A 57,671-nucleotide genomic window follows, 5' to 3' on the forward strand; every position below is an offset into this window, starting at 1 on the left:
CTCACGGCTGAGGAAGTCCAGGAAGCCCTCCTCGAAGCGGCGCACGTCCTCCACCGGAACGTCGTCGAGCTTGCCGGTGGTGCCGGCCCAGATCGAGACGACCTCCTTCTCCATCGGGAAGGGGGAGTACTGGCCCTGCTTGAGCAGCTCGTAGAGCCGCGCACCGCGGTCCAGCTGCGCCTTGGAGACGGCGTCCAGGTCGGAACCGAACGCGGCGAACGCCTCCAGCTCGCGGTACTGGGCCAGGCCCAGACGCAGCGAACCGGTGACCTTCTTCATCGCCTTGGTCTGCGCGGCGCCACCGACACGCGACACCGACACACCGACGTTGATCGCCGGACGCTGACCCTGGTTGAACAGGTCGGCCTCGAGGAAGACCTGGCCGTCGGTGATGGAGATGACGTTGGTCGGGATGTAGGCCGAGACGTCACCCGCCTTGGTCTCGATGATCGGCAGACCCGTCATCGAACCGGCGCCCATCTCGTCGGAGAGCTTGGCGCAGCGCTCCAGGAGGCGGGAGTGCAGGTAGAAGACGTCACCGGGGTAGGCCTCGCGGCCCGGCGGGCGGCGCAGCAGCAGCGACACCGCGCGGTAGGCCTCGGCCTGCTTGGTCAGGTCGTCGAAGACGATCAGGACGTGCTTGCCCTCGTACATCCAGTGCTGGCCGATGGCCGAACCGGCGTAGGGGGCGATGTACTTGTAACCCGCGGGGTCGGACGCCGGGGCGGCGACGATGGTGGTGTACTCCATCGCGCCGGCCTCCTCAAGGGCGCCGCGCACGCTGGCGATCGTGGAGCCCTTCTGGCCGACCGCGACGTAGATGCAGCGCACCTGCTTGGTCGGGTCGCCGGACTCCCAGTTGGCCTTCTGGTTGATGATCGTGTCGATGCAGACCGCGGTCTTGCCGGTCTGCCGGTCACCGATGATCAGCTGGCGCTGGCCACGGCCGATCGGCGTCATCGAGTCGATCGCCTTGATACCGGTCTGCAGCGGCTCGCCGACCGGCTGACGCTGCATGACGTTGGGGGCCTGCAGCTCCAGCTCGCGACGGCCGGACGCGATGATCTCGCCCTGACCGTCGATCGGGCGGCCGAGGGGGTCGACCACACGGCCGAGGTAGGCGTCGCCCACGGGAACGGAGAGCACCTGGCCGGTGCGGCGCACCGTCTGGCCCTCTTCGATGCTGGTGAAGTCACCCAGGACGACGACACCGATCTCGCCGATCTCCAGGTTGAGGGCCAGGCCCAGCGTGCCGTCCTCGAATTCCAGCAGCTCGTTCGCCATCGCCGAGGGAAGGCCACCGACGCGGGCGATCCCGTCACCGGAGTAGGTGACGGTTCCGATCTCCTCGCGTGCGGCGGCGTCAGGCTCGTACGACTGGACGAAACGCTGCAGCGCGTCCCGGATTTCCTCCGGTCGGATCGTCAGCTCCGCCATCTCACGTATGTCCTTGCTCTCGTTGGCGCCGCGTCCCCGGCGCCGTGCGTCTTGCGGTTGCGGATCGTCTCGTTCAGCCGGCCAGGCGCCGTCGCACCTCGGCGAGTCGCCCGGCGACCGTGCCGTCGATGACCTCGTCGCCCACGCGGATGGAGAGCCCACCCACGATCTGCGGGTCGATGTCGATGTTCAGGTGGATCGCCCGCCCGTACAGACGGGTGAGCACGTCCTGAAGCCGGTCCTGCTGAGCCTGGCTCAGCGGGACGGCCGTGCGCACCACGGCCACATAGCGCTTGGCACGCTCGGCCACCAACTGCCCGAAGTGGTCGATCGCCTGCTCCAGGGTACGTCCCCGGGGACGGATCACGGCCTGGGTGACCAGGGTGATCGTCGCCGGGGCCGCCTTGCCCGACAGCAGGTCGGCGACCAGCGTCCGCTTGTGCTCGTCGGCGACACCCTCGCGGGTGAGCGCGGAGCGCAGCTCCGGCTGCGCCTCCACGATCCGGCCGAACCGGAAGAGCTCGTCTTCCAGTTCACCGAGGCGCTGTGTCCCCTCGGCCCCGGCCGCCGTGGCGAACACGGCGGCCCGCTCCGTCGCCTCGACCATGTCGCGGGCCTTCGACCACCTGGCCTGGACGATGTCACTGACCACGATGACCGTGGTCGGCGACACCTTGTTCTCCAGCAGCCGGCCGATCAGCCCGGACTTGCTCTCAGAAGCGTTGGCCGGGTCGGCCAGCCACCGCCGCAGGGAGTGCTCCCGCTCAAGGAGCGACACGACCTCGAAGAGCTCGCGTCCCAGCGCGGCGGGGTCGGACGACGACAGCACGGCCTCGAGGCGCCGCGTCACCTCTTCCAGCGAGACTCGGCTGGCCCCCCGCATCAGCGCACCTCAGCCTGCTGCTGAGCGGTGGCGCCCTGCTCCAGCTCGTCCAGGAACCGGTCGATGACCCGGCTCTGGGCGGCGCTGTCGCTGAGGGTCTCGCCCACGATACGGGTGGCGAGGTCCGTGGACAGCGCGCCGATCTCGGTGCGGAGCTGCTGGAGCGCCTGCTGGCGGTCGGCCTCGATCTGAGCGTGCGCCGCCTCGATGATGCGACGCGCCTCGACCTGGGCCTCCTCCTTCGCCTCCGCGATGATGGCGGCACGCTGCTCACCGGCCTTCTGCAGCTCGGCTGCGTAGGACCGATGTGCCTCTTCCAGCTTTTCCTTGTACTGCTGCCGCAGTTCCTCGGCTTCAGCCTCGGCGTTCTTCGCCCGCTCGATACCGCCTTCGATAGAGTCGGCGCGCTCGTCGAGCATCTTCGTGATCCGCGGAACGGCGTACTTGTACACCAGACCGAAGATCAGAGCGAAGGCGATGAGGCCGAAGACGAGTTCGTCGATGTGGATCCGCAGAACGTTCTCTTCGGCGGCCAGGCCCAACATGGTCAGCGCCCCTTCACGTTCGGTTGCCTACTTCCTTCGCCGGTACGCCTACTGGATGGCGAACGCGAGAACGAAGCCGAGCAGGGCAAGGGCCTCGATCAGGGCGAAACCGATGTAGATGTTGGTCTGGAGGGGGCCACGGGCCTCGGGCTGGCGGGCGATGGCCTGCATGCCCATACCGAACACGATGCCCACACCGATGCCGGCACCGATGACGCTGATGCCGTAACCGATGACGTTCAGGCTGCCTTCCATTGTTTCTCCTTGAGAATCGTGGCCCGGGGGCCATCTGGGTCGTGCGCGACCCGGTCGGGCGCGCTGGGCGGTGGAAGTCGAAGAATCTCCGCAGAGACCTACCGGATCAGTGGGCCTCTTGCGCCTGGCCGATGTACAGCGCCGCGAGGAGCGTGAACACGAAGGCCTGAAGGAACATGATCACCAGCTCGAAGGCGGTGAACACGATGAAGGCCAGCAGCGAGGCACCGGAGAACAGCACCGAGATGGTGCCGAACAGCGGGCCCGCGGCAGGGTTGAACATGTACCAGCCGGCGGCCGCGAAGGTCGCCAGCAGCAGGTGGCCGGCGAACATGGTCGCGAACACACGGATGGCGTGGGTGGCCGGCCGGATCAGGAAGTTGGAGATGATCTCGATCGGCACGAGGATGGGCAGAATCCACCACGGTGCGCCCGAGGGGACCACGGCGCCCTTGAAGTACTTGGCGACCCCGCCCTGCGCCCGGATGCCCACCACGATGAAGGTGATGTAGACGATCGCGGCCAGACCCGCCGGGTAGGACAGGTTGCTCGTGACCGGAAGCTGCAGGAAGGGGATGAGCCCCATGACGTTCATCGCGAACACGAACAGGAAGAGCGACAGCAGCAGGGGCATGTACTTGTCGCCCTTGACCCCCATCATCGGCCGCGAGATCTGGTCGCGGACGAAGAGGAAGGTCAGTTCACCGATGCCCTGGGAGCGGCCGGGAACCACCGACTGCCTGCGGGCCGTCCACCACAGGAACAGCGCCACCAAGGCCGTGGCCACCAGGAGGAGGACCACGTACTTGTTGAAGCCGCCGGTGTAGGGGAGGTTGTAGTCGGCCCACGGGGACGGGAAAAAGATCCCGACGGAGGGGGCCTCGAACCCGGGGCCTCCCGGTGTGAACAGACCACCACCGCCCTCGGCAGCGAGGTTGAGCGTGTCAGCACTCACGGCGAACCCTTCCGTCGTGAATCAAGAGGATCTGGTCAGTTCTGAGCGGACCGGAAGCGACGGTCTGCGGAGATGTCTGCGGCGCGGCCGCGGAGTCGGTCGCCCCCTCGCCCGCACCGGTGAACCCCGGCCAGGCGCCGAGGCGGCTGAAGAGGGCCGGTCCTAGGACCGCGGGTGCAGTCGAAGGAAGACCATGTACAGGCCCAGGCCCATTCCGAGAAGGAGTCCGATGGGCAGGAAGAGCGCCTGGTGGTCCGTTAATCGGTCCAGCAGCCAGCCCGCACCGCCCCACACGATCATGCCCGACATGAGCAGGGAGACCACGTGCATGCCGTCGACCTTGGGCTCGTCGACGTTCTCGGGGGTCTGGTCGTGGCGCTTCCCCGGAGTCTCGCGCGGCCCGCTCATCTCGCTCCGATCGGCACGAGGGGGGCGCGGACCATCGCACATCGCGCGTCACGCGCATCACGTGGTCTCATGCCCGGACTCCGCACCAGGGGAAACCGCGCTCGGGACGGGATCGACGTGCAGGCTCTTGGAGGTGGCGATGACACGCACGTGCCCGGCCAGCCAGGCGATCACGCCGAGCAGCGCGCCGGCCGCGAAGGCCGTGGTGTCCATCCAGGTCACCGAGTCGCTGCCGCGCAGCAGCACCAGCGCGACGGCCAGGACGACCGCCTTGACGAGGAAGCCGCCCAACGTGGCCGGCATGAAAAGGTCAGGGTTGCGCTTGGTGATCTTGGCCACCACGAAACCACTGACCCCGAAGAAGGCGAGGACCAAGAGGAGTGCCACCACGGCGCCGATGGCGCCGGGCACGCCCGAGATCGCCGAGAACACGGCGGTACAGCCGGCTCCGACGATCAGAGTGGGAATCGCGGCGCCGCGGAGAACCTTGGCGTCGTGTTCCTGCATGCGTGAACTCCGGTGGGGTCAAAAATGGGGTTGCCTGCTCGTGAAAGCTATCACAAGGTTTTCCGATGCCAGCACGGGGTATCCCGTAACGTCGTTTCACGGGAGGCCCCGGGGCGCGGCGCCCGACACGATGACCCCTGGCCAGCGCGTCCAAGGACTCCATGCCCTTGACATCTCACCCTCTCTTTTTACCCGTGCGTAGCACCTGTTCTGTACGAGTTTCCGGGCATGCTCATGAATTGTGATGTTCCGTGACCTCTGCATCCCCCTGCAAACGGGATTTTCGGCGCTGGAGCCGGGGCAACGTGATCAGTCCCACGGCGCAGATGGCCACCAGGGTGGTCACCGCAAGGACCATGGACGGCTGGTCGAAGACCGACAGGGACACCGACGCGAAGGCGATGATGGCCGCCCACAGGTACATCAGCAGGACCGCCCGGGCGTGGGAGTGTCCCAGCTCAAGAAGCCGGTGATGCAGGTGCTTCTTGTCCGGGGCGAACGGCGACTTGCCGGCCAGGGTGCGGCGGACCACCGCCAGCACCAGGTCGGCCAGCGGCAGCGCCAGCACCAGCAACGGGAGCAGGATCGGCAGGAAGACCACCAGGCCGCCGGCGTTGAACTCGCGGGAGGCGTTGACGTCGAACTGGCCGGTCACCGTGATGGTGATGGAGGCCAGGAGCAGGCCGATGAGCATCGACCCGGTGTCGCCCATGAAGACCCGCGCCGGATTGAAGTTGTGCATCAGGAAACCGATGCACACCCCCGCCAGGATGATCGCGATCATCGCGGGATAGGACTGGCGGTCGAACCCCTTGTCGACCGCGACGACGTAGTAGTAGGCGAAGAAGGCGAACGCCGAGATGGCCACGATCCCGGCCGCCAGCCCGTCCAGGCCGTCGGCGAAGTTCACCGCGTTGATGGTGACCACGATCAGCAGCACCGACATGACCGCGCCCAGTTCCGGGCCGAGGATGAGGGTCGTGCCCGGCAACGGCAGCCACAGCAGCTGCACCCCCTGCCAGACCAGGATCCCCGCCGCCGCGATCTGACCGGCCAGCTTGCTGATGGGGTCCATCCCCCAGCGGTCGTCGATCACCCCGATGACGGTGATCAGCCCCCCCGCCATGAGCAGCCCACGCCAGGTGGGCCCGAGGAAGACCTCCTGGAGGTGCGGGAGCTGCGCCGAGATCAGCAGCGCCGCGGCGAACCCGCCGTACATCGCGATACCGCCCAGCCGTGGGATCGGTTCGGTGTGCACGTCGCGGTCGCGCACCGGGGGGACCGCCCCGAAGGTGATCGCGGCACGCCGGACGAAGGGGGTCAGCAGATAGGTGACCGCCACGGCGATGATGAACGTCAGCGCGTACTCACGCACGGCTTTTCCGAGAGCCTTCCATGCGCCCGGCACGCCGAATCGACGGCGTGACACGGGGTGGGTCTGAGGATGCCCCCGACGCTAGCACTACTCGGGGGCGCTTGCCCCGGCTTCTCCCGCATCGGGCGGGCGGCCGGATCTGTTCACTCCGCCTTGGGTTCGTGTCCTCCGGCTCCTCGGCCTTCGGTTCCCCGCGGGTCGGATTCCGTCGCCTTCTCCGCGGAGGCGGCCTCAGCGGCGCCCGGGTCGTGAACCTCGGGGTCGGGCTTGGCCGCGGGCGCGGTGGTGCCGATGACCGTACCGCAGACCGCGCGCAGGCGCTCGATCGGGATCGCGCCGTCGCGCAGGACCCGGGGCACCGCGTAGGTGAGGTCCACGATCGTGGAGGGGACGTCGTCCGCGCAGGGGCCGCCGTCGAGGTAGACCGCGACGCTGTCGCCGAGCTGGGCCCGGGCGTCGGCCGCGGTCGTCGCGGCCGGCCGGCCGGAGATGTTCGCGCTGCTGACCGCCATCGGGCCGACCTCCTTCAGCAGCTCCAGCGCCACCGGGTGCATCGGCATGCGCACCGCGACCGTCCCCTTGGTGTCACCGAGGTCCCACGACAGGCTCGGTGTCGCGGCGCAGACGATCGTCAGCGGTCCCGGCCAGAACTCCTCGATGAGGTCCTGGCCGTGGCTGCCCAGATCGTCGATGAGGGCGTGGGCGGCCCGCACCGATCCGACCAGCACGGGCGGGGGCATGTCCCTGCCCCGTCCCTTCGCCTGGAGCAGGCGCGCGACGGCGGTGGGGCTGAACGCGTCGGCGCCGATGCCGTAGACCGTGTCCGTCGGTAGCACCACCAGCTCGCCCCTGCGCACGCTGGAGGCCGCGTCGGAGATCCCGCTCGCGCGTTCCTCGTCGCCGGAGCAGTCGTAACTGCGGCTCATGACCCGCCTTTCCGATTGTTCGCTCTTGACGTCGCTGCGACGCGCCGGCGGGGGCTCGGTCCCGGGGACCGCGGGTCTCCGCGGGCGCGTCAGTCGTCGGCCCGGCGCATCACGACGAAACGGTCGCGGTGCGCGAGGTCCTTGCAGTTGCGCACGTCGCGCCAGCCGAGTTCCTCGGGGAACAGTCGGGGAATGTCGATCCCCTGGCCGTCGCCGTGCTCGATGGCCATGGCCCCGCCGGGGCGCAGCAACCGTCGGCCGACCCGCTCCAGCTCGCGGATCATGTCCAGGCCGTCGGCCCCCGACCACAGTGCCGGGGCCGGGTCGTAGTTGCGCACCTCGGGCGGGATCTGTCCGGCCTCCCGCGTGGGCACGTAGGGGGGGTTGCTGATGAGCAGGTCGACCCGCCCGTCGAACTCGGGCAGCGCCGTTCGCATGTCCCCCTGGTGCGCGGTGACGCGATCGGCGTGCCCGCTGGAGTCGATGTTGCGCCGGGCCCAGGCGAGCGCCGCGGAGTCGATCTCGACGGCGTGGACGCGGGAGCGGGGCACCTCCTGCGCGATGGAGATCGCGATGGCGCCGGAACCGGTGCCCAGGTCGACGACCAGCGGGTCGGCGACGTCCATCGCGCGCAGCGTGTCGATGGCCCAGCCGACCATGATCTCGGTCTCGGGGCGCGGGACGAACACGCCGGGACCGACCTGGAGCTCCAGGTAGCGGAAGAACGCCCGTCCGGTGATGTGCTGCAACGGCTCCCGGGCGGCCCGCCGCGCGACACACTCCCAGTACAGGGCGTCGAAGTCGCCGTCGGGGACGTTGTGCAACTCTCCTCGACGAACACCGTGCACGAACGCCGCCAGCTCCTCGGCGTCGGTACGAGGCGAGGCGACACCGGCTTCGGCCAGCCGCAGCGTGGCCCGCGCGACTTCGTCGAGCAGGAAGTTCATTACGACGCCTGTTCCAGCCTCTCCTTGGTGTCCGCGTCCATCAGGGCCTGGAGCACACCGCTCAGGTCGCCGTCGAGCACCTGGTCGAGGTTGTAGGCCTTGTAGCCGACCCGGTGGTCGGAGATGCGGTTCTCGGGGAAGTTGTAGGTGCGCACCCGCTCGGAGCGGTCGACCGTGCGGACCTGGCTCTTGCGCTCGGCCTGCGCCTCGGCGTCGGCGCTGGCCTGGGCTTCGGCGAGGAGCCGCGCCCGGAGCACGCGCATGGCCTGCTCCTTGTTCTGCAACTGGCTCTTCTCGTTCTGGCACGACACCACGATGCCGGTGGGCAGGTGGGTGATGCGCACCGCGGAGTCGGTGGTGTTGACGCTCTGCCCGCCGGGGCCGGAGGAACGGTAGACGTCGATGCGCAGGTCGTTGTCGTGGATCTCGACCTCGACCTCCTCGGCCTCGGGGACCACGAGCACGCCCGCCGCCGAGGTGTGGATGCGGCCCTGCGACTCGGTGACCGGGACCCGCTGCACGCGGTGGACCCCGCCCTCGAACTTCAGCTGGTTCCACACACCGCGGCCGGGCTCGGCACCGGCCTTGGCCTTGACCGCGATCGTGATGTCCTTGTAGCCACCCAGATCGGAGTGGGTGGCGTCGATGATCTCGGTCTTCCAGCCCTGCCGCTCGGAGTAGCGCAGGTACATCCGGACGAGGTCGCCGGCGAACAAGGCGGACTCCTCACCGCCCTCGCCGGCCTTGACCTCAAGGATGACGTCCTTGTCGTCGTTGGGGTCGCGCGGGATGAGCAGCCGGCGCAGACGCTCGGTCAGCTCCTCCTTCTGGACGGCGAGCTGCTTGGCCTCCTCCGCGAAGGAGGGGTCCTCGGTCGCGAGCTCCTCGGCGGCCTCGATGTCGCTCTCGACCTGGAGGAGTTCACGGTAGGCCGTGATGATGGGGGTGAGCTCGGAGTAGCGTTTGCCCAGCCTGCGCGCCTGGGACTGATCAGCGTGCACGGCGGGATCCGCGAGCTGCTGTTCCAGCTCGTAGTACTCACCGAGAAGGTCGTCCAGCTTCACTTCTTCGTCCCCATCGAAAGCGTGTGGTGTGGCCTGCGCCTGCCTGGGACGGCACGCTGCCGTCCGTCGAACCCATCGCCGCGGCGCCGGGCCACGCGCGACCGCGCGTGGCCCGGCGCCGCGAGGCTCGGCGCTACTTGCGCTTGCCGAAACGCTTCTCGAAGCGGGCGACCCGGCCACCGGTGTCCATGATCTTCTGCTTGCCCGTGTAGAACGGGTGGCAGGCGGAGCAGATGTCGGCACGGATGGTGCCGCTGGTGGCGGTGCTGCGGGTGGTGAACGTGTTACCGCAGGTGCAGGTCACCTGGGTGACGACGTACTCGGGGTGGATGTCGGCTTTCACGTGGATCTCCTCGCTAGGTGCGGTCGCCGGACGCATGTGCGCCGTGTGGCCGGGGGGCCGCTGCGGGCATGCGTGAACCGGTACCGCGGCGGTCGATATACCAGTTTGCCAGACCTTCAAACCTCAACTGTCCAGCTCGTATTCCCGGCGAGGCGGAGGAAGGTCGTAACCGCCCTCCGGCGAGGGCTCCGAGGGGCGCGGAACCGGGGTGGGCTCCGGGGACCGCCCACCGTCCGGGGGCGCGGTCGCGGACCGCTCCGACGGGCACAGCGCGGCCTCGATCAGCTTCCAGGCGGGCGGATCGGGGTCCTCGGCGAACCGGGCCTGGAACAGGGTGACGTGGCGGTCCGCGGTGTGGACGGTCCACGTGCGGTACCCCGAGATGTTGCCCGAGTGCATCCACACCCGCACCCCACAGGAGAGGGTCTGCCTGCGCGGGCCCAGCCCGTAGCCGACCCCCTGCTCGTCGGTCGCGCGGACCTTGAGCATCTCCGTCAGCATCCCCTCGTCGAGGACCTCCCCCTCGAACAGCGCCGTGTAGAAGCGGTTGACGTCGGTGACCGTGGAGACGATCTGCGCGGTTCCGTACCAGCGGCTGGGGTCGAACTCGGTGATGTCGACCGGCTCGGGGGGCGCTCCCGGCGCGGGGCGGATCGCGAGATAGGCCTGCAGGACGGGCTCGGGCATCTCCGGCCCCTCGGGGATCGAGGTCCCGGTGAGCCCCAGCGGTTCGATGATCCGCTCCCTCACCTCCTGCGCGTAGGGACGGCCGGTGATGCTCTCGATCACCAGCGCGGCCAGCACGTAGTTGATGTTGGAGTAGGCCACGTCGGTGCCCGGTTCGAACACCGGGCCCTGCTCCTCGGCGATCTCGACGAGCTCGGCGGGTTCCCAGCGGCGCAGCGGATCCTCGACGACGGGGGGCATGGCCCGGTTGTAGCTGAACAGGCCGCTGGTGTGGCTGAGCAGCATCTCCAGGGTGATCTGCGCGCCGCCGTCGACCAGGCCGGGCAGGTGCTGTTCGACGGTGTCGTCGAGTTCCGCCCGCCCCTCCCCGACGAGCTGGAGCAGGGTGGCGGCGACGAAGGGCTTGGACAGGCTGGCGATGCGAAAGTGCGCGTCGGGATCGACGGGCGCACCCGTCGACCTGTCGGCGACCCCCGCCACCCCGGTCCAGGAGTCGGATCCGCCCTTCCCCGTCTCGACGAGCTGGGCCACGGCACCGCTGGAGCCCTCGGTGACGACCTCGTCGAGCACGTGTTGCAGGTGGGCGCGCTCGTGCGAGGACAACCGGGGAGGCGCGGGGACCATCTGGGCCACGACACGGGTGGGGGCGCCGGCCGCGAACGGTGAACCGGGCCACACGACCGGCTGGAGCACCTGGACGAGAAGCAGTGCTCCCACACCCGCCGCGCCCACCGTGGCCGGCGCGAGCCATCGTTTGCTGGTCATCGACTGGAATCCCACCACGGACGACCGTTTTTGGCGAACGGAACACGGGAATGACTACTCGGATCAGCCCCCAGCGGCCTCTCCCGGCCACCTCCCCTCCCGCGGCCGGACGCCGGCGGCCCCGCGTGCCCCGCGCGTGGCCGATGAAGCGGCGGTCGGAGCCGTCCCTGTCCGGGCGCCGGCTCAGCGGGCCGCGGTGGCGCGCATCCGGACCACCACCGCCGCGAGCACCACGAGCAGCGCCGCCAGCACCCCCAGGCCCGGGTTGAGGCCGATCCCGTAGGTCATCAGGTAGGCCAGCGCACCGGCCATCACCAGGTAGTAGGCCAGGGGCAGGAGGGTCTGGCGGATCATGTCCCCCTCGCGCCCGGCCAGTCCCACCACCGCCGAGGCCGCGACGACGTTGTGCACGGTCACCATGTTGCCCGCCGCGCCACCGACCGCCTGCGCCGCCACCACCGTCTCCGGTGCCACGCCGATCCGCTCCCCGGTGGAGAACTGGAACAGCGAGAACATCAGGTTGGAGACGGTGTTGCTGCCCGCCACGAAGGCCCCCAGCGCGCCGATCCACGGCGCGAGCAACGGCCAGGAGGCGCCGGCCAGCCCGGCCGCGCCCTCCGCGAGCGTGAGCGGCATGCTCGCCGTCATCTCCGCGCCGAACTCCGGCCCGCTGTTGATGAACACCCGGACCAGCGGCACGGCGCACAGCAGCGCCACCGCCGCGCCGGCGAGCTGGCCGCCGGCCATCTGCCACGCGGCGGCGACGCGCGCCCGGCTCATCCGGTGGAGCAGGCAGGTGACGAGGCAGACGAGGATGAAGACGCCGCCCGGGGAGTACAGCGGCTGGACCGCCTCACCGATGGAGGTGCCGAACAGGTCGCCCACCCCCACCTGCACCGCGGACAGCGTCTCCTTCAGCCACGGCACGGTCCGGGTGGCCACCAGGATCGCGGCGACCATCAGGTAGGGGGCCCAGGCCCGCGCCACGCCCATGCGGCCGGTCTCCCCCACCTCGACGTCGCCGTCGCCGGGCCGCAGCCGGCCGCTCCACCGGGCGGGCCACTCCTCTCGGGGCGGGAAGTCCCACGTGGTCTTGGGCATCAGGAAACCGCGCCTGGCCGCGGCCACCACGATGAACAGGCCGGTCAGTCCGCCGAGCAGGGAGGTGAACTCCACCCCGAGGAAACGGTTGAACAGCACCGAGGGGACCGTCAGGGCCAGCCCGGCGAACAGCGCGAAGGGCAGCACCTCAAGGCCGTCGGCGAACCTGCGGCGCCCACCGTAGAAGCCGCACAGCATGCAGCAGAGGAAGACGGGGATCACCGTCCCGGTGAGCGCGTGCAGCACGACCGTCTCCCAGCCGATCCGGGCCACCAGCTCCGGAACGGCCACCCCCAGTTCCCCGGCCCGCGCGGCCACCTCGGCCGAGCCGGACAGCCCGCCGTTCACACCGACGAGGATGGGGGTCGCGACGGCGCCGAAGCTGACCGGGGTGCTCTGGATGATCAGGCCGACGAACACCGCCGCCATCGCGGGAAAACCCAGCGCGAGCAGCAGGGGCGCGACGACCGCGGCCGGGGTGCCGAACCCCGAGGCCCCCTCGATGAAACCACCGAACAGCCAGCCGATGATCACCGCCTGGACCCGGCGGTCCGGGCTGATGCCGGTGAAGGTCGCCCGGATGGTGTGGATGGCGCCGCTCTTGGTGAGGGTCGCCAACAGCAGCAGCGCTCCGAAGATGATGTAGAGCAGCCCCACCGCGAGGATCAGCCCCTGGATGGTGGAGGCCACGACGACCTGCCAGCGCACCCCCCAGAGCAGCGTCGCCACGGCCACCACCACCAGGTAGCCGATGGGCATCGCGTAGGCGGCCGGCCAGCGCAGGCCGACCAGGAGCACACCGACGACGAGGATGGGGGCGAGGGCGAACAGTCCGAGCAGGGCGAGGTTGTCCATCCGCTGTGCTCCCTGGGGGTGGGGCCATGACCGGGTTCACGGATGGTGGGACGATAGACCGCCCTCCTCACGCCAGTAAAGCGACAAATGTGTCACCGGTCACTGCGTGGGACGGACGGGACCACTCCTTCCCCAGCAGCGCGCCCTCGCGAACTGGGACGAAACAAAAGCGGCCCTCCCCATCGGGGAAGGGCCGCCTTCGGACACGGACCGATCAGTGGTCGTTCGGACCGACCGTGGTCTTTTGGATCTGGAGCAGGAACTCCGCGTTGCTCTTGGTCTCGCGCATCTTCTCCAACAGCAGCTCCAGGGCCTGCTGGGTGTCGAGCGCGTGCAGCACGCGGCGGAGCTTCCAGATGATGTTCAGCTCCCCGCTCGACAGCAGGATCTCCTCCTTGCGGGTGCTGGACGCCTCGACGTCCACCGACGGGAAGATCCGCTTGTCGGCCAGGCCCCGGTTGAGCTTCAGCTCCATGTTGCCGGTGCCCTTGAACTCCTCGAAGATGACCTCGTCCATGCGCGAGCCGGTCTCGACCAGCGCCGTGGCGAGGATCGTCAGGGAGCCGCCGTTCTCGATGTTGCGGGCGGCGCCGAAGAAGCGCTTCGGCGGGTACAGCGCCGTGGAGTCGACACCACCGGACAGGATGCGCCCGCTCGCCGGTGCGGAGAGGTTGTAGGCGCGACCCAGCCGGGTGATGGAGTCGAGCAGCACCACGACGTCCAGGCCCATCTCGACCAGCCGCTTGGCCCGCTCGATGGCGAGCTCGGCGACGGTGGTGTGGTCCTCGGCCGGCCGGTCGAAGGTGGAGGGGATGACCTCGCCCTTGACCGTGCGCTGCATGTCGGTGACCTCTTCGGGCCGCTCGTCGACGAGGACGACCATGAGGTGGCACTCGGGGTTGTTCTCGGTGATCGCGTTGGCGATCGCCTGGAGCACCATCGTCTTACCCGCCTTGGGCGGGGAGACGATGAGGCCGCGCTGTCCCTTACCGATAGGCGCGATCAAATCGATGATGCGCGTCGTCAGGATGTTCGGCTCGGTCTCCAGGCGCAGCCGCTCCTGCGGGTACAGGGGGACGAGCTTGGAGAACTCGGGACGGTTGCGCGCCTGCTCGGGCGCCATGCCGTTGATCGTGTCGAGGCGGACCAGCGCGTTGAACTTCTCGCGGCGCTCCCCCTCGCGCGGCTGACGGACGGCGCCGGTGATCGCGTCGCCCTTGCGCAGACCGTGCTTGCGGACCTGGGCCAGGGAGACGTAGACGTCGTTGGCGCCGGGCAGGTAGCCGGTGGTGCGCACGAAGGCGTAGTTGTCGAGGATGTCCAGGATGCCGGCGACGGGCAGCAGCACGTCGTCGTCGCTGATGACGGGCTCCGGCTCCTGGCGGTCGCGGCCCCGGCGGTCGCGCCGGTCGCGCCGCCGGCCCCGACGACGGCCACCGCCGAAGTCGTCGTCGTCGGAGGGTCCGCTGCCACCGCGGCCCCCGTCCTGCTGGGCGCCGCCCCGTGGCTGTTCGGCGGCGTTGTCGTCACGGTTGGCGCGGCGGTCGTCGCGGTTGCGCCGGTTGCGCTGACGCTCGCGGCCCCCACCCTGTCCGTTCTGGCCGGACTGGTTGGACTCGGAACCGCTGGTCTGCGTGGTGCTGGATGTCTTGGTCACGCTGCTCGCGGAGGTAGAGGATTCGGTGCCGTCGGGCGGCGCCTGCTGGACGCTGTTGTCGTCCCCGCGCTTACGGGACGACCGACGGCTACGGGCGGGCCGCTCGGAACGGTCGGTCTGCTCGGCAGGGCTGTCGCCCGACGTCTCGGTCACCGCCGGAGCCTCGCTCTTGACGGCGTCCTGGGCGGGCTCGCCCTCCTTCTCGGAGGTCTTCCTGCTGGAACGCCGGCTCTGAGCCGGACCGTCGGTGGAACCGACATTACCGCTTGTAGCCGCGGTATCGGCCTTCTTCGCGGATCTGACGGTCGGCGCGGCGACCGGACCGCCCTGCTTGGCCTCGATGGCCGAGATGATGTCGTTCTTGCGCATGCGCCCCGTACCCGTGATACCGAGACTCGACGCCAGACGCTGGAGCTCGGGAAGCTTCAGCGCGGACAGCCCGGTGCCACCGGAACGGCTCCGGGAGCGCGAGGACGTGCTCTTACCGGCCGGGGGTGCGGCGTCGCCGGCATCCGCACTGGGCGCGGTCGGATTGTGCGTACTGACCGCCGCGTCCGTGTGGAGTTCGGTGGTGTCGCTCACTAAGGGTCCTTCCCAAGGAGCGGGCTGAGGCCGTCTGCGTGCTCTAACGGCCAGCCCGGTGGTGCGAACCGGCAGGGGCCGGGTCGGGCGTGCCCCACCTGGATGTGCAAAACCGCTGAAGCGGTCCTTACCCAATCGCGGCGGGCTCTGGGTACAGCCAGACAGTGGGGCGATGGGCTCGATGGTGCTGCCCGGGGACCTTCCTGTCGTCCTCGTGCGAGGAGAACGAGGGCTCGATGAGCCGGGCAGAGCCACGGGTGCGCCGTGAACTCGACACAGTGGCGACCGTGCGCAGCGCTCGCGCGGAAGAGACCGGAGAGACCACTTGCGCGGAAGGCGCGGAAGACACTGTGGCGGATGAGCACACGCCCCGCATTGGGGCATCTGGTGCTTCACCTAGCCTAACATCACCGGAGCCCACAGCTATTCCTCGACACAAGTCTATGAACGGGGAGAACTGATACATACCCCTGCCGGATCGATTCTTAAGGGGCGTATGTGCCAACCCGTACCCGTTCGTTCTTGAATTGAATCCGCTAGATCATCACTGTTTTGCACCGGACGGCGCTCCCTGTCCGTCTCAACGTCAGCGTCGGGAACGTGGCCGAGGACCAGCACGGTCGGCCCGGCCCCCGACACGACCGCGGCCAAGCGGTCGCGCTCACGCAGCGTACGGATGAGTTCGGCACTGGCCGGCATGGCCGGTGCCCGGTAGGACTCGTGCAGCCGATCCTCGGTCGCCTCGAACAACAGCTCGGGGTGACCGGAAACGGCCGCCACCAGCAGCGCGGCACGCCCCGCCGAGAACGCCGCGTCACCGTGTGGAACCGAGGTCGGCAGGAGCCCACGAGCGCGCTCGGTGGACAGACGCTCCCCAGGGATACAGACCACGGGCCGCAACCGCGGCGAGGGCGGTACGGACAGCACTCGCCACGCCTTTTCCCCGCGCCAGGCGATCGCGAAACCTCCGTGGACACAAGGGGCCACGTTGTCAGGGTGTCCCTCGATGTCCGCGGCGAGCTGGAACACCCGATCCCGGTCGAGTTCACCGGTCTCGGGGTCGCCGCCGCCCAGCAGCGTCGTCGCCGCGCTCACCCCTGCGACGATCGCCGCGGCCGAGGATCCCAGCCCGCGTCCGTGCGGGATGCGGTTGCGGCAACGCAGCTCCAGGCCGGGAAGCCGCTCGCCCGCCGCCTCGAACGTCTCGCGCATCGCGCGGACGACGAGGTGGCGCTCGTCCTGGGGCAGCTCCCCCGCGCCCTCGCCGTCGACCTCGACGACGACGCGCTCGTCGTCGCGGAGACGGACCTCGATCTCGTCGTACAGCTCCAATGCCAGGCCCAGGGCGTCAAAGCCCGGGCCGAGGTTGGCACTGGTCGCCGGGGTGCGGACGTGCACCGCGGTGCGGCGCGGTCGGGGCATGCGCTGGCTCCGGAGGAGAGGTGGGGATGGGACGGGTCCGCCCGACGGGCGGAATACGAGTCAGGCCAGGCCGAGGGCCGTCGCCGCGGCATGCGCGTCGACCGGGACCGTCGTCGCCGACGAGGCTCCGGCCAGCGCCCAGTCGGGGTCCTTCAGCCCATTGCCGGTCACGGTACACACGACGCGGCTGCCCCGCTCGATCCGCCCGGCCTCGACCGCCTGCATCAGGCCGGCGACGCTGGCGGCGGAGGCCAGCTCGACGAACACGCCCTCCTCGGCCGCGAGCAGCCGGTAGGCCGCGAGGATCTGCCGGTCGGTCACCGCGTCGATACGCCCGCCGGACTCGTCGCGCGCCTTCTCCGCGTACTGCCAGGAGGCGGGGTTGCCGATGCGGATGGCCGTGGCGATCGTGCGCGGCTGGAGGACCGGCTCGCCGTTGACGATCGGCGCGGCGCCACTGGCCTGGAAACCGAACATGCGCGGAGTGCGGGTGGACACGCCGTCGGCGGCGTACTCCTTGTAGCCCATCCAGTAGGCGGTGATGTTGCCGGCGTTGCCGACCGGCAGGCAGTGGACATCGGGGGCGTCCCCGAGGGCGTCGACGATCTCGAACGACGCGGTCTTCTGTCCCTGGAGCCGGTAGGGGTTGACCGAGTTGACCAGCGCCACCGGGTAGTCCACGGAGAGCTTGCGGGCCAGTTCGAGGCAGTCGTCGAAGTTGCCGTCGACCTGGAGCAGCTTCGCGCCGTGCACGAGCGCCTGGGCGAGCTTGCCCATGGCGATCTTGCCCTGCGGGACCAGCACCGCGCAGGTCATCCCGGCGCGCACCGCGTACGCCGCGGCGCTGGCGCTGGTGTTACCGGTCGAGGCGCAGATGACGGCCTTCGCCCCGTCCTCGGCCGCCTTCGTGATGGCCATGGTCATGCCCCGGTCCTTGAAGGAGCCGGTGGGGTTGAGCCCCTCGACCTTGAGGAACACCTCACACCCCGTCAGCTCCGACACCCGCGTCGCGGGTACCAGCGGCGTTCCGCCCTCAAGCAGGGTGACGACCGGGGTGTTCGCCGTGACGGGAAGACGGTCGCGATATTCCTCGACGACCCCTCGCCACGCCCGTGCCATGCTCACGACAGGGCCCTTTCGATGGGTGGTACAGACGGTGGAAACCGGTCAGGAGGCGGCGCGCACCAACGGGTCGGCACAGCCGACGCCAATGGACACCCGGAACAGGCCACCGCGCGGCCTCGTGATCTGCTCCGAGTCTAGGGCGTCGCGGAAGCGGGACGGAATCCGGCCGCCCCTCATCTCGGCAGGTGGAACGGCGGCGGCGCCGCGGACCGGCCCGAAGCCCGCCCGCGGCGTCGACGTCACCTGTCGCTGAACGTCTCGACGCGCATGACGCTGGCCACCGAACGCACCATGTCCAGCTCCCTGAGCTGTTCCACCGTTGCCGACAGCGCCGCGTCGGGAGCCCGGTGGCTGACCAGGACGAGCTGGGCGTCCTCGCCCATCCCCTCCTGGCGCACGTTCTTGATCGACACGCCGTTGGCCGCGAACACCTCGGCGACGCGGGCCAGCACCCCCGGCCGGTCCGCGACGTCCAGGGAGACGTGGTAGCTGGTGACGGTCTCGCCCATCGGGTGCACCGGCAGCCCGGCGTCCTCGCCCCCGTCGGCGACGGAGGTGCCCGCGAGCCTGTTGCGCGCCACGGCGACGATGTCGCCGAGCACCGCGCTGGCGGTGGGCGCCCCTCCCGCGCCGGCCCCGTAGAACATCAGCCGGCCGGCCGACTCCGCCTCGACGAACACCGCGTTGTAGGCCTCGGTGACGTTGGCCAGCGGATGCTCGCGCGGCAGCATCACCGGGTGGACGCGCACCCCCACCGACGCCCCGTCCTCGGAGCGCTGGCAGATCGCGAGCAGTTTCACGACGCAGCCCATGTCCTTGGCGCTGGCGATGTCGCCGGCCGTCACCTCGGTGATGCCCTCACGGTGCACGTCGGCCGCCGTGACCTGGGTGTGGAAGGCCAGCCGGGCGAGGATCGCCGCCTTGGCCGCCGCGTCGAACCCCTCGACGTCGGCCGTGGGGTCGGCCTCGGCGTAGCCCAGCGACTGCGCCTCCTCCAGCGACTCGGTGAACCCCGCGCCGAGGGAGTCCATCCGGTCGAGGATGTAGTTCGTGGTGCCGTTGACGATGCCCAGCACCCGGTTCACCCGGTCGCCGGCGAGGGAGTCGCGCAGCGGGCGCAGCAGCGGGATGGCGCCGGCCACGCTCGCCTCGTAGTAGACGTCGACCCCGGCGGCGCGCGCGGCCTCGTGGATCGCGGCACCGTCCTCGGCCAGCAGCGCCTTGTTCGCCGTGACCACGGACTTGCCGGACTTGATCGCGGCGAGGATGAGCGACCGGGCCGGTTCGATCCCGCCGATGACCTCGACCACCAGGTCGATGTCCTCGCGTGTCACCAACCCCATGGCGTCCGTGGTGAACAGCTCGGGGTCCAGGCCCGTGCCGCGGGCACGCCCGAGCCGGCGCACCGCGACACCTCCGATCTCCAGAGACGTCCCGACGCGCGCGGTCAGCTCGGACGACTGCTCGCGGATCAACCGCACCACTTCCGAGCCCACTACGCCGCAACCCAGCAGCGCCACCTTCAGTGCCATGAGGGGGTGACTCCCACTTCTTCGCTCATACTTCGATCCGGATCACGCCGGGCCCGTGAGGGCCGGCCGGGGGTGGCCGGGACTCAGCCTACGTCCAGGCGGAGGAGATCGTCCTCGGTCTCCCGCCGCACCAGCACGCGCGCGCTCCCGTCGCGCACCGCCACCACCGCCGGACGGGGCAGGTGGTTGTAATTGCTGGCCATGGAGTGGCAGTAGGCGCCGGTGGCCGCCACCGCCACGAGGTCACCGGTGCGCAGGTCATCGGGCAGGTACAGGTCGCGCACGACGATGTCGCCGCTCTCGCAGTGCTTGCCGACCAGGCGGGACAGCATCGGCGCCCCCTCCCCGGCGCGGGACGCCAGGGCGCAGGTGTACTCCGCCTCGTACAGCGCCGTGCGGATGTTGTCGCTCATCCCGCCGTCGACGCTGACGTAGGTGCGGATCCCCTCGACGTCCTTGATCGTGCCGACCTCGTAGACGGTGACCCCGCACGGGCCCGCGATCGCGCGCCCCGGCTCCACCGCGATACGCGGCATCGGCAGTCCGTGCGCCTCGCACTCGCGTCGCACGATCGTCAGGAGACTGTCGGCGATCTCCTTCGGCTCCAACGGGCGGTCGCCGGGCAGGTAGGCGATCCCCAGGCCACCCCCAAGGTCCAGCTCCGGCAGCACGATCCCGTGCTCGCGGTGGATCTCGGTGAGGAAGGCGCTGAGACGACGCGCCGCGACCTCGAACCCGGCGGTGTCGAAGATCTGCGAACCGATGTGGGAGTGCAGGCCGACCAGTTCGACGTGATCGCAGGCCAGCAGGCGGCGCACCGCGGTCGCCGCGGCACCGGTGCTCAGCGCCAGCCCGAACTTCTGGTCGTCGTGCGCCGTGGCGACGAACTCGTGGGTGTGCGCCTCGACACCGGTGGTGACGCGCACGAGCACGCGCGGCACACGTCCCTGGGCGGCGGCCAACCGCTCCAACCGGTCGATCTCGTCGAAGGAGTCGACGATGATCCGGCCCACGCCGACCTCGATCGCGCGGGCGAGCTCGGCCTCGGACTTGTTGTTGCCGTGCATGCCGATGCGCTCGGGCGGGAAGCCCGCGGCCAGCGCGACCGCGAGCTCGCCGCCGCTGCACACGTCCAGCTTGAGGCCCTCCTCGTGCACCCACCGGGCGACGGCCTTGGTGAGCAGGGCCTTGCCCGCGTAGTAGACGTCGGCCTCGGCGTCGCCGAAGGCGAGCCGGTAGTCGCGGGCGCGCGCCCGGAAGTCCTCCTCGTCGAGGACGAACAGCGGCGTCCCGTACTCGCGGGCGAGCTCGCTGACGGCGACGCCGCCGATGGTGATCTCGCCGTCGACCCGCCGTGCCGTGCGCGGCCACACCTTCTCGTCGAGCTCGACCAGGCTGTGGGGCGGGATCGGCGGGTGCTCCTCGGGGAGCACGTCCGCGTGGCGTGGGCCTGCGGGGTGGGCGTAACGGCTCATGGCGGCAACTCTCGGCTGGGCGTGGCAATGATCGGAGAACAGCAGATGTCCGGCGGGCCTACAGCCTCGTGGGCGCGGCCACGCCGATCAGGGACAGTCCCGCGCGTAGGACGCCCGCCACGGCCGCACAGGCGCCGAGCCGGGCTGCGGTGACCTCTCCGCGCGCGTCGTCGGACGCGGTCGCGCCTCCGCTCTCCCCCAAGACGACATCACAGGACTCCCGCCACTCATGGTAGGCAGCGGCGAGGCCCTCCAGGTATCGAACCAGGATATGGGGTTCGCTACGCCGGGCCGCCGTGGCCAGCGTCCCCGGTCCGTCGAACAGCGCGCCCACGAGCGCGGCGGCGGGCGGCGCGGACAGGTCGGCGACCACATCCAGCCCCGCCGGGAACGGGTGCCCGGCGGGGGGCAGGCCGAGCGCGGGCGCCCACACCTCCAGCGTCGTACGGGCGTGGGCGTGGGCGTAGCGGACGGCGAAGGCCGGGTTACCGCCGCCGTGGCGCGCCCAGAGCCCCGGGGCGTCGGCCGTGGGGAGCGCGGGCAGGCCCGGCCCCGTCTCCTCCCCGGGACGGGGGCGTTCGGGCAGCGAGCGGCAGAACGCGACCCGCGCGCTCGCCTCGCCCGTGACGGCCAGCAGCCGCGCGGCCTCGGTGGCCACGTCCACGGCGCCGAACAGGGGATCGCGCCAGCCCCCCTCCCCCACCGCGGCGACCGGCGCGGCGGGGTCCCGTCGCGCCGGACAGGGGCTCGCCCCCGGCCGGGGCGCCGCCGAGACGCCGGCGGCGGCCAGGGCGATGCGCCGGCGCGCGTCGGCGCGGGCCCAGTCGCGCGCGGCGCCGACCGTCTCGGCGCGGGCCAGGGCCGAGGCGGCCCGCGCCGCGGCCGCCGGCCCCGTGGTCATCTCGGCGAGGGGCGCCCCGGCCAGGTAGGCCATGCCGTCTTCGGCCGCCGCGGCCAGGAGGGAGACCCGGGAGACGGCGGTGAGGGACACGTTGACGAAACCGGGGCCGTCCACGACGGCGGCGGTCACGTGCGGACGGGTCCGCAGTTCGGCGGCGAGATCGGCGGCGACGTCCCGGGCCGGACGGCCGAGGGGCCCGGCCAGCCGCATCGGCAGCGCGGTGGCGTAGTCGCCGGGCCGTTCCGGGGGGACTCTGCGGGGATCGGCCGCGGGCAATCCGTCGGCGTCCAGGCCGGTGGCCGCGGCGCAGGCGGCGCGGAGCAGCGCGTCCAGCCGACGGGGGGTCATCCCCTCGACGTGACGCTCCCCGGCGGGTGGGGGGGTCGGCGCGGGCACGGCCCTAGTCGGCCGGTCCGACGCCGGCGAGGTCGCGCACGACGTCGATCAGCTCGGCCGGGTCGAACGGCTTGGTGAGATAGGCGTCGACGCCGATCTCGTGGCCGCGGCGCAGGTCGGCCTCCTGCGCCCGCGCGGTGATGAGCACGACCTTGACGTGTCTGGTGCGCTCGGCGTCGCGCAGCCGCTGCGCGGTCTCCCAGCCGTCGAGCCGCGGCATCATGACGTCGAGTGTGACGACATCGGGCTCGACCTCCTCGACCCGCTCCAGGCAGTCCTGCCCGTCGGAGGCCCCGTGGACCTCGAACCCCTCCAGTTGCAGATTCACGGTGATGAGCTGCCGAATGACCTCGTCGTCGTCGACGACCAGTACCCGCCCCAACGTTTCACTCACGGCCGTGAGACTAACGCCCTCGACCTGTCCGCCGCCGCCGTTCGGGGCACCCCATGCCCCGAAAGCCCCCGTGGCCGCTCTGGGCGCGCAACCCACTCCCCGACCCCTGCTAGAGTTGTCATCACAGCGAGCCCCCTTAGCTCAGGGGATAGAGCAACGGCCTCCGGAGCCGTGTGCGCAGGTTCGAATCCTGCAGGGGGCACCAGCAGGGCAGCACTGATCATCACGATCGGACGGTTCGCCCGAAAGTACGGCCGCTCTAAGAGCGGCCGTTCGTGTTTCCGGCCGCCTTGAGGACTCTGCCGGCGGACGGATCCGCTCGCCAGGCACGCGGGCGGCGGTGACCTGCCCCGCCAACCCGGCGCCGGACGGCAGCGGGCACCGTGGTGAGGACCTGGTCGACCGCCGTGGCCGGGCCGCGAGCCAATGGGGCACTGAGCGTGGAGCGGAGACCGGCCGCCGCAGTCGCCGCGTCAGCTCGTCACCGGGCCGCCTTGCGCAGCAGCGCGCGCAAATCCGCGACGGGTCGCACGCCGGGGACCGGCGGGCCGCCGTCGACCACGAGGGTGGGCACACCGGTGATGCCGTGCTCCTTCGCGCGACGCTGATCGGCGCGCACCTCGCCGGCGTAGTCGTCGCTGTCCAGCACCGCCGCCACCTGCCCGGCGTCCAGCCCGGCCTCCCCGCCCAGGCGCCGCAGGACCTGCGCGTCGGCCACGTTGCACCCCTCGGTGTGGTAGGCGCGCAACAGTAGTTCCATCATCTGGTCGGCCCGGCCGTGCCGGGCGGCGAGCTTGACCAGCCGGTGCGCGTCAAAGGTGCTGACCGGGCGGGCCAGGTGCAAGTTGAGCTCCAGCCCTTGGGCGGCGCCCAGCGCCCGGATCCGGTCAATCCGGGCGGACGCCTGACCGCCCCACCAGCCGGTCATGGCCTCGGCTGCGGGCGGGCCGGGAATGCGGCTTTCGTCCGGCGCGAGTTCGTAGCCGCGCCAGACGACCTCGACACTGTCGCGGTCGATTCCGTCCGCCAGGGCGGCTGCCAGGCGTCTCTTGCCGATGTAGCACCAGGGGCACAGCACATCGGCGTACAGTTCCAACTGCATGAACGTCCCGTACGGTGGTCGTGGCCGGCCGCGCGGGGCAGCTCACCGCTGGCATGGCGCCGGCGGGCACCCCCGTTCGCGGGAAAAGGCCAGGCGGTCAGGGCTCGCGGCGCCGCCGGGAGCCGGCCGCGTCCCGGCCGGACGCGGGGCAGCGCCACGACCGCCATCCTGCAACCTCCACCAGTGCCGGGTGGCTGAGCAGCTCCCGCGCCGCCTCCAGGTCGTGGTCGTGTTTCCAGACCGGCCAGCGCATCACCCGGCGGCGGCCGATGCGCTGCCACAGCACCGCCTCCGGCGCGTCGCCGTTGCCGGTGAGCCGCAGCAGTGGCAGGGCCTGGGTGGCCAGCCAGGTGGCGCCGGAGACGCCTGACGGTGTGGATTCTCCGGTGGGCAGGTCGGCGGCGGTGCGGATGGCGCGGTGGTCGAGGTATTCGCCGGTGTAGCCGGGGACGCGCCACCAGGAGGTGAGTGCGTGGCCGACGTGGACGTGGTCGTCGTGCAGCCGTTCGCCTACAGCAACGCCAAAGGCCAGTGTGTTGAGTGCGCAAGCGCTGCTTGGAGTAAGGCCAGCTACAGCCTTCCCGACAACAACAACCGCGTCGAGTGCGCCCACCTCTCGACGGCCGTCGCCCTCCGCGACTCCAAGAACCCCGACCACGGCCACCTCACCCTCCCCCCAGCCGAGTGGACCGCCTTCCTCGCCGCCGCTAAGGACGGCGACCTGTAGCAACAACCAGCAACACCGACGACAACAAAGCGGCCGACCCCCATTTGGGAGTCGGCCGCTTCTCCTATGCCTGGAGGGCCCGGGCGGTACCGATCAGTCCGGGTCCGGCTGACCGCTCGGCGCCGCCTTGCCGGCCGCCTGCTCGACGGTGCTCTTGGGGCGCCAGGCCCGTCCGCGGCCCGCCTTACGCGGCTTGAAGCCGGTGACGGTGCGCACCGGCGTCGCTTCCTTCTTCGGCTCGGCGGCCTCTGGCGGCGTGCTCTTCGCCGCCTTCCGGGGCCGGTCGTCGCCCGGCGCGGTCTCCTGGCTCCGGGCGCGGGTCGCCGCTCGTGCGGGCTCGGCGGCGACGGCCCGCGACCCGGCGGGTGCTGGTGTGGCGTCGCTCGGCCGGGCCTCCTCCTGCGGCTCCGGGCGGCTGCTGGGCTGCTGCGCCGCTTCGGCTGGCTGGTTGAGCACCGAGAAGTCCAGGCTGCTCGGCACCGCAGGCTCCGGCTGCGGCGTGGATTCCGGCTGTGCCTTCGCCTCCGGCTGCGGCTGTGCCTCCGGTGCCGACTGCGCCTCGGGCTCCGGCTGCCTCTCCGGCTGTTTCCCCGACTCTGGCTGCGGTGCCGGTTCCGGAGCGGGCGTGGCCTCCGGGGCGGGCGTGGCCGCTGGCTGGGCCGTGGGCTCGGCCGCGACCGGTTCCGGAGTGGGGTGCTGCTCCTCGCGGGGCTCCGGAGCGGGCGACGCGGGAGCCGCCTGCTGCGGGGCTGGCTCGACGCCGGTCCCTGCCGGTGCCGCTTCTTCCAGCGGGGCCGGAGTTTCGGCCGGAGCCGGGGTCTCCGCCGCAGCCGCTGCCTCACGGCGGTACGCGGCGGGGTTGAACGGCCGCTTGGTCCGCCGGCGGGCCGACGGTGGTGCGGCCGGGCGGCGGGGGCTCACGGGCCGGTCGGGGGACGGCGCCGCCGGGGCGCCGGTGCGCTGCGGCGTTTCAGGTTGCTGCTCCACCGGGTTCGCTGCCACCGGTGTGGTGGACTCCGGCTGCTGCGGGGCCGTCTCGGCCGCAGCGGTGCGGCCGGGCTCGGCCGGCTCGGGCCGGGGGTCCGGCTCGGCCTCGGCGGTGCCGGACGGCGCGGGCGCGGCGAGCGGTTCGGCCGGGGCTTCGGCCGGCGTGGCGGCCGCGTCGGCCGGCACCGGCCGTTCCGCTTCCCCGGTCACGCCGTCCGGTGTCGCCGCCTCTTCGCGGGTCTCCTCGGCCCGCATGGTCGCGGGCGCGGTCGCGGCGACGGCGGTGTCCTCCGCCACGGTCTCGCTGGGTTCCCGCCGGTTCGCGGCCGCCGCGCTCTCCGTGCTCCCGGTGCTCTCCGTGCTCCCGGTGCTCACCGTGGGGGTTCCCAGCAGCCACGGGTTCGCCGGTGCGGCCGGCTCGCTCTCCGTCTTGGCCGCCGGTGTGGTGGCGGCGGGGCGCTGCGCCGTCTCCTGGTCGTCCGGGTCGGACGTGTAGAACGGGTCGAACTCCTCCGTGAGCGCGGCGCGCACCCGCTCGGCCCGCGTGCTTTCGGTCCGTGCGGTCGTGGCCGGTTCAGCCGGGGTCTGGTCCGCCGCTCCCTGTTCCGTCGCGGTCTGTTCCGCCGGCTCCTGTTCCGTCGCGGTCTGCCCGGCCGGGGCCTGCTCCGCCGGGGACTCCTCGAACGGAACCTGCGGCGCCCGGGACGGCTCCGCGGACTCGCCGGACGCGGCCGGGCGCGGCGTCTCGTCCGGGCCGTTGGCGGCGATCTGGGCGAACAGTTCCTTCCAGTCCCCTGGCGCGTCCTCGGTCCGGCGGGCTCCCCGCTGGCGGCGAATGATCTCGTTGACGCGGGCGGCGTCGAGACCGGGCCAGTAGGCGTGGTAGATGCCGTTGAGCGGCGGGCTCGTCTCCGTAATCAGGCCGTCGGCCTCGATGGTGCAGCTGCCGCCGAGCGGCCAGCGGCCGAGGAGGACCGCCGAGATCCCCCGCTCCTGGCCGTGCAGCAGCAGGCCGGACAGCGCGTCCTCGTCCTCCGGCGGGGTGGCGATGAGGATCAGCGGGTCGTGGTCGTCGGAGCGGATAGTGCTGTCCGCGCGGGCGTGCAGTTCACGCTGAAGCTCGGTCAGCGCCTCGTGCATGGAGTCCACCACCCGGACCGCGTCCAGGTCGCGTTCGGCCAGCCGCCGCTTGCCGTTCGTGCCGAGGAGGACCACCGCGTCGGCGTCCGTGATGAGCACCCGGGCCGGGTGCTCGGCGCTCGGGGTGAGGGCGTTGGCGATCAGCCGCCGGGCGGCGCCGCGCGCGCCGGAGCCCGTGATGCCGATGCCCGGCACGTGGTTCAGCTCCACGTAGACGCGCCCGTCGACGTCGGTGGGCGGCGGCAGCCGGCGCGGCGGGGTGTCGTCGGCCTTGGCCCGGGGGCCGGCGGTGAGCGTCCGGGGCAGGGAGAGGGCGAGCCGGGGGGCGCCGGTGCGGCGGCCACGGCGGCCGATGAGGTAGCCACCGAGGATGCCGGCGAACGCGGCGCCGCCGAGCAGCGCCTCGTCGGGGATGGAGAGGACCACGACTCCGGCCGCGCCGTCCGCGACCGCCGCCTGTACGGCCTCCTCCGTGGAGGAGGTGGCGCCGACGAGCGCGGCCGTCTCCAGTTCGGTCTCCTCGGCGGGTTCCTCGGCCTGTTCTCTGGCCGGGGGATCCACGTCCGGGGTGCCGGTGGTTCCGGCGGTGTCTTCCGCGTCCTCGGTGCTGGACCCGGCAGTGTCCGTGGCGCCGGCTCCGCTGCCGGTCTCTTCGTCGTCGCGCTCGTCTTCGCGCTGGTCGCCGCTGCCGGCCGTCTCGCCGTCCTGCGCGTCGCCCTGGGCGGAGACGGCGGCGGCCGACGGGGGCGCGGGCGGTCCGGTGCGGACGGTGTAGCTGATCTCCACCCGCCGCTGCGCCGCGGCGTCGGCGTCCTCGCGCAGCCGCTCCGACCCGAGCCCCTCGGCCTCGATGTCGGGGGCCTGCTCGCCGAGCTGCTCGGTGATGTAGCCGGCGACGCTCTGGGCGCGCTGCTCGGAGAGCCACTGGTTGACGTCGGCGCCGCCGGAGGCGTCGGTGTGCCCGGTGACGCGGATGACGGCGTCCGGGTCGCCGTGCTTGCGGATGAGCTCGATGGTGGTGGCGAGGTCCTCGCGCATCTCCTCGGTCGGCTCGGCGGAGTTGAGCGCGAACCCGGTGACGATCCGCACCCGTTCGGTCGCCTTGTTCCGCGCGCCCGCGTCGGGTGCCGCGCTGGGTGGGGCGGTCTGCTCGCCGGCGGAGGACGTCTCGGTGTTTTCGACCGACATCGTGGTGGTGGGCACGGTGTCGGCCATGGCCTGCGCGGGGGCGGCCACGGTGCCGCCGATGGCGGTGGCGGCGATGATCTGGAGCGGGCCGAGCGGGCGGAACCAGCGGGTCCCGCCGCGCCCGCGCGCCACGATCTCCACCACGAGGCTGAGGGCGTACAGCCCCCACAGTGCCCACAGCGTGCAGATGAGGAAGGCGGTGAACAGGCCCGGCGGCACCCGGAAGCTGCTGAGGTGGACGAGCAGGCCGGTCCACGACAGGTCGGGCTCCGGCCAGGTCAGGTGCACCAGCAGCACATAGGGCAGCCCGACCAGCAGGGCCGAGCTCAGGAGGAGAGCGCTGAGCCGTCGGATTCGTCGCATGGCCGCCTCCACAGGACGCTACGCGGTTGGTTCAGAATACGGGCGGGCGCTGGCGGTGCCGTCGACGATGGTGCCCCCGAGCGGCAGCAGGGTGAAGTTGTAGTCGACCGTGCAGGTCACGGTGACGGTGTCGCCGTTGACGCTCACGTCGCCGGTCGCGCCGGAGTTCGACAGGAAGGCGCGGGCGGCGGCGCCGGCCTCGATGGCGTCCAGCCGGGTGGGTTCGCCGGCGCGGTAGGCGGCCATGTCGATCTGCTGGGCGCCGACCCGCGCCGCCTCCTGAGCGAGGATGGCGGCCTGGTTGCGGGCGCGCAGCACGCCGCCGCCGTCGAAGACCAGGCCGAGGCAGAGGATGAACGCCGACGTCATGATGACGACGAAGGCGGTCACCTGGCCACGGTCGCGGCGGGCGGCACGCGGGCCGTCCCGATGCGCGCGGCGCGCACCGGGACGGCCCGACGGTCCGGTGTTCATGGGGTCCCCCGGTAGGTGTCGATAACGGCGGTCGACTCGCCCCGCACGGTGTAGCTGCCGGGCACGTTGAGGGCGGACAGGTCGCTGAGCGACACGTGGCAGCTCAGTGCCGCGGTGACAGCGCCGCCCGGTTCCAGGCCGCCGTGGTCGAGTTCCAGCGTGAAGTCGGCGCAGCGGAGCCCGTGGCTGGCGAGCGCCGCCGCCGCGACCTGCTGGGACGCCGCCTCCGCCTGCGCCACGTCGCGTTCCATTGAAGCGGCGCGGGCGGCGGCGTGCGCCACCTCGTCGGCGGTGCTGCGTGCGCCGGCGACCCGGCCGGCCAGGATCATCAGCAGCGCGAACGAGATCAGCAGCGGGGTCAGGATGGCGAGTTCCGCCGCCGCTGACCCGCGGTCGCGGTGCGCGCCGCGCCGGATCACGGTGCCACCTCGGCCGGGGCCGGCGGGACGAAGCGCTCCACCGGCGCGGTCAGCTCGTGGCGGACCGGCCAGGACATCCCGGGGATGATGGTGGGCACCTCCGCCGACACGACGACGCGCGCGGTGGTGGCTCCGCGTTCGATCACGATGCTCCGTTCGGACAGCATGGACCCGCCGAGGTTGTCGGCGACGGACTCGGCGTAGGACTGGGCGTCGCCCTCCTCGGCGGTCCGCGCCGCGTCGACGGCCCGCTGCGCGACGCTGCTCGCCACGTGGTCGCCGTGCATCCAGATGGCGACCTGGACGACGAGCAGGACGAGCAGCAGCAACAGCGGCGTCGCGATGGCGATCTCGGCGCTGCCGCGGTCGTCGGATCGGCGGTTCGGTCGCACGGTCAGTCCAGGCTGATGGACTCAGCCTTGTCCATCACGGTCGTGGAGATGGCCCCGACCGCGCCGAGGGCGAGCGTGACCAGGAGAGCGATGACGAGCACGGTCTCCGTCGAGTAGCCGTCGTCGCGGCCGTGGGTGCGGCGGCGGAGGAGGAAGGCGCGGATTCGGTTCACGGAATGCTCCTGGATCTTTGTGGTCAATAAGGGGACGGTGGTCTAGAGGCTGGTGAAGACGTGGCTGATGGCCGGGTAGCCCAACAGCACGAGGAAGCCGGCGAACAGCAGCACCACCGGCAGGCTCATCCGTTCGGTGGCGGACTGGGCGTCGGCGTCGAGTTCGGCGAGGTGCTGGGTGCGCAGGGTGCGGGCTTTGGCGGCGAGGGATCCGCGCACGCGGGCGCCGTCGGCTCCGGCGAGTTGCAGGCTCGCGGACAGCTCGGCGAACTCCGTGACGTCGAAGCGGTCCCCGAGCTCACGCAGCGCGACCCACGGGGGCTGGCGGTTGAGGGCGGCCGTGCGCAGCGTGAGGCGGATCTGGGTCATGGCCCAGCCGGTGCTGGCCGTTGAGGCGTCGGTGAGCGCGCCGTTCACGCCGGCGCCGCCGGCGAGGGACACCACGACGAGGTCGGCGAACCCGGCGAGCGCGTGCCGCATGGCCTCGCGGCGTTTGCGTGCCTCGTCCCGCAGCGACAGGTCGGGGGCGAGCCAGGCGATGACCGCGAACAGCGCCCAGGCGCCGACGGCCGGCAGCGGGGGCAGGTCGGCGCCGGCGAAGCTCATCATCGCGCCGATGGCCGGCGGGGCGGCCAGGCCGAGGAGCAGGCTGGTGAACTTCTCGGCGAGGTAGCGGGCGGCGTCGCGGTCGCACACTTCCAGGTCGCGGCGGGTCCGGGCGGTGGGCAGGCCGAGGGTGGAGAGGATCGGGATCCCGATGGTGCCGAGGCGGGCCGCGAAGCCCTCGTTCCCGGTGCCGGCGCGCCGCGCCGGGGCGATCGGCATCGGGTCGGCGAGCCGCTCGGCCAGGCTGGGCCGCGCGAACCGCACGGCCACGACCAGCCACAGGCCGAATCCCACCAGGATTCCGCCGATGGCGGCGAGCAGCAGCGTCTGGGTGCTCATGCGGCGGCACCTTTTCGGGTCGGAGCACCGTGGCCCGGGCGCGGGCGCCGGGCGCACGGAACGGGCACGGGGACGGGGGTGAGCGTGCCGGCAGCCGGGTTCCGCCGCCGGAGGTTCGCAGCCGGGCTGCTGGAGGGGAGCATCAGGCCGGCACCTCCTCGCGCCGCTTGCCGGGAGCGAGGACCCGCGGCCCGAGCTTGGGCCGGGACAGCCGGACCAGCCAGGTGAGGGCGGCGGCCCACAGCACGCCGATACCGCCGAGCACGAGCTGGCCGAGGAAGCCGTCGAACGGCTCCAGGTAGTCGGGGCTGAACAGCATGAGCAGCACCGCCATGCCGAGCGTGACGGCGATGATGATGCGCGTGGAGGTGCGCACCCGGGCGCGGTTGGCGGCGGCGCGGACCAGCATCGCCGACTGCTCGCGGGCGGACTCGGCCAGGGTGCCGAGCAGGGTGCCGAGGTCGGCGGCGTGCTTGGAGGCCGCGGTGCTCAGGGCCGCGGCGACCAGGTCGGCGGTGGGGTTGTCGACGTCGTCGGCGAACTCCGCGAGGGCCTCGTGCGGCGGGCGGCCCAGGCGCAGCTGCTCGCTGAGGCGGGCGACGTCGGCCTGGATGGGCGCCGGCGCGATGGGCAGGGTCGCGGTGATGGCCTGGTGCAGGCCGGAGGCGCCCGCCATCAGGTCGCGGAGCATCTCCGTCCAGGCGGCCACCGCCTCGATCCGCTCCACCTGCTGCTGGTGGTACCGGTCCGGGCCGAGCATGGCGGGCAGCCACCAGCAGCCGACCCCGGCGAGGAGCCCGGCGACCGGCCAACCGGTGACGGTCCACACGGCGACGGCGCCGACGATGGCCACCGTGAGCTTGAGCGGCCGGCCCTGCTCGAAGGGGGCGGAGCGCAGCCGGCGCAGCCTGCGGCCGGCCTCGGGGTCGGCGAGCGCGGCGAGGACCAGCCAGACGCCGGCGCCGATGACGGCGCCGGCCGCGATGACGGCGATGGTCTCGATCACACGGACCACCCGCTCACGTCGGCGTCCACGCGGAGCAGGGAGGTGTCGAAGCCGGCCTCGACCAGCGCGTCGATGGTCTCCGGTCCGGGCGGGGCGGCGGGCAGGGCCCGGCCGTCGGGGCCACGGCGGTAGATCTCGTTGGAGACGACCTTGCGGTCTTCGGCGCCGACGACTTCGCGGACGCTCGTCACCCGCCGGCCGCCGGTGGGCGAGGCGGACACGTGCACGACGAGGTGCACCGCCGAGGCGACCAGGGCGGCGGTCGCCTCCAGGGGCAGCCGCTCGGCGGATTGCGCGGCGTAGGCGCCGAACTTGGTGAACGCGCCGGCGGAGTCGCTGGCGTGCAGCGTGGTGAGGCTGCCGTCGTTGCCCTGGCTCATGGCGTTGAGCAGCGGCACGGTTTCGTGGCCGCGCGTCTCGCCGACGATCACCCGGTCCGGCGACATGCGCAGCGCGGTCCGCACCAGGTCGGCGATGGTGATCTCGCCGACGCCCTCGATGTTGGCGGGGCGGGCCTGCAGGGCGACGCAGTCGGGGTGGGCGGCGGTGTCGCGGTCGAGGCCGAGCTCGAAGACGTCCTCGATGGTGACGAGCCGCTCGCTGGGCGGGATCTCGGAGGCGATGGCGCGCAGCAGCGTGGTCTTGCCCGCGCCGGTGCCGCCGGTGATGACCATGTTGCGGCGGGAGCGCACGGCGGCGCGGAGCAGGGCGACGAGGGTGTCGTCGAGCGTGCCGAGTTCGCGGAGGCGCTCCAGGGTGGTGCTGGTGTAGCGGTGCCGCCGGATGGAGACGGCGGGTTCGCGGGCCACCTCCATGATGGCGTTCATGCGCTCGCCGCCGGGCAGCGGCATGTCGAGGATGGGGGCGCCGGGGTCGAAGCGCCGCTCGCCGGTGGTGGACTCGGCGGCGATGCGCCGCACCAGGGCGATGAGTTCCTCGGGGCTCTGGAAGACGGCGGGCCGCTGTTCCCTGCGGCCATCGGCGTAGCGGACCCACACCTTGGTGCCGTTGATGTTGATGTTCTCGATCTCGGGGTCGTCCAGCAGCGGCTGGAGCGGGCCGAGGCCGGACACCTGGGCGAGCACCCGCCGGGCGATCATCGACTCGGTGTCGGGATCGAGCACCGGGCGGCCTTGGGCGAGCGCGTCGCTGGCCACCTGGTCGAGGATCTGGGCGATGACGCGCTCGGCGCGGCGGCGGTGCTCGGGGCCGGTCTCCTCGGCGCCGTCGCGCATGGACGCGCTGAGCCGCCGGGTGGCTTCGGCCGCGACCCAGGTGGTCCACTCGTCGACCTGCCGCAGCAGGTCGCGGTCGACGACCTGGCCCGGGTCCTCGTGGAAGGGGATCTCGTCAGTGCTCATGCGGCCGTCCCCGTGGGCTGCGGGTCCGCCGGCGCGGGCTCGGCCAGGTGCCCGGCCAGGGTGGCGGCGGCCTTGAAGAGCGGGCGGCGCTGCGGGCGGGAGAGACGGCGTTCGCCGCGCAGGAAGGCGGCGGCCTTGTCGTCGGGGCCGATCTGGGCGAGCACCGGGATGCCCATGACGTTGGCGATCTCCTTGGCGGACTCCGCGCCGCCGACCACGACGAGCCGCAGGCGGCTGAAGGACTCGGTGAACGCCGGGGCGGACTCCTTGACCCGGCGCAGCTGGGCGGTGTCGTCGCGGGTGACGAGGAGCGCGGTGTCGGCCTGCAGTGCCAGCCGCGCGGTGGCGGAGCGCGGGGCGAGGCGGCCGAGGTCCGCGATCACCGCGGGTCCGGGGCCGGTGGCGAGCGTGGGGTTGTTGTCGGCGAGCAGCCGGACCGCTCCGCCGGCGCGGTCGGCGGTGACGGGGGCGACGCAGACGGGCAGGCCGCCGGGCAGGGTCTGGGTGTGGGCGCTGGGCCCCTCGCCCGCGCCGGACTGGCGGTGCCGGGAGGCGGCGGCGAAGTCGGTCAGTCCCGGGGAGGCGGGCAGCCGGTGCCAGGTGCCGATGTCGCCGCCGGCGGCGTCGGCCTCGACCAGCACGGCCCCGGACTCGTCTGGCCACACGCTGGCCAGCGCCATGGCGAGCGTCGTCACGCCCGGGGCGCCGCCCAGGGAGAAGAGCGCCACGGTGCGGGGCATCAGGCGCCCCCGTTCGGGGAGACCTGCACCACGGTGATCTGCTCGGCCGCGGCGGCGGCGGAGATCTGCGCGGCGTCGGCGGCGTCGACGACGAGTTCGATGACGGCCGGGCCGTCGGCCGCGGCGGCCTCGAAGGTCTGCACGTGGGCGGGGTACGCCTCGACTCCGGCGCCGCGGGCGCCGCCGGCCTGGCTGTTGGTGACGACGACCGACACCTGCGCGCCGGCGCGCAGGGAGACGGGGAACCGGCCGGGCGGCAGGGAGGCGCCGACCATGGCCTGGCCGGCCTCGGGGTAGCCGGCCTCGGCGCCGAGCGCGGTTTCGGGCAGGACGGCGCCCTCGGTGACCGGGACAGTGAGGGTGCGGCCGATGGTGGCGGCCAGCTGGTCCTCGCCGACCACGGAGAGGTCGTCGGTGCCGGAGAGCCGCGCGACCCGCAGGTCGCTGGCCGTGACGACGTGGCCGGCGGGCAGGTCGCCGCTGGCGACGAGGACGCCGCGGCGTTCGTCGAGCCCCTCGACGGCGAAGGCGGCCACCAGGCTGCCGGCCGCCATGAGCGCCACGCCGAACCCGAGCCAGCGCCAGCGCCGTGGCCCGCTGCCCAGCAGCCGGACCGGGGTCCCGCCGGCGGCGGGTGGCTTGGGTCCGGTCGTCGCTGTCTCCACCAAACTCTCCTCGTAGATCTGTGTCCGGGGGCGGGCGCCCCCGGCGGGTGCCGTCCGTGGCTTCCGCCGCGCGGCGGCTCCGGCCGAAAGGACCGGAGCGCGCCGGGTGTCACGGGGCGGACGGCACCCGGGGGTCGGTCGGGTCCGCTGGCGTGGCCGCCGCCCGGGGTGGGGGCTGGCCCGGGCCTCTGCGGGCCGGGCCGGCGGCGCGGGCGGCCCGTTAGTTCTGTCCGGCGTCGGTGACCAGGCTCTGCGACTCCTGGACCCGCAGGTCGATCTCCGACGATGTGGTGATGGGCGCCATCTCGCCGCTGCCGCCGTCGGAGGAGTCCCAGTCGACCCCCCAGGAGATTTCGGCGCGCACGGTGAACGTCTCGTCGGGTTCGCCGATCGAGGAGCGCTCGTAGACGTGACCGCAGTCGGGCGATTCAGCGTCCGGCTCGTGCTGCTGCGGGTCGAAGGGGGTGCCCGGGCCCTCGCAGACCATCTCGGTGCCGTCACCCAGGATCCACTTGACCTGGGTGGGGGTGGCGGTGATGTTCAGGGACCAGCCGGGGATGACGGCGCTGGCGGTGGCGGGCTCCCACGACTCCTGGTCGAGCCAGAACCATACCGGCGTGCGGACCAGGATGGGCGAGTCGGGGCTGGGGGAGGTGACGATCTCGGGGGCGGGGACCTCGAAGGAGTCCATGGACTCCTGGATGAGCAGCTCGGGGTCCACCGGCGGCTCGCCTTCTTCGCCCTGGCCGCTGTAGTCGATCGCGTCCCAGTCGATCGCGTCCCAGTCCACCGCGTCCCAGTCCACCGCGTCCCAGTCGATGGCATCCCAGTCGATGGCGTCCCACTCGGAGCCGCCGCCGGGCTGGCTGCCGCTCTGGCCGCCGGTGCTGGGGGTGCCCGGGGAACCGCCGCGCTCCTGGAGCCAGCGCAGCAGGACCGAGCAGCCGGATCCGCCGTTGGTGCCGCACTCGATCTGGCTGAGGAAGGAGGAGGACGAGGTGGGCTGGGCGTGCGCGGGGGACGCGCTCATCATCGCGATCGCCGTGATCGCCACCGCGGTGGCGGAGGTTCGTCTCAGCATGTGCCGGGCTCCCAGATTCGCAGTTCGGAAACGCGCCAGACGAGTCCGTCGTGGGTGACGTCGGCGTCGACGCGACGTTGCCCTCCTCCCCCGCCCCCGGGACCGATGGCCCAGGCCGAGTCGTCCAGGCAGTCGGTGATCTCGGCCTGTCCGGGCTCGGCGATCTCGACCTCGGGGTTCAGGACGGGTTCGCCGGACACCTGGGCGCCGGCGGCGTCCTCAAGGGCCTGGCGCATGAGGATGAGGGCACCCCCGGTGGCGTACCGGTCGAGTCCGTCGGGATCGGCGTCGCCCTCGTGTGAGGCGGCGACGACGAGGTCCCACATGTCGGTGTACGCCTGGAGTGCCGCTTCCTCGGCCGCGACGGTGGGGCTGGGGACGGCGGGGGTGGCCGCGGAGTCGGCCGCGGGCTCCGTGGAGCTGCCGCAGCCGGCGGCGAGGAGGAGCACCGCGGCGCATCCCACCGCGGTCGTCCGGCGGCCCGCGCTGGAGGCCCTCATCTCCTCACCCCTGTTCCATCCGTTCTGACCAGCGGCATTCCAGGGTGTGGGGGCGGAAATGCGCTGGCTCCAAACGGTGTCGGGTACCGATTTTTCGACCGGCTCCGGCCGTTCCTTCGGCCTTTACCGTGAGCGATCCTAGAGGGCGGAATGACTAAAGGCAACCATTACTGGAAAGTATGACCGGACCGAAATACGGACGCGCGGTGACGCTGTCCCGTGCCCCCTCCCCGGTGGGACGGAGCACAGCCGGGCGCCGGGGGATCACGCGCTGCACGACACTGGCTCCCCAGCCCAGCAGGGGTTTCCGCCACGCGGCCGCCACACCGACGACTGGCGGCGTGGGCGGCGGCCGGGGTGCGGGCGCCGCGCGTTTCCGTTTCCCGCGCAGCCGAATATTCGGCCACGTTTCACCCGCCGATCACGTTCACCGCGACCGGCGGATGCAGCTGGATGTCAGAAATGAAAATGGCGGGTTAATTCGAGTCGCTGCCGACTCCATTTCTTTATCGAAATGCCATCTCCTGGCGGCGGCCGTGTCTGGGCGGGCATGCCACGGGGGAAGCCCGCAGCCGCTCCCACCTGGGGCGGGACCCATTGGGGCCGATCCGGCCACTCACCACCCCAAGGCAGGCGTATGTGGCATCATATGCTCTTCCCGTTGGCTTCACATGAGCCCAGGAAAGTGGCGCACCTCACACACGCCCGCGACCTGGAAATTCGCGCCGTTCATCTTCGGGACACCACGTATTCCCATGTCACCGCTCGTCCGGCGGTAAGAGAACTCTGGCAGTGCGGCGAGCCCGCAGCCGGCCTCGCCGCCCCGGCGGTCCCCGTCCCCGTACACCCCGGGCCCGGAGCCGACCGGGGGACACTAGCACCCGCGGGACGCCCGGGCGCACATGGCTAGAGTGTTCGAGCCCCGAGCCCGAACGGCAGCCTGGAAAGGGAACCCTGCCGATGGAGTACCGGACCATGACGCGGCACGCCCCCGTGCGCGGGCGCCGTTCGCCGGGGGCCCGGCGCGCGGCCGTGCGCGGCACCGCCGCCGTCGCGCTGCTCGCCCTCGTTCCGGTGGCGGCCCCGGCGCACGCCGCAAGCACCGAGCCCTCCGCCTCCCCCAGCGCCGCCCCCTCCGCCTCCCCCAGCGCCGAACCGGCCGCGCTACCGCAGATCGCCTCGCTCAAGGCGGCGGACGACCCCTGCGTGAGCGCCGGCACCGACGTGGTGGCCGAGGCGCCGTGGACGCACAACGCGCTCGGGCTGGCCGAGGCGCACGAACTGAGCCGTGGATCGGGCACGACCGTCGCCGTCCTCGCCACCGGCGTGGAGGACGGCGCGGGGGCGCTCTCCGGCGCGGTGTCCGGCGCCGGCACCGACTGCCTCGGGTTCGGCAGCTTCCTCGCCGGGCTCGCCGCCGCCCGGCCGCAGTCCGACAGCGGATTCGTCGGTGTCGCGCCGGGCGCCCGGATCACCGCCGTGCCGACCGGCGAGGACGACACCGGTCTCACCTCCGCCGGCCAGATCGCCTCGGGGATCCGGGACGCGGTCGCCGCCGGCGCCGACGTGATCCTGGTCGGCACAGCAGCGCTGGCGGGCTCCGAGGCGCTCGACTCGGCGGTGGCCGCCGCCGTCGACGCCGACGCGGTCGTCATCGCCCCGTCGACGGCGAATGGCCCCGACGGCCCGCTGCCCGGCTACCCGGCGCAGAACCCCGACGTGCTGAGCGTGGCGGCGCACGACGTGGCGGGCGTCCCGGTGCGCGAGGCCCCGGTCACCGGGGAGGACGGCGAGACCGCCCGGGTGGACGTAACCGCGCCCGGCGACCGGGTCATGGGGGTGGGTCCCGGCGGGGACGGGCACTTCGTCAGCGCCGGTGACGGGGTGGCCGCCGCGTTCGTTGCCGGCACGGCGGCGCTGCTGCGCTCCCACGCCGCCAGCCTGACCGAGGCCCAGGTGCGGGAACGGCTCGCCGCGACCGCCTACGCCTCCCCCGATGGCGCCGATGACCCGCTGTCCGGCCACGGCCGGATCGACCCGCTGGCCGCCCTGACCAACCAGCCGGCCGCCGGCGACACCCGCGTGGCGGGTGACGAGTTCGTCCCCGACCCGTCGCCGCGTGGCTCGGTGGAGGCCGCCACCACGGCCGCGGTGGCTGGCGCCGCCGCGTTCGTCGTCGTCTTCTCGGTGCTGACCGGGGCCGTCCTGCGCAAGGGGCGGGCCCGCAAGTGGCGGCCGGCGGCGGCCGGCGAGCGCCCGCCGGACATCGACACCCGCTGGGGTCCCGGGCGGACGGTCCCGGACCGCGACGATTCCTGACCGGGCTCGCCGTCCCGGCGTCCGCGCCGCCGTGGCCGCTGCTCCCGCACCGGCCACGGCGGCGGTTCCGTCACTCGTCCCAGGGGCTGCCCTCGGCGATGGCGAGCTGGACCTCCACCGGGTCGCGCCGGGAGATCCACAGCGCCCGGCCCGGCGGCAGCTTCTGCGCCCGCACGTTGCCGAACAGCATGCCCTCCGACGGCGGGGTGGACAGCATGATCGTCGGGGTGTTGCCGTCGATGAGCCCGCGCAGGACCGGATCCATCGAGGCGCGCCCGAAACCACCCGCCGCGTGCACCACGATCAGGTGCAGGCCGATCTCGGCGCCCTGCGAGAGCATCGGGAGCAGCGGGGTCAGCGGTCCCGGCCCGCTGCCACTGACCATCTCCAGGTCGTCGACGATGAGGAACAGCTCCGGCCCGGTCCACCAGTCGCGCTTGCGGATGCGGTCTGGGGTGATGTCGGGGCCGGGAAGCCGCTCCTTCATGGCCCCCGCGGCGGCGGCCATCATCTCGCGCGCCGGGTCAGCGGCGACCGCGTAGCCCAGCTGCATCTCCGGCGGGATGGCGTCGTACAGCTCGCGGCGCTGGTCCACGAGCACCACCCGCGCGGTGTTCGGGTTGTAGTGGGTGCGGATGGCGTTGGTGATGTGCCGCAGCAGCGTGGTCTTGCCGGTCTCGGTGTCGCCGACCACAAGCAGGTGCGGGGTGGCGGAGAAGTCGTGCCAGAACGGCCGCATCCGGCGGCTCTCCAGCCCGAGCGCGATCTTGAGGCCGGTGGGGGTGAGCTCGGCCGGGGGCAGCTCCGCCGCGCGCAGCTTGAGGGGCAGGGTACGGACCGGCGGCGCCGAGGGGCCGTCCCAGGCGGCGCGCACCCGTTCGACGATCTCGTTCATGCCCTCGGAGAGGCTGACGGGGTCGGCGCTGCCATCGGCACGCGGCAGGCCGGTGAGGAAGTGGTGCTGGTCCTCGGTGAGGCCACGGCCGGCGATCCGGGGCACGGTCTTCGCCTTGCGCATGTTGATCATCGAGTCGACGGAGTCGCCCAGCCGCAGTTCGAAGCGCGTGCCCATCAGGTCGCGCACCCCGCTGTGGAAGTCGGACCAGCGCGGCGAGGACGCGACGACGTGCACCCCGTAGTTGAGGCCGCGCTGGGTGATCTGCACGATCGGCGCGATGAGGTCCATGAAGTCCTGGCGGATGGTGGACCAGCCGTCGATGACGAGGAAGACGTCACCGTAGGGGTCGTCGGCGAACTCCCCGGCGGCGCGGCGGCGCCGGTAGGTGTTCATGGAGTCGATGCCGTGTTCGGCGAACTGCGCCTCGCGGCTGTCGAGCAGTTCGGTCAGCTCCATGATGGTGCGGTTGATGCGGCGGGCGTCGGTGCGGCCCACGACGCTGCCGACGTGCGGCAGGCTGCTGAGCGCCTGCAGCACGCCACCGCCGAAGTCCAGGCAGTAGAACTGCACCTGGGCCGGGGTGTTGAGCACCGCGAGGGAGGTCATGAGGAGGGCGAGCAGGGTGCTCTTGCCGCTCTGCGGGCCGCCGGCGATGCCGACGTGGCCGCCGGCCCCGGTGAGTTCGGCCGTGAGCGGCTGCCGCAGCTGCTCGAAGGGGCGGTCGATGATGCCGAGCGGCACGGTCAGCTTGCTGCTCTCAGACCAGAGGAGGCCGCCCTCCGGCAGGGTGACGCCCATCATGGACAGCAGCTCGTCGATGAGCGGCGGGACGCCGAGCGGCGGCAGCCACACCTCGCGGGCGGGCGGGCCCTGCTGGTACAGCCGGGCGAGCGCCACGCCAAGCAGCGGCTCGGCGGTCTCCTCCGTGGTCTCCTCTTCCTCGACCTCCTGGACCGGCGCCCGGCCCGGCACGTAGGCATCCAGGAACGGCACCATGTCGGCGAGGGCTTCGCTGCGGGCGGTGCTGCGTTGCCGGGCGTGGTACGGGCCGGACACGTAGGCGGCCTTGAACCGGGTGAGGGTCTCGGTGTCGCTCTTCAGGTACCCGTTACCGGGCGCGGAGGGGAGCTGGTGGGCGTCGGGGACGCCCAGGACGCCGCGGCTCTCGATGGCGGAGAAGGTGCGCAGGCCGATCCGGTAGGAGAGGTGGCTCTCCAGCTGGTGCATGCGCCCTTCGTCGAGGCGCTGGGAGGCGAGCAGCAGGTGCACGCCGAGGCTGCGCCCGAGCCGGCCGATCATGACGAACAGGTCCATGAAGTCGCGGTGCGCGGCGAGGAGCTCGCTGAACTCGTCGACGACGACGAACAGCGTGGGCATCGGCTCCATGGTGGGGTCGGCCTGCCGCGCCTTCTCGTACTCGTGGATGGAGCTGTAGTTGCCGGCGGCGCGCAGCTGTTCCTGACGGCGCACCAGTTCGCCGTGCAGGGCGTCCTGCATGCGCTCCACGAGGATGGCTTCGTCGGCGAGGTTGGTGATCAGCGCCGAGGTGTGCTGGAGGCGGTCAAGGCCGATGAAGGTGGCGCCACCCTTGAAGTCGACGAGGATGAAGTTGAGCGTCTCGGAGGAGTGGGTCAGCGCGAGGGCGAGCACCAGGGTGCGCAGCAGCTCGCTCTTTCCGGACCCGGTGGCGCCGATCAGCATGCCGTGCGGGCCCATGCCGCCGAGCGCCGACTCCTTGAGGTCGAGCTCCAGGGGCGCGCCGTCGGCGGTCATCCCGATGGGGACGCGCAGCCGGTTCTTCGGATGCAGCTCCGACCACATCCGGTGCACGTCGTGGTTGTGCAGGTTGGGGATGCCGAGCAGCGTGGTCAGCTCGAAGTCGGTGGTCAGCGGCTCGGTGATCTCCTGGGCGACGCTGACCCGGTAGGGGGCGAGCAGCCGGGCGAGGCTCTCGGCGCGGGTCCGGCTGAGCTGGTCCGGCCGGCCGAGCGGGGAGTACACGGGACGGCCGCTGTGGTCCTGGGAGATCATCTGCAGCCGGTCGCGCGCCACGTCCAGCGCCAGGGTGTAGGGGTCGTACTCGGGCGGCAGGGGGTCGTCCACGTCGATGATGACGGCGTTGCGGAACCCGCCGCCGGTGAAGCGTGACCCGGGCGGGATCTGCCCGCCGTCCACGATGATCACCGTGTACGGCTCGTCGCGGCTGGGGACGGCCGCCGGGTCGAACCGGGGGCGGTCGGCGAACTCCTCGCCGATGAGCCCCTCCAGTTCGACGGCGTCCTGCGCCAGCAGCCGCATCGGGCCAGCGCCGTCGTGCTCGGTGGGGTGCTGGGCGTGAGGCAGCCACTTCAGCCACGACCAGTGGGCGCGGCGGTCGTCCGCGACGCAGGCGGCGACCCGCAGGTCGTCGTGGGTGTGGAAGACGACGAGCTGGCCGATGAGCGCCCGCACCATGGCCCGGGACGCCTCGGCGTCGCCGCGCAGCGACATGTGCGCGTAGCCGCGCAGGTAGACCGAGATGGGCTGGTTCTCCACGGTGGCGTAGGCCCGGATGAACCGGCGCAGGGCGTGCGCGCTCAGCGGCTCGAGGTCCTCGACCGGCTTGGAGGAGACCGGGGAGATGGTCATGCTCATCTCCTGCTCGCCGACGGCCAGCCGGACCTCGGCGAAGTCGTCGTCGGTGGAACGGCGTTCCCAGAGCCGGGAGGTGCGGACGATGGACCAGAGCGCGTCCGGGTGTGGGGCGCGCCACAGCATGGCGTCCCGCTGGTCGATGACGACCTGGCGGAGCCGGGTGCGCATCTGGCCGAGGTAGCGCAGGTAGTCCCGCCGGTCGTCGTTGAGTTTGTGGCGGCGTTCCAGAATGGTGCGCACGTACTGCCCGGCGAGCATGAGCACCGCGCCGGTGAGCATCATGCCGCCGACGATGTAGGGCATCACCCCGTTGCCGGATCCGCCGGGCCGGATGAACAGCATCATCATGGCCAGTGAGGTCATCGCCATCGGCAGATACATGAAGACCGACGAGACGCTGGACTGCATCTCCGGCAGTTCCGGCGGCTCTTGCAGGCTGATATCGCCGGAGGGCATGTCGGGCCCGGGACGCCTCGGGGGCCGGCGGATGAGGATGGTGCTCACAGAATGATGTCCTCCTGCACCACCATGGGGGCGGTCTGAGATGAAATGTCCGTATTGGTGCTACGCGTGGCAATGACGAACTACAGCACGCGCCCAAAACGGTATCGTTACGACTTAAGGTCACATGACCAAAATCTTGGTCTCACCCAATTCCAAAAGGGGTGGGGCGATGTTAACGTCCTCCCCGTCTGCCGCGCAGTCCCGCACCCCACGAGTAGGCCCGTATGAGCGACCCCACCGCCACGGAGCTGTGCCGGCTGGTGATTCGAGCCCCCAGCCGGTCCTTCGAGATCGCCGCCCCCTCCGACGTGCCGATCGCCGAGCTGCTGCCCACCTTCGTGCTGTACGCCGAAGGAGACGAGGGCGAGGACCTCGACGAGAGCGGCCTGGAGCACGACGGCTGGGTGCTGCAGCAGCTCGGGGACGACCCCCTGGACGAGGACGAGACGATCCGCTCGCTCGGCCTGTGCCACGGCGAGACGCTATACCTTCGGCCCCGCCGGGACCAGCTTCCCCCTATCCACTTCGACGATCTCATCGACGGTGTCGCCAACGGCATGGCCGAGCGCCCCGACCGGTGGCGCCCGGCCTTCACCCGGATGCTGCTCCAGGGCCTCGGCCTGAGCGTGCTGTTCCTCGGGCTGGCTGTCCTCTACCTGGGCGGCGCCGGCCACCTGACCGCACTGATCGGGGCTTCCTCCGCGGTACTGATGCTGCTCGCCGCCTGGGCGTCCTCCCGGGCGATGGGCGACCCGCTCGCGGCCACCGGCCTGGCCGGCGCCGCGCTCCTCTACATGACGCTGGCCGGCGCCGCCATGCCCACCGGGGAGCCCGGCACCACGCTGCTCGGCGCCCGGATCCTCACCGGATCCATGGCCGGCGCCGGGGCGACCGTCCTCGGCCTCGCCGCCGTCGCCGGGTCGGTGCCGTTCTTCCTCGGCGCCCTCGTCGTCCAGATCTTCGGTGTCCTCTTCGCCGTCTTCCTGATGTTCCTGCCCAGCGCGACCCTGTCCGGCTGCGCCGGCCTGGTGGGGCTGCTCGCTCTGCTGGTGAGCACCTTCGCCCCGCAGCTCGCCTTCCGCATCTCCGGAATGCGGCTGCCACCGCTGCCGGGCAACCCCAAGCAGCTCCAGGAGGCCATCGAGCCCTACCCGGCCCGCGACGTCCTGGACCGGACCCGGCTCGCCGACGGCTACCAGAGCGCCCTGCTCGCCTCCACCGGCCTGGTCCTCGCCGGCTGCCTGGTGATTCTGGCCCGCGCCTCCGGCTGGGTGCCCATCACGCTGTGCATCGTGGCCGCGCTGATCATGCTGCTGCAAACGCGCGGGCTGGCCAGCGCCTGGCAGCGGATGTTCATGGTGGCGCCGCCGTGTGCGGGGCTGACCGCCCTGCTGTTCTCCTTCGTCTGGGACGCCGAGGTGCTGGCCCGGCTGCTGACCCTGCTCGGGCTGTACGCCGTGGTCACCTCGCTGGCGCTGGTCTCGTGGACGCTGCCCGGCCGCCGCCCGCTGCCGCACTGGGGACGCGCCGCGGAGATCATCCAGTCGCTGCTCGCCGTGGCGCTGGTGTCCCTCGTGCTCGGCAACCTGGGCGTCTTTACCGCCCTGCGCGGGATCGGCGGGTGACCCTGTGCAGACACGACGCGACCGGGTCCAGGCGCACACCTTCGTGGTCGGGCGGCTCGGCACGGCCATGCTCGAAGCCGACCCCGACGCGGTGGACGCCCCAATGCGCCGCACCCGCACCGGCTCCTTCATCGGGCTGGCGATCGGTGCGCTGCTGTGCGTGGGTTTCCTGGTCTTCGGGCTGATCTTCCCCGGCGGTGCCCAGTCCTGGCGGCAGGAAGGCCGGCTCATCATCGAGAAGGAGACGGGCGCCACCTACCTCTACTCCGGCGGCGTGCTGCGGCCGGTCGCGAACTACGCCTCGGCCCGGCTGATCCAGGGCGCGGAGATGACGGTGGCATCGGTGTCCAGCGCGTCCCTGGAGGGCGTGCCCAAGGGCGGCACGGTGGGCATTGCCGGCGCGCCCGACACGCTGCCGGCCCCGGAGGGCGACCCGCAGACGTGGCTGCTGTGCGCCATCCCGCCGACGTCCGAGTTCGACGCCCGCACGGCCCTGACCGTCACATCGGGGGCTGATGTGGCCGCCCTCCCCTCCGACTTCGGGGTGCTGGTCGCCGACCCCGAGGGCGGCCGCCACCTGCTCTGGCGCGGCACCCGGCTGCGGCTCGACACCGACAACGGCGCGCTGGAGGCGCTCGGCTACGGCACCAGCCCCGTCCTACCGGTGACCAGCGCCTTCCTCGACACCGTGCCGGCCGCGCCCGACCTCGCCGCCCCCACCGTGAGCGGTCTGGGCGAAGAGGGACCGGCCATCGCCGGACGCCCGGCCACCGTCGGCCAGATTTTCGTCGTCAGCGGCGACGGGCAGCCAGACCAGTACTACCTGCTCACCCGCGACGGGCTGGCCCCGCTCACCGCGACCGAGTCCCGGCTGCTCCTCACCCACCCCGCCGTGCGGGCCGGCGCCTACGGAGGCGAGACTCCGGCCGCTATTTCGCTCACCCCCGCCGACCTCCGGGGCGTTCTCGCCGAGGACAGCACCATCGACCGCCCCGAGGACAGCCCGCTCCCGGCCAGCCCGCCGGAGCTGGTCCCCCTGGACGGCGACACCGCCTGCCTGCGGCTGGGTGACGACGGCGGACTCGGCCTGGCGATCCGGCCGGTCAGTGACATCCAGGCGTGGCCGGTGCAGGAGGCGCCCGAGATCGCCCCCGGCTGCCCCACCCCCGACCTCATGGGCATCCCGTCCGGCGGCGGCGCCCTCGTGGAGGCACGGCCCGTGGGCGGCAGTACCGAGACCCCGACCTACTACATGGTCACCGACGCCGCTGCTAAGTTCCCCGTGTCAAACCCCGACACGGTCGGCGCCCTCGGTTTCGATCCGGGCGCGGCCACCCCCGTGCCGACGTCGTTGCTGAGGCTGATCCCCACCGGCCCACTACTGGCTCCCGATGCCGCGCCGCTTCCCCTGGCGCAAAATCCGGAACCACCGCAGACCGACTGTCCCGAGTGAACCGATCGACGACCGAAAGGACCGGGTCCCATGAACCAGATGCAGAATCTTGACGCCGCCAACCAACAGGCGGCGGATGCCCTGGAGACCTCGCACACCACCTGCAACAACGTCTACACCAGCGTCGACGCCGCCCGCGACACCCTGCGGGGCTCCTGGGCGGGTGGCGCCGCGAACAAGTACTTCGAGGCCCTCGCCCTGTGGCTGGAGGAGCTGCGGATCATCACCAACGAGATGAACAACATGATCGGCAACTACGGCGGCACCGTGCAGCAGATGCACGCGGTGGAGGACGAGAACATCGTCCAGGCGTCGAGCTGGAACAACGTCCTCAACCCGAACTAACCGTCATCGCACCGGCTCGGGACGGGTACGTCCACGCGCCACCCCCAGTGCCCCCGGCTCTCCACCCCCACACGCAGGAGGATGCTCCATGACTGACGGCTTTTCCATGAAGTACCAGGGCGCGGCGCTGACCGAGGACGCCCTCCGCCAGCAGACCGAGGTCGTCGCGAAGGCGATCGAGGACCTCGCCGCGCGCATGCAGGTCATCAAGCAGCAGAACATCGGTTTCGCGTCGGACGAGTTCGACACGGCGGTCGCCAAGTGGCGGCTGCACGTCGATGACATGCGCACGCTGCTGAACAGCGGGCAGCTCGCGCTCGGCAACATCGCGCAGAACTACAACGCGACCGACCGCCGCGAGGCCGCCCGGTGGCAGGCCCTGCAGTAGTGACGCCCCGGAGGGCGGTTCCGGGCGACCGTCCGTGACCGCCCTCCCCCATCGGTGACCGGCCCACGCGGGGCCGGTTGGGTGACAACAGCGAGGAGGAGCCCGTGCCCGAGCTGCACGAGACCATGAACATCTTCGCGGACTCCAAGGAGGACGGAGCGCACCCGCCCATGCCCGCGATGAGCGAGGTCACCAAGGAGCCCTGGCTCACGCACGGGTACTACCACTTCGGCAAGGTGTGGAACTGGCACAAGTTCGAGAACATGAACTTGTGGTTCAGCTGGAACGAGACGGTCGGTTACTACACGACGACGGACTATTCCGGTTACTGGTTCGAACCGAATCTGTACGCGGCGGACTCGATCGAGAACAAGTTCCGGCAGCGGCTGATCGACCTGCGCAACGTCATGGTGGTCGGCACCTCGGTAAGTTCCCAGAACTACTCGACCCAGACGCACTGGGACATCGCGTCCCTAATCGCGAAGGCGGACGACTTCTTCGTCACCCAGCGCGACGGCATCTTCGAACAGTTCAAGAAAATCGACGTCCCGGACAGCCCGATGCAGGGCGACGGCGCCGCAGCGTTCGCCGCCCACCTGTACAAGCTGGGCACCTACCTCGAGTCGCTGACCCAGCAACTGGACGCCTTCCACAACGCCGTCAACGATGTGCGTCCGGGCATCTTGAGCGCGATCAGGACGCTGGCTCAGCAGATCGACAACTGGAACGCCAACTACAAGGGCATCTACGACCTCGTCTACGACTGGTACAACACCGCCAACGCCAACATCCGGTTCAACGAACCCCGTGACCAGATGGAAGTCCTCGTCAACCCGGACACGAACGACTGGGGCATCGTGGGTGACGCGCCGACCGACGCCCGGGTCAACGCGCTGCTGCACGACCGCTGGCGGAAGCAGCTCGACGGCGTCGTCGACGCCGCCGTAGAGCTGCACGAGAAGATGGGCACCCACTACGACTCCATCGCCGGCCGGGTCCCGCGCATCCTCCCTATCGCGGGCAACCAGCCGCCGGGGTACACACCGCCTGGCGGCGAGGGCGGTCCGGGCGGTCCGGGCGGTCCCGGCGGCGACAATCCGTGGAATGACCCGCCGGACTGGCTCAACGAGTACCTGAACACTCCGCCGCCCAAGCTGGAGTTCGGTCCGCCGCCGGACTACCAGGTCCCGCCCCCTCCGGGCCCGGGGCCGGGCAGCGGCATGCCGCCGCCTGGCGGCGGCAACTTCCAGCCGCCCCCCATGCAGTCCTTCAGCGGCCCGGGGGCGGGCAGCAGCATGCCGCCCCCGCCCGGAAGCGACTACCAGCCGCCGCCCATTGAGTCCAGCGGCCCGGGGGCGGGCAGCAGCATGCCGCCCCCGCCCGGAAGCGACTACCAGCCGCCGCCCATTGAGTCCAGCGGCCCGGGGGCGGGCAGCAGCATGCCGCCCCCCGGTTCCTTCGGTGGGCCGGGGAACAGCAGCGTGCTGCCACCGCCCCCCGACTACAGCGGCCCGGGGGCGGGCAGCAGCATGCCGCCCCCCGGTTCCTTCGGTGGGCCGGGGAACAGCAGCGTGCTGCCGCCGCCCCCCGACTACAGCGGCCCAGGCGCCGGCAGCGGCATCACCCCGCCACCCGGCGACGGCACCATCGTGCCGCCGCCGCTGTACTCGGGCGGGCCCGGTGGCGGCAGCGGCATGACACCGCCGCCCTCCACTCAGCGGGGCAGCAACCGGACACCGTTCCCGGTCGACCCGGATACCGGGCTGCCCATCGACCCCGACACCGGCCAGCCCTTCCCCGTCGACCCCGACACCGGCCTGCCCTACGACCCGGACACCGGGCTGCCCGTCGCGATCGACCCCGACACCGGCCAGCCGACGCCGATCGACCCGATGACGGGTCAGCCGATCACGAGCAGCGGTCCGGGCAGCGGCGGCTTCCCCGGCGGGTTCCCCACGGACCCCGGCACGGGGCTGCCTCTCAACCCGGACACCGGCCAGCCCTTCCCCGTCGACCCGGACACCGGGCTGCCGTACAACCCCGACACCGGCCTGCCCATCGCCCTGGACCCCGACACCGGCCAGCCCTACCCGATCGACCCGATCACCGGCGGGCCGGTCGATCCGGACACCGGACTGCCGATCCAGTTCGACCCGGAAACCGGCGACCCGGTGGGCATCGACCCCATTACGGGGCAGCCGATCACCAGCAGCGGTCCGGGCAGCGGCGGCTTCCCCGGCGGATTCCCCACGGACCCCGGCACGGGGCTGCCTCTCAACCCGGACACCGGCCAGCCCCTCCCGATCGACCCCGACACCGGACTGCCCTACAACCCCGACACCGGCCTGCCCATCGCCCTGGACCCCGACACCGGCCAGCCCTACCCGATCGACCCCGACACCGGACTGCCGTACGACCCGGACACCGGACTGCCGATCCAGATGGACCCGTCCACCGGCCAGCCGGTGGGCATCGACCCGATGACCGGCGAACCGATCACCAGCAGCGGCCCCGGCGTGGGGAACTTCCCCATCGATCCCGACAGCGGCATCCCCATTAACCCGGAGACCGGCGAGCCGTTCCCCATCGACCCGGAGACGGAGCTGCCGTACAACCCGGACACCGGCCTGCCGGTGCTCGTGGACCCGGACACCGGCGTTCCGTTCCCCATCGACCCGAACACGGGGTTGCCGTATGACCCGGATACCGGGTACCAGATGGCGTTCGATCCCGACACCGGGGAGACCTACGCGGTCGATCCCACTACCGGATTGCGGATCGACCCCGATACCGGGCAGCCCATCACCAGCAGCGGTCCGGGCAGCGGCTCCGGTCTCCCGAGTCCGCCGCGCATCGAGATCCCGGAGTACCGTCCCTCCACGACCAGCGGGGGCCCCGGATCCGGCGGCTTCGGCGGCGATGGGCAGGCCCCCGGAACGTCCGACCGCTCGAGCATGTTCGCCGGGCCCGGAGGGCAGAACGGCGCGGCCGGGCCGACCGGCGGCCCCGGTGAGAGTGGCTTCCTGACCGCCCCAAACCCCGGCGGACCAGGTCAGATGCAGAACGGGACCGGCGCCCCCATGGGCGGCATGCCGCCCATGATGCCGCCGAACATGGGCGGGCAGAACCAGCAGGACCGCAGCCGTTCGACCTGGCTGTCCGAGGACGAGCGGGTCTGGGGCACTGCCGGCAAGGACCGCAAGTCCGTCCTCGGGCGTCCCGTACCTGGCGAAGAGAAGAAGGGAGCGGCACGTGAGTACATCGATGCCCGAACAGGTGGAGCAGGCACTCGCACGTCTTCGGACGCAGATGGCGGAGTTCGCGCAGGCAAACGCAAGCCTGGAATCGGCAACCGAAGAGGTCGTGTCCAAGGATCGGGCGGTGAGCGCGAAGGTTAACGCCAAGGGCGAACTGGTGGAACTGAAGTTCCCCACCCAGAAGTACCGCCAGATGGCGCCTGCGGAGCTGGCCCAGGCGATCAAGGACGTCATCGAGCGCGCCCGTACCCAGATGTCCGCGCACGTCGCGGAAACCCTCGGCCGGTTCGCTCCGGAAGGCGTGAACATGGCCGACGCGATGAACGGCCAGATCAACCCGACGCAGATGATGAGCAAACTCGACCTCCCCTTCATGGGCACGGACGTGCCCGGCAGGAGCGAACGCCCCGAAGTGGGCTAGGAGACGACCATGACCGAGAACCGGGACAGCTCCACCCCTGTGCCCTCTGAGGAGGGCGATGCGAGTTCGCCGCGCGAGGTGCTGCGGACCGTCGCCATGATGGCGCCGGTCGCGGCTTCGGCCGGTGACAGCGTCAGCTCCGATCCCGCGACCGGGGAGCTGCACATCACGCAGGACGACGGGGACGTCACGACGCTGGACCCCGGCGGCAAACAGGTCCACGTCGACGATGAGACGGGCATCATCACCGTGGGCGCGGACAGCGACACGACCGTCGAGGCGTTCCGCGCCTTCAAGCAGACCATGCCGCGGCATGAGCTCCGGCAGGGCTCCTCGTACTCCAGCCAGCCTGGCCACGGTGGCGGCGACGGCGGCGGCTCGTACGGAGGTGGACAGCAGCAGGCCGGCGACGAGCAGGTCACGCAGCAGTACACGCCGATGACGGAGTCGGTGGACACCGCCACTGTGTTCGCGCGTGCCCTGCACCCGCAGCGGGAACCGGCGCAGCCGGTGGAGGACATCAGCGTGCCCGCTTCCGAGGGGGAACCTCAGCAGCGGCTGCTGCGCGGCGAGCAGACGCTGCACCAGCCCATGGAGCCCATCCCGGACAAGGGGGTCGCGGCGAAGAGCGAGCCGGTGATCCCCATCAGCACCGACGCCGCGGGCGAGGAGCGGTCCCCGAGCATCGAGATCGATCCGGAGACCGGGCTGGTCACCGTCGACAGCGGCACGGGTGTGGTGCACCTCGACCATGGCGACCACGACATCGAGCTGGATGCGGAGACCGGGCAGTTCACCGCCACGCCGGAAGGCAGCAAGGTGGTGTCGCCTCCCGGGCAGGTGAGCATCGACCCCGACAGCGGGCTGCTCACCATCCTGCACAGCGGCGGCAAGGTCGTCGTCGACCCGGCGACCGGCGAGGTCACCCTCGACTCCGAGGGCGCGTTCGAGATTGACCCGGAGAGCGGCCGGCTGACGATGGGCGACCCGGCGGCGCTCGTGGCCGAGGACGCCGGCTTCGCCGACGGGGAGCCGCTGGTGCCCAACCCCGGCGAGGTCATGGTCCGCGTCGACCCCGACACCGGACTGATCCAGGTGTACCGGCACGAGGGCACCATCACCATCAACCCCGAGGACGGCGCGGTCGGCGTCGAACTCGGCGACGGCTCCGTGAGTGTCGACCCGGAGACCGGCCAGGTCATCGTTACCCCCGCCGAGGAGGAGCAGGCGGAAGGTGGCGGCGGCGACGGGCAGTCCGCCGGTGGCGGGTCCGATGCGCAGGACGGCGACGAGGACCAGGCGGCCGACGATCAGTCCAAGACCGTGCCCGCAAACAACGACCGGTCCACCGAGGGCCAGGTCACCGTCCCGGAGCAGAACACTCCGCACATCCCGAGCAAGACGGTCCCCTCCGGAGAGCAGGAGACCGGAGATGACGATGCCGCGGCCGATTCGGACGCCGTCACCCCCGGGGAGTCGTCCTCCTTCGCTCCACCGTCGTACAGCCCCCCCGGCACGTCGTCCCCGCCGATTTCCCAGTCCGGGGACCCCGCGCCGGACGGTGGCTCCGGCACCGCCACGGAGGAGCCCCAGGACGAGGAGTCCACGGGTAACGAGGAGAACGCCGCAGGGCAGACGACGCCCGGAGGCTCCGCTGGCGACACCTCAGGGGACACGTCCGGGAACGGGCAGACCGGGCAGTCCACGCCGACCGAGCACGTGGGCAACACGCCGCCGGCCACCTCGGAGTCGGAACCGGCCCATTCGATCGCCACCAACCCCGAAACGGGCGCGGCCGAGATCGACTACGGGAACGGCACCGTCAGCGTGGACCCCGCCCTGGGTGACGTGGAGAAGGATCCGGAGACCGGGGACCTGGTCTTCACCCCGGCGAATGGCGACCCCAACTCCACCGGCCGGGTCAGCATCAACCCCGAAACGGGCAAGATCGCCCTGGGGCCGAACGGCAACGTGACCATCGACCCGGGGACGGGCGAGGTCACGATGGACAGCGGCAACGACCGGGTCCGTATCGACCCGGAGACGGGCGAGCTCATCATCGGTGACCCCGAGGACACCGCGGGGCACGACGACAGCTCCGCGGCTGGCGGGGAATTCACACTGGGAGAGGGCGACGCGCAGATCAGCGTCGATCCGGAGACCGGTGACATCATCGTCGACCGTCCCGACGGCCGGCTCATCGTCGACCCGGAAACCGGTGCGGTCCGGGCCGATCTGGACGACAACGAGCTGACGGTCGATCCGGAAACGGGCGAGCTCACGCTCACCCCGCCGGCGGAGGATTCCGCGGAGCAGCCGGGAGACAGTAGCCAGGGTGCTACCGGCCAGAGCGAATCTCCTGGCGGCAGTGGAGAATCGTCGGCCGGGACGGGCTCGTCCGATTCTCCCGGCGGAGGGGCCTCCACTTCCGATCCTGTCCAGACCCTCCCGCGTCACGTTATGAGCACCCGGCCCGTCTCGGAGGACGGCGAAGAAGGCACCGGCGAGGAGGAGGAGTCGGCTGGGACGGGCTCGTCCAGCTCACCCGGCGGAGACGACTCCACCTCCAGCTCGTCCGGGGAAGAAGAGGAAGAAGAAGAGGAAGAAGAAGACGACTCCGGTGAGCCAGACCCGCGTTCGGAAGATGAGCCCGAGCCCGTCGACGACAAAAAGGGCAACGGCGAGGAAAAGGGGGAAGGTGAGGGCGGAAACGGCGCGGGCCAGAACGGCGAAGGCTCCGAGACCTCCGGCGACGTCACCACGATCGCGTTCAGTGAGATCAAGAAGTTCAACAAGGACTTCGTGATCGGGATCCGGGACGCCGCCGCCGCACACAAGCTGGAACTGCAGCCGTACCAGGACGGCGGCCCGCACCTCCTCTGCGGAAATCCCGAGCACCTCCCCATCATCTCCACTCTCCATAAGCAGGTCGACCAGGGCCTGAAGGACATCTACAAGGAGCTGGACAAGCTGGAGGTGAAGATGACGGAAATCTCCGCCCAGCTGCACGAGAGTGTCCTCCGCTGGTCCGACCTGGAGGACGACCAGGAACTCACCGCTGCGGAGATCACCGCACTCATGGGACAGCCGTTCGGCTCGCAGAGCGGTACCGGCGGCACTGGTGGTATCGGCGGCTTTGGTGGTACCGGCGGTACTGGCAGCACCACCAGCGGCAACGGCAACGGCAACACCCAGAACGACGAGGAGGCAGAGTAGAAAGGGCGTAATCTACCTTTCGCCCCCACTCGTCCCCCACGCCCCCATCGGGCACCGCGGACGGCGCGGCGTGTGATCATGTGGCAGGAGACGGCACGCCGCGCCCGACAGAACGGAAAGGATAGGCGGTGTCAGGAGAAGAATTCAGCGCCAACCCCGATGAACTCGGCCGGGCCGGCAACGAGATCTACGACCTCGGCAACTTCGTCCACAAGCTGCGCACCGATCTGATAGCACAGCGCGCCAATATCGGTGATGCCTGGGACGAGACGGACGGGCGGGAAGAGGAGATCGAGCGTTCCCTGAAGGAGAACCTCACTCCGATGATCAAGAACCACGACGGACTGCTGGAGTCGCTGGTGACCGCCTTCAACGACACCGCCGACTACACCCTCGTCATGAAGCGGCGTTTTGAGCTCTCCAACGAAGCCGCTACCGACTTCGCCGACCAGTGGCAGAGCAGCATCACCGATTCCGGCACCACCCCCGGCGGTGGCGACGGCGGCCGGAGAGGGTGACGTAGTCCGCCATGGGGATGGAGCTGCCCGACGCACTCGCCGACCTGTTCTATGGTCTCACCGGCACGAAGTGGCCGAATGTGGACGAGGACCGGTTGCGGCAGCTCGGTGATGTCTACGCCACGACGAAATACATCCTCGACACCGAACTCCCCGACATGGTCATCCAGATCCGCCGCAAGGTGGAGATGACCTTCGACGGCCATTCCAACGAGTTTTTCCAGCAGTCGCTGGACCAGTTCACGGCGGGGAAGAACGACTACGTCGGAAAGGCCGCCGAACTCGCCGGCGAGATCGAGAAATACGCCCGGGAAGCGGCGAACCAGGTCGAGTACGCGAAATGGATGGTGATCGCGCAGCTCATCCAGTTGGCCTTGGAGATCGCCTGGGCGATCTCCATGGCCTTCTGGACGGGCGGCAGCTCCCTCACGTGGATTCCGATGTTCCGGTTCATCCGCAACCAGATGATCCGGCGCATCCTCAACTGGCTGGTCTGGACCCTGATCAGCAACGTCGCCATCTCGGTGCTGTTCGCCTACGCGATGGACGCCATCATCCAGCGCATCCAGATCGCCCAGGGCAACCGGGACTCGAACGACGACAAGCTCACCAAGAGCGCCCTCATGGGCGGCCTGTTCGAGGGCCTCATCAGCGCGGGCCTGTCCACCGGCTTCGACATCCTCATCAGCCGGGAACTCGCCAACATCTTCAGCAAGAACCTCGACGAGCTCGCCAACTTCGACCCGCCCCCGCCCGGCGGCCGCAACATCGACGTCGACGGTCCGCCACCGCCCCGGGACACGCCCGAGAGCCTGCCGGACCCGGAGCCCGGCAACGCCGGCCCGGGTTCGCTGAGCAACGGTCCGGACATACCGTCCACCCGCAGCGGCTCGGACGACCTCGCCCAGACCCCACCGCCCCGGAGCACGCCCGAGGAGGCTCCGGACAGCTCCCCCACGCCGACGCCGGAAGGCTCTCCGGCCCCCACTCCGTCGTCCGCCGGGAACACCGCCCCCGACGCCGCCGCGCGCACGACGCCGGACAACGCGTCGGACAACTTCCCGTCCAGCGCCGCCGACGAGGTGGGGGACGATGTTCCCCTGCTCGGCTTGCGCGACCGCAACACCCCCCTCGACAACCCCACCGGGGCGATCACGCCCGACTTCAACCGGGATCTGTCCAAGATCTTCGGCAAGAATCAGGACCAGATCCTGGCCCCCTGGCGCAACGACGTCGGCTGGCTGGACCCGAAGACCGCCCGGCAGTTCCGCGATGACATGGCGGACCTGTTCGAGCACCAGTTCGGCAACACGATCGGCCGCGACGCCGCCCGGCAGCTCGGCAGCGACTACGCGGACACCTTCGCCAAGAACTGGCAGAAGCCCGAACTGCGCAGCAGCCTCGACGAGCTGCTCGCCAGCCACCCGACTCCGCTGCCCCAGGGCACCCGGGACTTCCTCTCCAATGGTGTCCCCAACACGCTCACCAAGACGCTCAACGAGTACGGCGCCCGCTGGTCGGACCGGTTCAAGCAGCTCGCCTTCGCCTCCGGTTCCGGCGCCCTCCAGGGCTACCTGGGCGAGGGACTCACGAACCTGTACATGGAAGGGGAGTTCAAGGCGAACGGCATGTCCGCGGTGGCCGGTGCCTCCAGCGGCGCGCTGACGACCCTGGCCACCCTGGGTGGCACGTCCGTCATCAACTCCCTCAAGAACATGGGGCCGATCGACCTCCCGACCCCGCCGCCCATGGAGACCACCTCCGGCGCCTCCAGCGACCCGGGCAACGCGTCCGGCCCCTCGAATGCTCCCGCTCCCAACCCCGACGGCTCCAGCAGCGATTCCAGCAACAACGGCCCCGGCACCGCTGAGTCCAGCCGGGGCAGCGACAGCGAGTCGCCGGGCACGGAGGACATCGAGCTCTCGCAGGGTGGCCGCGGAACGGACGGCCGCCCGGCCACGGTGTCGAGCGACACCCCGTCCCCGCAGCGCGACCGCTCGGCGGATACGGCACCGGACCCTGCCGACGACCGGCGGGACGCCCCGGCGCCGGGACAGCGGCCCAGCAACGACAGCCGCCCGGCCCCAACACCGGAACAGTCCGCCGAGGACACCACCACCAGCAACCAGAACGACACCCCGGCACCCCAGCAGCGGCCCACCCCGCAGAACACGCCGGGGCAGCAGTCGTCCGGCCAGAGCCGCACCTCCCCCAGCGCCGACCCGGAGGTCATGGCGCTGATCAACCAGATTCTCAACCCGGGACAGCACGGCTCCGGTCTCGGCTCTCTCCCCGGGCTGGGGCAGGCGGGACCGAACGTCGTCCAGGTCTACGCGGTACCCGAGATCCAGACCAACGGCGCGAACGGCAACGGCGCGAACGGCAACGGCCAGAACAGCACCGCCGGGCCGGCGCCCGCGCACCAGCCGGGATCCCAGGCGGCCACGTCGCGGGCCGGCGGCACCACCCAGCAGAGCGGCGGCACCACGCAGTCGAACCGTGCCGCCGAGGAAGGTGGCTCTGAGTCGACGCGGCAGACGGCCCGCACCACGTCCGGCACGGACGAGCGCGGCGAACCGGACCCCACGGCACCGCTGACCGAGACGGCCGGGCAGCAGGGCACCGAGTTCGGGCGGGACACCGGGGCCGGCAACACCGAAGGGACCCGGGAAGACTTCACGCCGATCCGCACCACGTCCGGCCAGGATACGCCCGGTCCCGTCACGGAGTCCGGCCCTCTCCGGGAGGACACCACCTCGCAGTCGCCCACCGGCGAGGGGAACGTCACGTCGCAGTCCGGTGAGGGGCAGCAGCCGGGCGGCGACGAAGAGACGGCGCCCCGATCCGACGTCGATTCCGAGTCCGACTCCGAGTCCGAGTCCGGCACCGAGAACCAGCGGGACGAGCGCCCGCTGCCCCCGCCGCCGGAGCACGTCCGGCAGCTCGGCATGGAGGCCGACCGGCGGGCCACCGAGCTCGACACCGCGCGGGAGGACGTCGAGCAGGCGGAGCGACGGGTCACCCAGCTGGAGAGCTGGGAGAAGGACTCCTCGGACGCGTACACCGCGTCGCAGAAGAAGCACGAGGAGGCCGAGACCGCCGCGAGGGACGCCCGGGCGGAACAGCGGCGCCACGTCGACTCGGCCGCCGCTGCCGCGGACGCCGCACGGGAGCGGGCAGAGCGGTCAGCGCGGGCCGCGCGGGCGGCCGAGGCTGCGGCCGAGCAGGCCAGGCAGCACCTCCAGAACGCCCGGGACGGGCAACGGGCGGCCCGCGACCGGGCTAACGAGCTGCGCGCCGAGGCGGCGGAGGCCCGGCGGGAGGCCGCCCAGGTCCTGCGGGACGCCGACAGCGCTTCCCCGACGCGGCAGCGAAGCACGCGGGACACGGCGAACGAGCTCCGTGCGAGGGCGGCGGAGAATCAGCGCAGAGCCACCCAGATTGAGAGGGACGCGGACGCCGCCCGGGAGCAGGCCGAAAGGAACGTGGAACGGGCCGACAGGACGGCACGGGACGCCGCCCGGACCGCCGAACAGGACGCGCGCACCGCGCAGCGTGCCGAGGACGTCCGGGTGGAGACGGTCTCGCAGGAACGTCGCGCCGTCGAGGCGGCCGACGAGGCGCTCCAGCAGGCCCGCGACACCATGGAGCGCGACCAGCGCAACATGTGGCGGGACCAGTTCGACCTCGCCCGCGCGCGGCAGGACCTCGGCAACGCGCTCCGGGAGGCAGCCGAGGCCGGAGAGCGCTGGCTCGACGCGCACCGGGCCTACCACCAGGCACGGGTGGGACACTTCCGCGAGGCCGCCGAGGCCGCGGAGCTGGCACGGGACAGGGCCGTTGATGAGCGGCGGACGGCCCGGCAGCGGATGGCGGACATCGATGGCGAGGCTCAGCGGCTGCACGGCTATATGGAGGGCCTCCGCCTCTTCAACCCTGAGCGGTTCGAGACCGAACGCCCCCGGGCCAACGCGCGTATGCAGGAGCTGCGCGAGCAGTACGCGGAGGCGGAGCAGCAGCGCGACGCGGCCCGGGAGGCGGTGCGGCAGCACCAGCGGGACTTCCGTGCCGCGCAGCGCGATGTCACGCGGGTCCAGCAGCAGGCGGAGGAGGCTGGGCAGCAGGCCGTGCGGGAGCGCGGCATTGTGGACGAGCAGGCGTCGCGGGCCGGCGAGTTGCAGTCGCCCGAGGCCACCGAGAACATCCGGGACCTCCAGGAGAAGGTGGCGACCGCGGAGCGGGACTCGGGGAAGAGCCGCGCGGACGACCTCGGCACCTACAACCGTCAGCTCG

The 57,671-nt window shown here is 71.5% G+C and carries 47 protein-coding genes and 1 tRNA gene (2 of these 48 running past the window's edge); 12 read left to right on the forward strand and 36 right to left on the reverse strand.

Annotated features, from left to right (window positions below; all coding sequences use genetic code 11):
• From atpA to ACYVHU_RS09315, 21 genes are all read right to left on the reverse strand, one after another.
• On the reverse strand, nucleotides 1-1,437 hold the 5' portion of the coding sequence (atpA, locus tag ACYVHU_RS09215; protein WP_078761447.1) for a F0F1 ATP synthase subunit alpha. It extends 207 nt beyond the left edge of the window; the window shows 1,437 of its 1,644 coding nt (coding positions 1-1,437); the start codon lies at nucleotides 1,435-1,437; its stop codon lies off the left edge, out of view.
• A 73-nt stretch (nucleotides 1,438-1,510) separates the two neighbouring features.
• The gene (locus ACYVHU_RS09220) at nucleotides 1,511-2,320 is read right to left on the reverse strand and encodes a F0F1 ATP synthase subunit delta (RefSeq protein ID WP_078761448.1); all 810 of its coding nucleotides are present in this window, start codon (nucleotides 2,318-2,320) and stop codon (nucleotides 1,511-1,513) included.
• On the reverse strand, nucleotides 2,320-2,865 hold the full coding sequence (locus ACYVHU_RS09225) for a F0F1 ATP synthase subunit B (protein WP_078761449.1): 546 nt from the start codon (nucleotides 2,863-2,865) through the stop codon (nucleotides 2,320-2,322). Before ACYVHU_RS09225 ends, ACYVHU_RS09220 begins: the two co-directional genes overlap by 1 nt.
• Nucleotides 2,866-2,913: 48 nt before the next feature.
• On the reverse strand, nucleotides 2,914-3,120 hold the full coding sequence (atpE, locus tag ACYVHU_RS09230; RefSeq protein ID WP_078761450.1) for an ATP synthase F0 subunit C: 207 nt from the start codon (nucleotides 3,118-3,120) through the stop codon (nucleotides 2,914-2,916).
• A gap of 106 nt (nucleotides 3,121-3,226) precedes the next feature.
• On the reverse strand, nucleotides 3,227-4,075 hold the full coding sequence (gene atpB, locus ACYVHU_RS09235; protein WP_078761451.1) for a F0F1 ATP synthase subunit A: 849 nt from the start codon (nucleotides 4,073-4,075) through the stop codon (nucleotides 3,227-3,229).
• Nucleotides 4,076-4,237: 162 nt separating this feature from the next.
• Complete coding sequence (locus ACYVHU_RS09240) at nucleotides 4,238-4,483, reverse strand: AtpZ/AtpI family protein (protein WP_078761452.1); 246 nt, start codon at nucleotides 4,481-4,483, stop codon at nucleotides 4,238-4,240.
• 57 nt (nucleotides 4,484-4,540) lie between these two features.
• Nucleotides 4,541-4,990: a Cg1360 family ATP-synthase-associated protein gene (locus tag ACYVHU_RS09245; RefSeq protein ID WP_078761454.1), complete on the reverse strand. Its 450-nt coding sequence runs from the start codon at nucleotides 4,988-4,990 to the stop codon at nucleotides 4,541-4,543.
• A 232-nt stretch (nucleotides 4,991-5,222) separates the two neighbouring features.
• Nucleotides 5,223-6,365: a glycosyltransferase family 4 protein gene (locus tag ACYVHU_RS09250; RefSeq protein WP_078761455.1), complete on the reverse strand. Its 1,143-nt coding sequence runs from the start codon at nucleotides 6,363-6,365 to the stop codon at nucleotides 5,223-5,225.
• A 143-nt stretch (nucleotides 6,366-6,508) separates the two neighbouring features.
• Nucleotides 6,509-7,291: an L-threonylcarbamoyladenylate synthase gene (locus tag ACYVHU_RS09255; RefSeq protein WP_432936643.1), complete on the reverse strand. Its 783-nt coding sequence runs from the start codon at nucleotides 7,289-7,291 to the stop codon at nucleotides 6,509-6,511.
• Nucleotides 7,292-7,380: 89 nt separating this feature from the next.
• Nucleotides 7,381-8,238: a peptide chain release factor N(5)-glutamine methyltransferase gene (gene prmC / locus ACYVHU_RS09260; protein WP_078761458.1), complete on the reverse strand. Its 858-nt coding sequence runs from the start codon at nucleotides 8,236-8,238 to the stop codon at nucleotides 7,381-7,383.
• On the reverse strand, nucleotides 8,238-9,302 hold the full coding sequence (gene prfA, locus ACYVHU_RS09265; protein WP_078761459.1) for a peptide chain release factor 1: 1,065 nt from the start codon (nucleotides 9,300-9,302) through the stop codon (nucleotides 8,238-8,240). The genes prmC and prfA overlap by 1 nt, the downstream gene beginning before the upstream one ends.
• 133 nt (nucleotides 9,303-9,435) lie before the next feature.
• Entirely contained in the window at nucleotides 9,436-9,645 is a 210-nt protein-coding gene (gene rpmE, locus ACYVHU_RS09270; protein WP_078761460.1) for a 50S ribosomal protein L31, read from the reverse strand.
• Nucleotides 9,646-9,768: 123 nt separating this feature from the next.
• The gene (locus ACYVHU_RS09275; protein WP_498948108.1) at nucleotides 9,769-11,097 is read right to left on the reverse strand and encodes a serine hydrolase domain-containing protein; all 1,329 of its coding nucleotides are present in this window, start codon (nucleotides 11,095-11,097) and stop codon (nucleotides 9,769-9,771) included.
• A 183-nt stretch (nucleotides 11,098-11,280) separates the two neighbouring features.
• Nucleotides 11,281-13,053: an L-lactate permease gene (locus tag ACYVHU_RS09280; RefSeq protein WP_498948109.1), complete on the reverse strand. Its 1,773-nt coding sequence runs from the start codon at nucleotides 13,051-13,053 to the stop codon at nucleotides 11,281-11,283.
• A 214-nt stretch (nucleotides 13,054-13,267) separates the two neighbouring features.
• Nucleotides 13,268-15,292, reverse strand: a complete 2,025-nt coding sequence (gene rho, locus ACYVHU_RS09285) for a transcription termination factor Rho (protein ID WP_078761465.1) — start codon at nucleotides 15,290-15,292, stop codon at nucleotides 13,268-13,270.
• A gap of 441 nt (nucleotides 15,293-15,733) precedes the next feature.
• Nucleotides 15,734-16,714: a homoserine kinase gene (gene thrB / locus ACYVHU_RS09290; protein ID WP_078761466.1), complete on the reverse strand. Its 981-nt coding sequence runs from the start codon at nucleotides 16,712-16,714 to the stop codon at nucleotides 15,734-15,736.
• Between the two features lie 60 nt (nucleotides 16,715-16,774).
• Nucleotides 16,775-17,833, reverse strand: coding sequence for a threonine synthase (thrC, locus tag ACYVHU_RS09295; RefSeq protein ID WP_498948218.1), 1,059 nt, complete (start codon nucleotides 17,831-17,833; stop codon nucleotides 16,775-16,777).
• Between the two features lie 245 nt (nucleotides 17,834-18,078).
• Entirely contained in the window at nucleotides 18,079-19,371 is a 1,293-nt protein-coding gene (locus ACYVHU_RS09300) for a homoserine dehydrogenase (protein WP_078761469.1), read from the reverse strand.
• A gap of 83 nt (nucleotides 19,372-19,454) precedes the next feature.
• Entirely contained in the window at nucleotides 19,455-20,846 is a 1,392-nt protein-coding gene (gene lysA, locus ACYVHU_RS09305) for a diaminopimelate decarboxylase (protein ID WP_078761470.1), read from the reverse strand.
• Between the two features lie 58 nt (nucleotides 20,847-20,904).
• Nucleotides 20,905-22,095 (reverse strand): DALR anticodon-binding domain-containing protein, encoded by a 1,191-nt coding sequence (locus ACYVHU_RS09310; RefSeq protein ID WP_498948110.1) that lies wholly within the window; start codon nucleotides 22,093-22,095, stop codon nucleotides 20,905-20,907.
• A 52-nt stretch (nucleotides 22,096-22,147) separates the two neighbouring features.
• Nucleotides 22,148-22,537 carry a response regulator transcription factor gene (locus tag ACYVHU_RS09315; RefSeq protein ID WP_235000903.1) on the reverse strand — a complete coding sequence of 130 codons (390 nt, stop codon included), beginning with the start codon at nucleotides 22,535-22,537 and terminating at the stop codon, nucleotides 22,148-22,150.
• A 130-nt stretch (nucleotides 22,538-22,667) separates the two neighbouring features.
• Between ACYVHU_RS09315 and ACYVHU_RS09320 the strand changes: the two genes are divergently transcribed.
• Nucleotides 22,668-22,742: transfer RNA gene (locus ACYVHU_RS09320), tRNA-Arg, on the forward strand.
• 276 nt (nucleotides 22,743-23,018) lie between these two features.
• On the opposite strand, the gene ACYVHU_RS09325 is transcribed toward ACYVHU_RS09320, so the two are convergent.
• A complete protein-coding gene (locus tag ACYVHU_RS09325) occupies nucleotides 23,019-23,639 on the reverse strand; it encodes a DsbA family oxidoreductase (RefSeq protein ID WP_078761473.1) in 621 nt (206 codons plus the stop codon).
• 97 nt (nucleotides 23,640-23,736) lie between these two features.
• Nucleotides 23,737-24,171, reverse strand: a complete 435-nt coding sequence (locus tag ACYVHU_RS09330) for a type I-G CRISPR-associated protein, Cas3-extension family (protein WP_455429559.1) — start codon at nucleotides 24,169-24,171, stop codon at nucleotides 23,737-23,739.
• Between ACYVHU_RS09330 and ACYVHU_RS09335 the strand changes: the two genes are divergently transcribed.
• Nucleotides 24,136-24,366: a DUF397 domain-containing protein gene (locus ACYVHU_RS09335; protein ID WP_235000940.1), complete on the forward strand. Its 231-nt coding sequence runs from the start codon at nucleotides 24,136-24,138 to the stop codon at nucleotides 24,364-24,366. The two genes, ACYVHU_RS09330 and ACYVHU_RS09335, sit on opposite strands and share 36 nt — an antisense overlap.
• A gap of 93 nt (nucleotides 24,367-24,459) precedes the next feature.
• Here ACYVHU_RS09335 and ACYVHU_RS09340 read toward each other — a convergent pair whose 3' ends face one another.
• The 12 genes from ACYVHU_RS09340 to ACYVHU_RS09395 all read right to left on the reverse strand — a co-directional run bounded on the left by ACYVHU_RS09340 (nucleotide 24,460) and on the right by ACYVHU_RS09395 (nucleotide 35,800).
• Nucleotides 24,460-28,044 (reverse strand): OmpA family protein, encoded by a 3,585-nt coding sequence (locus tag ACYVHU_RS09340; RefSeq protein ID WP_498948111.1) that lies wholly within the window; start codon nucleotides 28,042-28,044, stop codon nucleotides 24,460-24,462.
• 18 nt (nucleotides 28,045-28,062) lie between these two features.
• A complete protein-coding gene (locus ACYVHU_RS09345) occupies nucleotides 28,063-28,518 on the reverse strand; it encodes a TadE/TadG family type IV pilus assembly protein (protein WP_144390072.1) in 456 nt (151 codons plus the stop codon).
• On the reverse strand, nucleotides 28,515-28,937 hold the full coding sequence (locus ACYVHU_RS09350; protein ID WP_078761476.1) for a TadE family protein: 423 nt from the start codon (nucleotides 28,935-28,937) through the stop codon (nucleotides 28,515-28,517). Before ACYVHU_RS09350 ends, ACYVHU_RS09345 begins: the two co-directional genes overlap by 4 nt.
• Complete coding sequence (locus ACYVHU_RS09355; RefSeq protein ID WP_235000904.1) at nucleotides 28,934-29,329, reverse strand: TadE/TadG family type IV pilus assembly protein; 396 nt, start codon at nucleotides 29,327-29,329, stop codon at nucleotides 28,934-28,936. Before ACYVHU_RS09355 ends, ACYVHU_RS09350 begins: the two co-directional genes overlap by 4 nt.
• Before the next feature lie 2 nt (nucleotides 29,330-29,331).
• Complete coding sequence (locus ACYVHU_RS09360; protein WP_200813605.1) at nucleotides 29,332-29,502, reverse strand: hypothetical protein; 171 nt, start codon at nucleotides 29,500-29,502, stop codon at nucleotides 29,332-29,334.
• Between the two features lie 42 nt (nucleotides 29,503-29,544).
• A complete protein-coding gene (locus ACYVHU_RS09365) occupies nucleotides 29,545-30,447 on the reverse strand; it encodes a type II secretion system F family protein (RefSeq protein ID WP_235000905.1) in 903 nt (300 codons plus the stop codon).
• A gap of 142 nt (nucleotides 30,448-30,589) precedes the next feature.
• Nucleotides 30,590-31,462 (reverse strand): type II secretion system F family protein, encoded by an 873-nt coding sequence (locus tag ACYVHU_RS09370; protein WP_078761477.1) that lies wholly within the window; start codon nucleotides 31,460-31,462, stop codon nucleotides 30,590-30,592.
• Nucleotides 31,450-32,814 carry a TadA family conjugal transfer-associated ATPase gene (locus ACYVHU_RS09375; RefSeq protein ID WP_078761478.1) on the reverse strand — a complete coding sequence of 455 codons (1,365 nt, stop codon included), beginning with the start codon at nucleotides 32,812-32,814 and terminating at the stop codon, nucleotides 31,450-31,452. Before ACYVHU_RS09375 ends, ACYVHU_RS09370 begins: the two co-directional genes overlap by 13 nt.
• On the reverse strand, nucleotides 32,811-33,554 hold the full coding sequence (locus ACYVHU_RS09380; RefSeq protein WP_078761479.1) for a CpaE/TadZ family protein: 744 nt from the start codon (nucleotides 33,552-33,554) through the stop codon (nucleotides 32,811-32,813). Before ACYVHU_RS09380 ends, ACYVHU_RS09375 begins: the two co-directional genes overlap by 4 nt.
• Nucleotides 33,554-34,219, reverse strand: coding sequence for an SAF domain-containing protein (locus ACYVHU_RS09385; protein WP_235000906.1), 666 nt, complete (start codon nucleotides 34,217-34,219; stop codon nucleotides 33,554-33,556). The genes ACYVHU_RS09380 and ACYVHU_RS09385 overlap by 1 nt, the downstream gene beginning before the upstream one ends.
• Nucleotides 34,220-34,439: 220 nt before the next feature.
• A complete protein-coding gene (locus ACYVHU_RS09390) occupies nucleotides 34,440-35,300 on the reverse strand; it encodes a hypothetical protein (RefSeq protein WP_498948112.1) in 861 nt (286 codons plus the stop codon).
• Nucleotides 35,294-35,800, reverse strand: a complete 507-nt coding sequence (locus tag ACYVHU_RS09395) for a hypothetical protein (RefSeq protein WP_498948113.1) — start codon at nucleotides 35,798-35,800, stop codon at nucleotides 35,294-35,296. Before ACYVHU_RS09395 ends, ACYVHU_RS09390 begins: the two co-directional genes overlap by 7 nt.
• A 975-nt stretch (nucleotides 35,801-36,775) precedes the next feature.
• On the opposite strand from ACYVHU_RS09395, the gene ACYVHU_RS09400 reads away from it, so the two are divergent.
• Complete coding sequence (locus tag ACYVHU_RS09400; protein WP_498948114.1) at nucleotides 36,776-38,119, forward strand: S8 family serine peptidase; 1,344 nt, start codon at nucleotides 36,776-36,778, stop codon at nucleotides 38,117-38,119.
• A 70-nt stretch (nucleotides 38,120-38,189) separates the two neighbouring features.
• Here ACYVHU_RS09400 and eccCa read toward each other — a convergent pair whose 3' ends face one another.
• Complete coding sequence (eccCa, locus tag ACYVHU_RS09405) at nucleotides 38,190-42,155, reverse strand: type VII secretion protein EccC (protein ID WP_498948115.1); 3,966 nt, start codon at nucleotides 42,153-42,155, stop codon at nucleotides 38,190-38,192.
• 224 nt (nucleotides 42,156-42,379) lie between these two features.
• Here eccCa and eccD point away from each other — a divergent pair, with 224 nt between their 5' ends.
• From eccD to ACYVHU_RS09450, 9 genes are all read left to right on the forward strand, one after another.
• Nucleotides 42,380-43,780, forward strand: a complete 1,401-nt coding sequence (gene eccD / locus ACYVHU_RS09410) for a type VII secretion integral membrane protein EccD (RefSeq protein WP_078761484.1) — start codon at nucleotides 42,380-42,382, stop codon at nucleotides 43,778-43,780.
• Nucleotides 43,781-43,784: 4 nt separating this feature from the next.
• The gene (gene eccB, locus ACYVHU_RS09415) at nucleotides 43,785-45,233 is read left to right on the forward strand and encodes a type VII secretion protein EccB (RefSeq protein ID WP_078761485.1); all 1,449 of its coding nucleotides are present in this window, start codon (nucleotides 43,785-43,787) and stop codon (nucleotides 45,231-45,233) included.
• Between the two features lie 30 nt (nucleotides 45,234-45,263).
• Nucleotides 45,264-45,578 (forward strand): WXG100 family type VII secretion target, encoded by a 315-nt coding sequence (locus ACYVHU_RS09420; protein ID WP_078761486.1) that lies wholly within the window; start codon nucleotides 45,264-45,266, stop codon nucleotides 45,576-45,578.
• Nucleotides 45,579-45,666: 88 nt separating this feature from the next.
• Nucleotides 45,667-45,966: a WXG100 family type VII secretion target gene (locus ACYVHU_RS09425; protein WP_235000908.1), complete on the forward strand. Its 300-nt coding sequence runs from the start codon at nucleotides 45,667-45,669 to the stop codon at nucleotides 45,964-45,966.
• 104 nt (nucleotides 45,967-46,070) lie between these two features.
• Entirely contained in the window at nucleotides 46,071-49,364 is a 3,294-nt protein-coding gene (locus ACYVHU_RS09430; RefSeq protein ID WP_498948116.1) for a hypothetical protein, read from the forward strand.
• Nucleotides 49,276-49,644 (forward strand): YbaB/EbfC family nucleoid-associated protein, encoded by a 369-nt coding sequence (locus ACYVHU_RS09435; RefSeq protein ID WP_235000910.1) that lies wholly within the window; start codon nucleotides 49,276-49,278, stop codon nucleotides 49,642-49,644. Before ACYVHU_RS09430 ends, ACYVHU_RS09435 begins: the two co-directional genes overlap by 89 nt.
• Nucleotides 49,645-49,653: 9 nt before the next feature.
• Nucleotides 49,654-52,860 (forward strand): NHL repeat-containing protein, encoded by a 3,207-nt coding sequence (locus tag ACYVHU_RS09440; protein ID WP_498948117.1) that lies wholly within the window; start codon nucleotides 49,654-49,656, stop codon nucleotides 52,858-52,860.
• A 128-nt stretch (nucleotides 52,861-52,988) separates the two neighbouring features.
• Nucleotides 52,989-53,378 carry a hypothetical protein gene (locus ACYVHU_RS09445; RefSeq protein ID WP_078761490.1) on the forward strand — a complete coding sequence of 130 codons (390 nt, stop codon included), beginning with the start codon at nucleotides 52,989-52,991 and terminating at the stop codon, nucleotides 53,376-53,378.
• Between the two features lie 11 nt (nucleotides 53,379-53,389).
• A protein-coding gene (locus tag ACYVHU_RS09450; protein ID WP_498948118.1) for an ADP-ribosyltransferase crosses the window boundary here: on the forward strand, nucleotides 53,390-57,671 show its 5' end (the start). The gene runs 40,385 nt beyond the window's last position; 4,282 of the gene's 44,667 nt are visible here — the first part of the coding sequence; its start codon is at nucleotides 53,390-53,392; the stop codon falls past the right edge of the window.

Source organism: Marinactinospora endophytica (assembly GCF_054780875.1).

Excerpts from the sequence above, each read along its gene's own strand:
- ACYVHU_RS09220 (WP_078761448.1), bottom strand. The coding sequence starts at position 2,320 with ATGCGGGGGGCCAGCCGAGTCTCGCTGGAAGAGGTGACGCGGCGCCTC.
- ACYVHU_RS09225 (WP_078761449.1), bottom strand. The coding sequence starts at position 2,865 with ATGTTGGGCCTGGCCGCCGAAGAGAACGTTCTGCGGATCCACATCGAC.
- atpE (WP_078761450.1), bottom strand. The coding sequence starts at position 3,120 with ATGGAAGGCAGCCTGAACGTCATCGGTTACGGCATCAGCGTCATCGGT.
- ACYVHU_RS09240 (WP_078761452.1), bottom strand. The coding sequence starts at position 4,483 with ATGAGCGGGCCGCGCGAGACTCCGGGGAAGCGCCACGACCAGACCCCC.
- ACYVHU_RS09245 (WP_078761454.1), bottom strand. The coding sequence starts at position 4,990 with ATGCAGGAACACGACGCCAAGGTTCTCCGCGGCGCCGCGATTCCCACT.
- ACYVHU_RS09255 (WP_432936643.1), bottom strand. The coding sequence starts at position 7,291 with ATGAGCCGCAGTTACGACTGCTCCGGCGACGAGGAACGCGCGAGCGGG.
- prmC (WP_078761458.1), bottom strand. The coding sequence starts at position 8,238 with ATGAACTTCCTGCTCGACGAAGTCGCGCGGGCCACGCTGCGGCTGGCC.
- ACYVHU_RS09275 (WP_498948108.1), bottom strand. The coding sequence starts at position 11,097 with ATGACCAGCAAACGATGGCTCGCGCCGGCCACGGTGGGCGCGGCGGGT.
- ACYVHU_RS09280 (WP_498948109.1), bottom strand. The coding sequence starts at position 13,053 with ATGGACAACCTCGCCCTGCTCGGACTGTTCGCCCTCGCCCCCATCCTC.
- thrB (WP_078761466.1), bottom strand. The coding sequence starts at position 16,714 with ATGCCCCGACCGCGCCGCACCGCGGTGCACGTCCGCACCCCGGCGACC.
- thrC (WP_498948218.1), bottom strand. The coding sequence starts at position 17,833 with ATGGCACGGGCGTGGCGAGGGGTCGTCGAGGAATATCGCGACCGTCTT.
- ACYVHU_RS09300 (WP_078761469.1), bottom strand. The coding sequence starts at position 19,371 with ATGGCACTGAAGGTGGCGCTGCTGGGTTGCGGCGTAGTGGGCTCGGAA.
- lysA (WP_078761470.1), bottom strand. The coding sequence starts at position 20,846 with ATGAGCCGTTACGCCCACCCCGCAGGCCCACGCCACGCGGACGTGCTC.
- ACYVHU_RS09310 (WP_498948110.1), bottom strand. The coding sequence starts at position 22,095 with ATGACCCCCCGTCGGCTGGACGCGCTGCTCCGCGCCGCCTGCGCCGCG.
- ACYVHU_RS09325 (WP_078761473.1), bottom strand. The coding sequence starts at position 23,639 with ATGCAGTTGGAACTGTACGCCGATGTGCTGTGCCCCTGGTGCTACATC.
- ACYVHU_RS09340 (WP_498948111.1), bottom strand. The coding sequence starts at position 28,044 with ATGCGACGAATCCGACGGCTCAGCGCTCTCCTCCTGAGCTCGGCCCTG.
- ACYVHU_RS09345 (WP_144390072.1), bottom strand. The coding sequence starts at position 28,518 with ATGAACACCGGACCGTCGGGCCGTCCCGGTGCGCGCCGCGCGCATCGG.
- ACYVHU_RS09365 (WP_235000905.1), bottom strand. The coding sequence starts at position 30,447 with ATGAGCACCCAGACGCTGCTGCTCGCCGCCATCGGCGGAATCCTGGTG.
- ACYVHU_RS09375 (WP_078761478.1), bottom strand. The coding sequence starts at position 32,814 with ATGAGCACTGACGAGATCCCCTTCCACGAGGACCCGGGCCAGGTCGTC.
- ACYVHU_RS09380 (WP_078761479.1), bottom strand. The coding sequence starts at position 33,554 with ATGCCCCGCACCGTGGCGCTCTTCTCCCTGGGCGGCGCCCCGGGCGTG.
- ACYVHU_RS09390 (WP_498948112.1), bottom strand. The coding sequence starts at position 35,300 with ATGCTGAGACGAACCTCCGCCACCGCGGTGGCGATCACGGCGATCGCG.
- ACYVHU_RS09395 (WP_498948113.1), bottom strand. The coding sequence starts at position 35,800 with ATGAGGGCCTCCAGCGCGGGCCGCCGGACGACCGCGGTGGGATGCGCC.
- ACYVHU_RS09400 (WP_498948114.1), top strand. The coding sequence starts at position 36,776 with ATGACGCGGCACGCCCCCGTGCGCGGGCGCCGTTCGCCGGGGGCCCGG.
- eccD (WP_078761484.1), top strand. The coding sequence starts at position 42,380 with ATGAGCGACCCCACCGCCACGGAGCTGTGCCGGCTGGTGATTCGAGCC.
- ACYVHU_RS09420 (WP_078761486.1), top strand. The coding sequence starts at position 45,264 with ATGAACCAGATGCAGAATCTTGACGCCGCCAACCAACAGGCGGCGGAT.
- ACYVHU_RS09425 (WP_235000908.1), top strand. The coding sequence starts at position 45,667 with ATGACTGACGGCTTTTCCATGAAGTACCAGGGCGCGGCGCTGACCGAG.
- ACYVHU_RS09435 (WP_235000910.1), top strand. The coding sequence starts at position 49,276 with ATGGCGGAGTTCGCGCAGGCAAACGCAAGCCTGGAATCGGCAACCGAA.
- ACYVHU_RS09440 (WP_498948117.1), top strand. The coding sequence starts at position 49,654 with ATGACCGAGAACCGGGACAGCTCCACCCCTGTGCCCTCTGAGGAGGGC.